The organism is Microbacterium tumbae (assembly GCF_054780175.1).
Map to the genome: position 1 here is coordinate 1,104,386 of NZ_BAAGWV010000001.1, position 56,255 is coordinate 1,160,640.

53 protein-coding genes (2 of these 53 running past the window's edge) are annotated in these 56,255 nt (G+C 70.3%); 25 read left to right on the forward strand and 28 right to left on the reverse strand.

What is annotated here, in order from left to right; genetic code table 11:
• A protein-coding gene (locus ACYVGQ_RS05115) for a sulfurtransferase (RefSeq protein ID WP_460783464.1) crosses the window boundary here: on the forward strand, positions 1-604 show its 3' portion. It extends 233 nt beyond the left edge of the window; 604 of the gene's 837 nt are visible here — the last part of the coding sequence; the start codon falls outside the window, past its left edge; the stop codon is at positions 602-604.
• A 326-nt stretch (positions 605-930) separates the two neighbouring features.
• On the opposite strand, the gene ACYVGQ_RS05120 is transcribed toward ACYVGQ_RS05115, so the two are convergent.
• Together ACYVGQ_RS05120 and ACYVGQ_RS05125 are read right to left on the reverse strand one after the other, a co-directional pair.
• Entirely contained in the window at positions 931-1,842 is a 912-nt protein-coding gene (locus ACYVGQ_RS05120; RefSeq protein ID WP_460783465.1) for a hypothetical protein, read from the reverse strand.
• 240 nt (positions 1,843-2,082) lie between these two features.
• Positions 2,083-2,994, reverse strand: a complete 912-nt coding sequence (locus ACYVGQ_RS05125) for a hypothetical protein (protein WP_460783466.1) — start codon at positions 2,992-2,994, stop codon at positions 2,083-2,085.
• A gap of 277 nt (positions 2,995-3,271) precedes the next feature.
• On the opposite strand from ACYVGQ_RS05125, the gene ACYVGQ_RS05130 reads away from it, so the two are divergent.
• The 3 genes from ACYVGQ_RS05130 to ACYVGQ_RS05140 are packed head-to-tail and all read left to right on the forward strand — an operon-like array spanning position 3,272 to position 5,761.
• Positions 3,272-3,904: an acyl-CoA synthetase gene (locus tag ACYVGQ_RS05130; protein ID WP_460783467.1), complete on the forward strand. Its 633-nt coding sequence runs from the start codon at positions 3,272-3,274 to the stop codon at positions 3,902-3,904.
• Positions 3,901-4,272, forward strand: coding sequence for a hypothetical protein (locus ACYVGQ_RS05135; protein WP_460783468.1), 372 nt, complete (start codon positions 3,901-3,903; stop codon positions 4,270-4,272). Before ACYVGQ_RS05130 ends, ACYVGQ_RS05135 begins: the two co-directional genes overlap by 4 nt.
• Positions 4,273-4,315: 43 nt before the next feature.
• A complete protein-coding gene (locus ACYVGQ_RS05140) occupies positions 4,316-5,761 on the forward strand; it encodes an MFS transporter (RefSeq protein WP_460783469.1) in 1,446 nt (481 codons plus the stop codon).
• Positions 5,762-5,935: 174 nt separating this feature from the next.
• Here ACYVGQ_RS05140 and purB read toward each other — a convergent pair whose 3' ends face one another.
• Both purB and ACYVGQ_RS05150 read right to left on the reverse strand, forming a co-directional pair.
• Positions 5,936-7,318, reverse strand: coding sequence for an adenylosuccinate lyase (purB, locus tag ACYVGQ_RS05145; protein WP_460783925.1), 1,383 nt, complete (start codon positions 7,316-7,318; stop codon positions 5,936-5,938).
• A 14-nt stretch (positions 7,319-7,332) separates the two neighbouring features.
• Positions 7,333-7,857, reverse strand: coding sequence for a low molecular weight protein-tyrosine-phosphatase (locus ACYVGQ_RS05150; RefSeq protein WP_460783470.1), 525 nt, complete (start codon positions 7,855-7,857; stop codon positions 7,333-7,335).
• 141 nt (positions 7,858-7,998) lie between these two features.
• On the opposite strand from ACYVGQ_RS05150, the gene ACYVGQ_RS05155 reads away from it, so the two are divergent.
• The 3 genes from ACYVGQ_RS05155 to ACYVGQ_RS05165 all read left to right on the forward strand — a co-directional run bounded on the left by ACYVGQ_RS05155 (position 7,999) and on the right by ACYVGQ_RS05165 (position 10,108).
• Positions 7,999-8,259 (forward strand): hypothetical protein, encoded by a 261-nt coding sequence (locus ACYVGQ_RS05155; RefSeq protein ID WP_460783471.1) that lies wholly within the window; start codon positions 7,999-8,001, stop codon positions 8,257-8,259.
• Entirely contained in the window at positions 8,252-9,559 is a 1,308-nt protein-coding gene (locus ACYVGQ_RS05160) for a hypothetical protein (protein WP_460783472.1), read from the forward strand. Before ACYVGQ_RS05155 ends, ACYVGQ_RS05160 begins: the two co-directional genes overlap by 8 nt.
• A 72-nt stretch (positions 9,560-9,631) precedes the next feature.
• Positions 9,632-10,108, forward strand: a complete 477-nt coding sequence (locus ACYVGQ_RS05165) for a hypothetical protein (RefSeq protein ID WP_460783473.1) — start codon at positions 9,632-9,634, stop codon at positions 10,106-10,108.
• A gap of 8 nt (positions 10,109-10,116) precedes the next feature.
• On the opposite strand, the gene ACYVGQ_RS05170 is transcribed toward ACYVGQ_RS05165, so the two are convergent.
• Entirely contained in the window at positions 10,117-10,518 is a 402-nt protein-coding gene (locus tag ACYVGQ_RS05170) for a phage holin family protein (RefSeq protein WP_460783474.1), read from the reverse strand.
• A 153-nt stretch (positions 10,519-10,671) separates the two neighbouring features.
• On the opposite strand from ACYVGQ_RS05170, the gene ACYVGQ_RS05175 reads away from it, so the two are divergent.
• The 7 genes from ACYVGQ_RS05175 to ACYVGQ_RS05205 are packed head-to-tail and all read left to right on the forward strand — an operon-like array spanning position 10,672 to position 17,950.
• Complete coding sequence (locus ACYVGQ_RS05175; RefSeq protein WP_460783475.1) at positions 10,672-13,602, forward strand: Na+/H+ antiporter subunit A; 2,931 nt, start codon at positions 10,672-10,674, stop codon at positions 13,600-13,602.
• A gap of 11 nt (positions 13,603-13,613) precedes the next feature.
• Positions 13,614-14,348 (forward strand): Na(+)/H(+) antiporter subunit C, encoded by a 735-nt coding sequence (locus ACYVGQ_RS05180; protein WP_460783476.1) that lies wholly within the window; start codon positions 13,614-13,616, stop codon positions 14,346-14,348.
• Complete coding sequence (locus ACYVGQ_RS05185) at positions 14,345-15,898, forward strand: Na+/H+ antiporter subunit D (protein WP_460783477.1); 1,554 nt, start codon at positions 14,345-14,347, stop codon at positions 15,896-15,898. The genes ACYVGQ_RS05180 and ACYVGQ_RS05185 overlap by 4 nt, the downstream gene beginning before the upstream one ends.
• On the forward strand, positions 15,895-16,467 hold the full coding sequence (locus ACYVGQ_RS05190) for a Na+/H+ antiporter subunit E (protein ID WP_460783478.1): 573 nt from the start codon (positions 15,895-15,897) through the stop codon (positions 16,465-16,467). The genes ACYVGQ_RS05185 and ACYVGQ_RS05190 overlap by 4 nt, the downstream gene beginning before the upstream one ends.
• Positions 16,464-16,733, forward strand: a complete 270-nt coding sequence (locus tag ACYVGQ_RS05195) for a monovalent cation/H+ antiporter complex subunit F (protein ID WP_460783479.1) — start codon at positions 16,464-16,466, stop codon at positions 16,731-16,733. The genes ACYVGQ_RS05190 and ACYVGQ_RS05195 overlap by 4 nt, the downstream gene beginning before the upstream one ends.
• Positions 16,730-17,119 (forward strand): monovalent cation/H(+) antiporter subunit G, encoded by a 390-nt coding sequence (gene mnhG / locus ACYVGQ_RS05200; RefSeq protein ID WP_460783480.1) that lies wholly within the window; start codon positions 16,730-16,732, stop codon positions 17,117-17,119. Before ACYVGQ_RS05195 ends, mnhG begins: the two co-directional genes overlap by 4 nt.
• A 15-nt stretch (positions 17,120-17,134) precedes the next feature.
• The gene (locus tag ACYVGQ_RS05205; protein WP_460783481.1) at positions 17,135-17,950 is read left to right on the forward strand and encodes a DUF2510 domain-containing protein; all 816 of its coding nucleotides are present in this window, start codon (positions 17,135-17,137) and stop codon (positions 17,948-17,950) included.
• Between the two features lie 19 nt (positions 17,951-17,969).
• Here the strand turns inward: ACYVGQ_RS05205 and ACYVGQ_RS05210 are convergent, their stop codons facing one another.
• The 8 genes from ACYVGQ_RS05210 to argG form a co-directional block, all read right to left on the reverse strand.
• Positions 17,970-18,731: an alpha/beta fold hydrolase gene (locus ACYVGQ_RS05210; RefSeq protein WP_460783482.1), complete on the reverse strand. Its 762-nt coding sequence runs from the start codon at positions 18,729-18,731 to the stop codon at positions 17,970-17,972.
• A gap of 45 nt (positions 18,732-18,776) precedes the next feature.
• Positions 18,777-20,051 (reverse strand): HipA domain-containing protein, encoded by a 1,275-nt coding sequence (locus ACYVGQ_RS05215; RefSeq protein ID WP_460783483.1) that lies wholly within the window; start codon positions 20,049-20,051, stop codon positions 18,777-18,779.
• Positions 20,044-20,277: a helix-turn-helix domain-containing protein gene (locus tag ACYVGQ_RS05220; protein ID WP_460783484.1), complete on the reverse strand. Its 234-nt coding sequence runs from the start codon at positions 20,275-20,277 to the stop codon at positions 20,044-20,046. The genes ACYVGQ_RS05215 and ACYVGQ_RS05220 overlap by 8 nt, the downstream gene beginning before the upstream one ends.
• Positions 20,278-20,373: 96 nt before the next feature.
• Positions 20,374-23,010 (reverse strand): penicillin acylase family protein, encoded by a 2,637-nt coding sequence (locus ACYVGQ_RS05225; protein ID WP_460783485.1) that lies wholly within the window; start codon positions 23,008-23,010, stop codon positions 20,374-20,376.
• A gap of 220 nt (positions 23,011-23,230) precedes the next feature.
• Complete coding sequence (locus tag ACYVGQ_RS05230; RefSeq protein WP_460783486.1) at positions 23,231-25,030, reverse strand: YhgE/Pip family protein; 1,800 nt, start codon at positions 25,028-25,030, stop codon at positions 23,231-23,233.
• Positions 25,027-26,256: a hypothetical protein gene (locus ACYVGQ_RS05235; RefSeq protein WP_460783487.1), complete on the reverse strand. Its 1,230-nt coding sequence runs from the start codon at positions 26,254-26,256 to the stop codon at positions 25,027-25,029. Before ACYVGQ_RS05235 ends, ACYVGQ_RS05230 begins: the two co-directional genes overlap by 4 nt.
• Complete coding sequence (locus ACYVGQ_RS05240; protein WP_460783488.1) at positions 26,253-26,864, reverse strand: TetR/AcrR family transcriptional regulator; 612 nt, start codon at positions 26,862-26,864, stop codon at positions 26,253-26,255. The genes ACYVGQ_RS05235 and ACYVGQ_RS05240 overlap by 4 nt, the downstream gene beginning before the upstream one ends.
• A 233-nt stretch (positions 26,865-27,097) precedes the next feature.
• Positions 27,098-28,546, reverse strand: a complete 1,449-nt coding sequence (argG, locus tag ACYVGQ_RS05245; RefSeq protein WP_460783489.1) for an argininosuccinate synthase — start codon at positions 28,544-28,546, stop codon at positions 27,098-27,100.
• Between the two features lie 348 nt (positions 28,547-28,894).
• Here argG and ACYVGQ_RS05250 point away from each other — a divergent pair, with 348 nt between their 5' ends.
• Both ACYVGQ_RS05250 and ACYVGQ_RS05255 read left to right on the forward strand, forming a co-directional pair.
• Positions 28,895-29,863, forward strand: coding sequence for an alpha/beta hydrolase (locus tag ACYVGQ_RS05250; protein ID WP_460783490.1), 969 nt, complete (start codon positions 28,895-28,897; stop codon positions 29,861-29,863).
• Between the two features lie 51 nt (positions 29,864-29,914).
• Positions 29,915-30,922 (forward strand): hypothetical protein, encoded by a 1,008-nt coding sequence (locus ACYVGQ_RS05255; protein WP_460783491.1) that lies wholly within the window; start codon positions 29,915-29,917, stop codon positions 30,920-30,922.
• Positions 30,923-31,281: 359 nt separating this feature from the next.
• Here the strand turns inward: ACYVGQ_RS05255 and ACYVGQ_RS05260 are convergent, their stop codons facing one another.
• The 9 genes from ACYVGQ_RS05260 to ACYVGQ_RS05300 form a co-directional block, all read right to left on the reverse strand.
• Entirely contained in the window at positions 31,282-32,379 is a 1,098-nt protein-coding gene (locus tag ACYVGQ_RS05260; protein WP_460783492.1) for a hypothetical protein, read from the reverse strand.
• The gene (locus ACYVGQ_RS05265) at positions 32,373-33,206 is read right to left on the reverse strand and encodes a hypothetical protein (protein WP_460783493.1); all 834 of its coding nucleotides are present in this window, start codon (positions 33,204-33,206) and stop codon (positions 32,373-32,375) included. The genes ACYVGQ_RS05260 and ACYVGQ_RS05265 overlap by 7 nt, the downstream gene beginning before the upstream one ends.
• Positions 33,203-34,204, reverse strand: a complete 1,002-nt coding sequence (locus ACYVGQ_RS05270; RefSeq protein ID WP_460783494.1) for a vWA domain-containing protein — start codon at positions 34,202-34,204, stop codon at positions 33,203-33,205. The genes ACYVGQ_RS05265 and ACYVGQ_RS05270 overlap by 4 nt, the downstream gene beginning before the upstream one ends.
• Complete coding sequence (locus tag ACYVGQ_RS05275; RefSeq protein WP_460783495.1) at positions 34,201-35,187, reverse strand: VWA domain-containing protein; 987 nt, start codon at positions 35,185-35,187, stop codon at positions 34,201-34,203. Before ACYVGQ_RS05275 ends, ACYVGQ_RS05270 begins: the two co-directional genes overlap by 4 nt.
• Positions 35,178-35,666, reverse strand: coding sequence for a hypothetical protein (locus tag ACYVGQ_RS05280; protein WP_460783496.1), 489 nt, complete (start codon positions 35,664-35,666; stop codon positions 35,178-35,180). Before ACYVGQ_RS05280 ends, ACYVGQ_RS05275 begins: the two co-directional genes overlap by 10 nt.
• On the reverse strand, positions 35,653-36,540 hold the full coding sequence (locus ACYVGQ_RS05285) for a DUF58 domain-containing protein (RefSeq protein WP_460783497.1): 888 nt from the start codon (positions 36,538-36,540) through the stop codon (positions 35,653-35,655). The genes ACYVGQ_RS05280 and ACYVGQ_RS05285 overlap by 14 nt, the downstream gene beginning before the upstream one ends.
• Before the next feature lie 49 nt (positions 36,541-36,589).
• A complete protein-coding gene (locus tag ACYVGQ_RS05290; RefSeq protein WP_460783498.1) occupies positions 36,590-37,747 on the reverse strand; it encodes an AAA family ATPase in 1,158 nt (385 codons plus the stop codon).
• Positions 37,748-38,021: 274 nt separating this feature from the next.
• Positions 38,022-38,990, reverse strand: a complete 969-nt coding sequence (locus ACYVGQ_RS05295; protein ID WP_460783499.1) for a hypothetical protein — start codon at positions 38,988-38,990, stop codon at positions 38,022-38,024.
• A 9-nt stretch (positions 38,991-38,999) separates the two neighbouring features.
• The gene (locus ACYVGQ_RS05300; RefSeq protein WP_460783500.1) at positions 39,000-39,695 is read right to left on the reverse strand and encodes a Pr6Pr family membrane protein; all 696 of its coding nucleotides are present in this window, start codon (positions 39,693-39,695) and stop codon (positions 39,000-39,002) included.
• Between the two features lie 138 nt (positions 39,696-39,833).
• Here ACYVGQ_RS05300 and ACYVGQ_RS05305 point away from each other — a divergent pair, with 138 nt between their 5' ends.
• The 3 genes from ACYVGQ_RS05305 to ACYVGQ_RS05315 all read left to right on the forward strand — a co-directional run bounded on the left by ACYVGQ_RS05305 (position 39,834) and on the right by ACYVGQ_RS05315 (position 44,183).
• A complete protein-coding gene (locus tag ACYVGQ_RS05305; protein WP_460783501.1) occupies positions 39,834-40,511 on the forward strand; it encodes a GntR family transcriptional regulator in 678 nt (225 codons plus the stop codon).
• An 86-nt stretch (positions 40,512-40,597) separates the two neighbouring features.
• Complete coding sequence (locus tag ACYVGQ_RS05310; protein WP_460783502.1) at positions 40,598-42,754, forward strand: adenylate/guanylate cyclase domain-containing protein; 2,157 nt, start codon at positions 40,598-40,600, stop codon at positions 42,752-42,754.
• Between the two features lies 1 nt (position 42,755).
• Positions 42,756-44,183 (forward strand): mechanosensitive ion channel domain-containing protein, encoded by a 1,428-nt coding sequence (locus ACYVGQ_RS05315; RefSeq protein ID WP_460783503.1) that lies wholly within the window; start codon positions 42,756-42,758, stop codon positions 44,181-44,183.
• Positions 44,184-44,229: 46 nt separating this feature from the next.
• Here the strand turns inward: ACYVGQ_RS05315 and ACYVGQ_RS05320 are convergent, their stop codons facing one another.
• Genes ACYVGQ_RS05320 through ACYVGQ_RS05335 form a run of 4 tightly spaced genes read right to left on the reverse strand, consistent with a single transcriptional unit; the run spans position 44,230 to position 49,209 of the window.
• Entirely contained in the window at positions 44,230-45,117 is an 888-nt protein-coding gene (locus tag ACYVGQ_RS05320) for a BadF/BadG/BcrA/BcrD ATPase family protein (protein ID WP_460783504.1), read from the reverse strand.
• The gene (locus ACYVGQ_RS05325) at positions 45,114-46,130 is read right to left on the reverse strand and encodes an SIS domain-containing protein (RefSeq protein WP_460783505.1); all 1,017 of its coding nucleotides are present in this window, start codon (positions 46,128-46,130) and stop codon (positions 45,114-45,116) included. The genes ACYVGQ_RS05320 and ACYVGQ_RS05325 overlap by 4 nt, the downstream gene beginning before the upstream one ends.
• 32 nt (positions 46,131-46,162) lie before the next feature.
• Positions 46,163-48,148 (reverse strand): primary-amine oxidase, encoded by a 1,986-nt coding sequence (locus ACYVGQ_RS05330; protein ID WP_460783506.1) that lies wholly within the window; start codon positions 48,146-48,148, stop codon positions 46,163-46,165.
• Positions 48,145-49,209 (reverse strand): Gfo/Idh/MocA family protein, encoded by a 1,065-nt coding sequence (locus ACYVGQ_RS05335; RefSeq protein WP_460783507.1) that lies wholly within the window; start codon positions 49,207-49,209, stop codon positions 48,145-48,147. Before ACYVGQ_RS05335 ends, ACYVGQ_RS05330 begins: the two co-directional genes overlap by 4 nt.
• 194 nt (positions 49,210-49,403) lie before the next feature.
• Here ACYVGQ_RS05335 and ACYVGQ_RS05340 point away from each other — a divergent pair, with 194 nt between their 5' ends.
• From ACYVGQ_RS05340 to ACYVGQ_RS05350, 3 genes are read left to right on the forward strand one after another with little or no spacing between them, the layout of a single operon-like run.
• Positions 49,404-49,550 (forward strand): hypothetical protein, encoded by a 147-nt coding sequence (locus tag ACYVGQ_RS05340; protein WP_460783508.1) that lies wholly within the window; start codon positions 49,404-49,406, stop codon positions 49,548-49,550.
• 33 nt (positions 49,551-49,583) lie between these two features.
• Complete coding sequence (locus ACYVGQ_RS05345) at positions 49,584-50,960, forward strand: aldehyde dehydrogenase family protein (RefSeq protein WP_460783509.1); 1,377 nt, start codon at positions 49,584-49,586, stop codon at positions 50,958-50,960.
• Positions 50,960-51,391, forward strand: coding sequence for an MYXO-CTERM sorting domain-containing protein (locus ACYVGQ_RS05350; protein ID WP_460783510.1), 432 nt, complete (start codon positions 50,960-50,962; stop codon positions 51,389-51,391). The genes ACYVGQ_RS05345 and ACYVGQ_RS05350 overlap by 1 nt, the downstream gene beginning before the upstream one ends.
• Positions 51,392-51,570: 179 nt before the next feature.
• Here the strand turns inward: ACYVGQ_RS05350 and ACYVGQ_RS05355 are convergent, their stop codons facing one another.
• Together ACYVGQ_RS05355 and ACYVGQ_RS05360 are read right to left on the reverse strand one after the other, a co-directional pair.
• Positions 51,571-53,292: a glycoside hydrolase family 9 protein gene (locus ACYVGQ_RS05355; protein ID WP_460783511.1), complete on the reverse strand. Its 1,722-nt coding sequence runs from the start codon at positions 53,290-53,292 to the stop codon at positions 51,571-51,573.
• Positions 53,289-54,227, reverse strand: a complete 939-nt coding sequence (locus ACYVGQ_RS05360; protein WP_460783512.1) for an alcohol dehydrogenase catalytic domain-containing protein — start codon at positions 54,225-54,227, stop codon at positions 53,289-53,291. Before ACYVGQ_RS05360 ends, ACYVGQ_RS05355 begins: the two co-directional genes overlap by 4 nt.
• A 132-nt stretch (positions 54,228-54,359) precedes the next feature.
• Here ACYVGQ_RS05360 and ACYVGQ_RS05365 point away from each other — a divergent pair, with 132 nt between their 5' ends.
• The 3 genes in view from ACYVGQ_RS05365 to ACYVGQ_RS05375 are tightly spaced (at most 9 nt apart) and all read left to right on the forward strand, a layout consistent with a single transcriptional unit that may run on beyond the window.
• The gene (locus ACYVGQ_RS05365) at positions 54,360-55,436 is read left to right on the forward strand and encodes a Gfo/Idh/MocA family protein (RefSeq protein ID WP_460783513.1); all 1,077 of its coding nucleotides are present in this window, start codon (positions 54,360-54,362) and stop codon (positions 55,434-55,436) included.
• Between the two features lie 9 nt (positions 55,437-55,445).
• Positions 55,446-56,126: a ThuA domain-containing protein gene (locus ACYVGQ_RS05370; RefSeq protein WP_460783514.1), complete on the forward strand. Its 681-nt coding sequence runs from the start codon at positions 55,446-55,448 to the stop codon at positions 56,124-56,126.
• Positions 56,127-56,129: 3 nt separating this feature from the next.
• Positions 56,130-56,255: the 5' portion of an ABC transporter permease gene (locus ACYVGQ_RS05375; protein ID WP_460783515.1), read on the forward strand. Its footprint extends 849 nt past the window's final position; 126 of the gene's 975 nt are visible here — the first part of the coding sequence; it begins with the start codon at positions 56,130-56,132; its stop codon lies off the right edge, out of view.

Below are 56,255 nucleotides of genomic sequence, written 5' to 3' on the forward strand. Positions count from 1 at the left end.
CCGCCGGTGGGGTCTGAACGACGGCGATGTCGTGGTGGCCTACGACGATGCCGGCGGCCTCCCTGCCGCGCGGGCATGGTGGCTGCTGCGCCAAGGCGGTGTGGACATCCGTGTCCTGGACGGCGGATGGCCGGCGTGGCGATCGTCCGGCGGCGCGGTCGAGACAGCGGACGTGATCCCCGAGCCCGGTGGGGTCGTGCTGTCGGATGTGAGCGACGACAGTCTGAGCATCGATGAGGCGGCGGCCTTCCCGGCATCCGGAGTTCTGCTCGATGTCCGTGCTCCCGAGCGCTACCGGGGCGAGGTCGAGCCCTATGACCCGATCGCCGGCCACATCCCCGGGGCGATCAACCTGCCGACAGGCGTGCACGTCGGCCAGGACGGCATCCTGCGCGGCATCGACGAGATCCGCGAGCGGCTCGCGCGGTCCGGCGTCGACGAGGGGACGCCGGTCGCCGCCTACTGCGGTTCGGGGATCACCGCCGCGCACACCGCCCTGGTGCTGGCCGAGGCGGGGATCGAGGCGAAGCTGTTCCACGGCTCGTGGAGCCAGTGGTCGAACACGCCCGGTCGTCCCGTCGTCACGGGTCCCGATCCGCGCTGATCCCGCGCTGCCAGAATCCTTCCCGCGCTGCCAGAATCCTTCCCGCGCTGCCAGAATCCTTCCCGCGCTGCCAGAATCCTTCCCGCGCTGCTGCTCTGGGTCCGCGTTACGGAAATCCCCGCAGCGCGAGTTCGGAATGACAGCGCGCCCCGGGAAACGGCAGCGCGCCCCGGGAAACGGCAGCGTGCCGCGAGGAATGACAGCGTTCCACGGGAAACGGCAGCGCAGAGCGAGGGCGGCGGCATGAGAGACGGTGGCGCAGAGCGGGGAACGGCAGCGCACTGTAGGGAACAGCAGCGCACTGTAGGAAACGGCAGCGCGACGGCTCACTCCCGCTCGCCGTACCCCCAGCGCAGCGCCAGCAGGCCCGGTCCGAACCGGCGTCGCACCTGGTGCACGCTCGTCCCGGCGTCCAGCGCGAGCGGGGTGGACGTCGTCCGCTCCGGGGTATCGATCATCTCGTCCATCCAGTCCGGGACGGCATCGGGATGGAACTGCGTCCACAGCAGCAGCTCACGGCACTGCCGGGCGATGCCGTGACCGGTCTCCTTCGTCGGCGGATAGTCGGGCGTGACCTCCATCCGCCACTCCAGCACCGTGGTCTGGGCCGTGTCGATGGGCTGCTCCAGTTCGAAGCTGAAACCGTGGACCTGCCCGGAATCGTGCGAGTAGAGCTGGGTGACGCGACCGCCGCCCAGGGCGACGAAGACCGGCGGCGGTGTGCGGACGCCGGGGGTGATCTCGACATAGGGGACATGGGTGATCAACCCCGACATCGACTGGAGGAGCGTGCGCGTCGTCCGGGAGATCACGTTGCCGTCCGGCCCCACGAGGGTGACGGCGTGCGTGGTCACGTCGCGTGCGCGGTCGGGGTTCGGCTCGCCGAGCGCGGTGAACACCTCCGTGACCGCCTGCTCCAGATCGCGTTCCCTCAGGGGGAAGGACGGGGTTCCGAACGGTCCCACGCGCAGGCTCCGGCCGACCAGGCCGGTGAGCGCTCCCGGTGCGAGGTCGAGGAGCCGTTCCATATCCTCGACGGCCGCCATCGACTGGGCGCCCTCGGGCCGGCGCGCCCCGGCGCGCCAGTAGCTCAGCGTCGCCATCGACACCGGGTTGCCATTGCTGCGGAGCCGGGCGTTGAGCCAGGCGAGGGTCACGCCTCGCGCGGTGATCGCCTCTCGCAGGGCGACGGCGAATGCGGCGTCCGAACTTGTCTCGGAGACATTTTCCTGTGCCATCACATCACTCCCCCAGGTATGTGAAGAAGGCTCGCCTACATTGAGGATACGACCACGCGGTTCGTCTCGGGGGCCCGTGACGAAATGGCGCGGTCACTCGGTCGATGCGGCATGGGCAGGAGCCCGATCTCGTTCCGCTCGCTCGACCTGGCGCAGTGACGCCCCCGCGCTGCGCAAGCGTGGAGTCCGGTGGCCTGACTGGGGATGGCCATCGGACTCCGACGCCTCCCGGCCGGGCGGTCAGTCGCGCGCGCCGTATCCCCAGCGCACCCCGAGCACGCCCGGCCCGAATCTCGGACGGATCACATGCACGGAGGAGCTCCCGTCGAGCTCTCGCGGCGTCACGGTCGTCCCCGCAGGGGTCTCCTCGAACTCCTCGAACCAGTCGGGCAGCGCGGACGGATGGAATCGCACCCAGATCAGCTGGTCGCGTCCGGAGCGGAACAGTCCATGAGTCTGCTCGCGGATGCGCGGGTACTCGGGCGGGAACTCGACGTCGAACTCGATGACGGCCGTCCGCGCCGCGGTCAGCGCATGGTCCAGCTCGAACACCACGCCGTGCACCTCCCGGAGCGGATGCGCGTAGCTGCGGGTCGTGCGCGCCCCTGACACGTTCCGGATCACGGGAGGGACCGGAGATCCGCCCGGCTCCACCTCGAGGAAGGGCAGTTCGGTGAGCGAGCCCGAGACCGCCTGCAGCACGCTGCGGATGGAGCGGGTGGCGAGGAACCCGTCCTCCCCCACGTCGACGACCATGTGGCTGCTCAGCTCGCGCAGATTCTCCGGCATCGCGGCGCCGAGCTCGATGAGCGACTCCGAGATGGCGCGCTCCAGGCGCTCCTCCTCGTAGAGCACCTGCGCGGCAGGGAGCACGCCGACCCGCTGAGTGGGCCCGATCAGGGCGGCCAGCGAATCCGCCTCCAGGCCCAGCAGCTCCTCGATGTCGTGCACGGCGGCGAGGGACTGCGGTCCCTCGGGTCGGCGCTTCCCCGAGCGCCAGTAGCTGAGGGTCGCCATGGCCACCGTGTTCCCGTGCTCGCGCAGGCGGGACCGCAGCCAGGCTAGGGTCACGCCGCGATCGGCGATGGCGCTCCGCAGAGCGGCGGCGAATCTGCTCGCCTCGGTGTCGTCGGCATCGTGCTCCCCGGTCATCACAGAGCCCCCGTGGTATGTGAACAGTGGATGGTTACATTTGAACACGGGCGCGGACACCTCGGGCGCACGAGGCCCGCCCCATCGGATCCTGAGGGAAGAGCTCTCCCGGACGCGGTCCGGATCGGTGCAGCGAAGCCCCCGCGCTGCACCGTCGTGGATTCCGGTGGCCCGTCTGGGGAGAGGGCCACCGGAATCCCGTGCGCCCGGCGCTGCTCATCGGCTCGCGTCCCCGCGCGTAGACTGGGAAGACCATCGCCAGGACCGAGGATCAGTCATGCCTGCCCCCGCTCGCACCGTCACGGTGCGTCACATCCAGCTGCTTCGCGCGTTGTTCGCCGCCGTCGCCGCGCTCATGATCACCTTCTCCTCGGACCATTCCGCCGCCGTCGGCCTCTCCGTGTTCAGCGGCTTCGCGATCGCGACCGCCCTCGTGCTCGCCCTCGGCGCCTGGCTGGCCGTGCCGAAGGGACGTCGCTGGTCTTACGTCCTGCTCGCGATCCTCTCCGCGCTGGCCGGGATGATCGCCGGCATCCCCGCGCTGCGCACCGACGACCTCTTCTTCGCCGTCGTCGTCAGCTGGGCGGTCGTGACGGGCGTCACGGAGATCCTCGCCGGCATCCGCGGCCGTCGCATCGGCGACGCGCTCGCCCGCGATGCGATCCTCATCGGCTCGATCGGCATCCTGCTGGGCGTCCTCCTGCTGCTGATCCCGTCCGGCTTCGAGACGACGTACATGATCGAGGGCGCCGGCGAGTTCGTGCTCAGCGGCATCATCCTGGGCGTCGGGATGCTGGGCGGCTACGCCGCGATCGTCGCCGTCTTCCTCGGCATCGCCGGGTTCACCCCGACTCGGGTGACGCCCCCGCAGCCCGCGGATGCCGAATCCGTCCAGGGAGGCGCGGCATGACCGACGACAAGCCGACACGACGCGAGCTGCTCCGGCCCCTGCACCTGCTCGGCATCGCCGCCGTCTGCGGCGTGTTCGCCGCGATCGTCACGCTGGTCTCCACCGGCGCCTTCACCAGCCGGGTGAACATCGCCATCGCGGCCGGAGACTACGAGGGACTCACCCCGATCGCGCTCGCGCTGGTCGTCGGCGGCGGCGCGTTCATCGCCACCCTCCTGATCCTGTCGATGCTGATCCTCGCGGTCGACCCCGCGCAGTACCAGCAGGAGGAGCTCGATCGTCCCGTCCTCTACGACGAGGAGGACGCGGCGGCCGAGGACCAGGGCGATGCGGCGAGTGGGGCGCCGGCATCCGACGACGACCGGTGACCGCTCCGGGAATACCGGCCGTCCCGCACGACTTGTCCCTGTCGTGACCGCCTCCGTCGAACGCGCCTCCGTCGGCCTGAGATCGGAGCGCGGACCGGTCCTCGGCGCGCTGATGCTCGCCACAGGGCTCATCGCCATCGATGCGACGATCCTCGCGACCGCGGTTCCCAGCATCGTGCGCGACCTCGGCAGCTACCAGCAGTTCCCGTGGCTGTTCTCCGTGTACCTGCTCGCCCAGGCGGTGAGCGTGCCGATCTACTCGCGCTTCGCCGACACGGTGGGGCGTAAGCCGATCATCCTGCTCGGGATCGGGCTCTTCCTGATCGGCTCTGTGCTCTGCGGGTTCGCGGGGAGCATGACGACGCTCATCGTGTTCCGCATCGTGCAGGGCCTCGGCGCCGGTGCCGTAGCCCCCATGTCGATGACGATCGTCGGAGACATCTACACGGTCGCGGAGCGCGCGAAGGTGCAGGGGTACATCGCGAGCGTCTGGGCGATCTCCTCGGTCGTCGGCCCGGCGCTCGGCGGGATCTTCGCCCAGCTCGACGCCTGGCGCTGGATCTTCTGGGTGAACGTCCCGCTCTGCCTCGTCGCGGGCTGGATGCTGCTGCGTCGGTACCACGAGGAGAAGCAGACCCGGCGACACCGCGTCGACTACACCGGTGCCGTGCTGCTCACGCTCGGGCTCACCGGCCTCATCCTCGGGATGCTGGAAGGCGGCAACGCCTGGGCATGGCTCTCCCTGCCGAGCGCGCTCTGCTTCGGCGTCGGCGCTCTCTCGCTCGTGGTCTTCGCGCTCGTGGAGCGTCGCGCCGCCGAGCCGATCGTCGATCTGCGGTTGGCGGCTCGTCCTCTCATCCTCACGACGACACTGGTCTCGCTGGGCGTCGGAGCGCTGATGATCGGCGTCACGAGCTTCGCGCCGGCGTACCTGGAGGGATCCATCGGCATCGCTCCGCTGCTATCGGGTCTGGCCGTCGCCGCGCTCACGCTGGGATGGCCCCTGTCCGCGGCCAATGCCGGGCGGCTGTTCCTCCGGATCGGCTTCCGCCGAACCGCCCTGATCGGAATGGGCATCACGAGCGTCGCAGCCATCGCGCTCGCCGCCGTGGCGCCCTGGCCCGACCCCTACGCCGTCGCCGGGATCGCCTTCGTCCTCGGCTTCGGACTGGGCTGGACCGCTTCGCCGACGCTCATCGCCGCTCAGTCGTCGGTCGGCTGGGGGGAGCGCGGCGCCGTCACCGGGATGAACGCGTTCGCCCGTTCCGCGGGCAGCGCGGTCGGCGTCGCGGTGTTCGGGGCGATATCGAACTCGGTCATCGCCCGCGGCGGAGGTCCGCAGGACCCGCCGACGATCGTCTCGGCGTCCTTCTGGGTGTTCGTCGGCGCCGCCGCCGTCGCGGTGCTCACCCTCTTCGCGGCGTTCTTCATGCCGAGGGACGCCGGCGCCGCGCACTCCGGCCTGGGGCCGGTCGACCCCGCGGCTTGACCGGGGCCCGGTATCCCGGCCAGGCGTCGCGAAACCCCTCCTCGCCGCCGGCGGCCCATCCGAATCGCGTCCGCGGGGAGAGGGCTCGGCGACCGGACGGGTCTCGTCGGCGGAGCGGCGCGGGGACGCATACCGTCGCAGGGCAGGCTCCGATGTCGACCGGGGGGACGCCGGCTACCGCGCGAGCCGCTCCGCGATGCCGATGTAGGTCGCCGGCGTCAGCGCGAGGAGGCGCTGCTTCGCGGCATCCCCGATCTCCAGCCCCTCGACGAAGGATGCCAGCTCCGCCGCCCCCACGCGGTGTCCTCGGGTGAGCTCCTTGAGCAGTGCGTAGGGATCCGTGATCGTGGAACGACCGGCGGTGACCTCGCCGCGGATGACCGTCTGGATCGCCTCCGCGAGCACCTCCCAGTTGCCGTCGAGGTCCGCGAGCAGCGCATCGCGACGCAGTGAGATCGCGTTCAGCCCGCGGCGCAGGTTGTCCAGGGCCAGCAGCGAGTGCCCGAAGGCGACGCCGATGTTGCGCTGGGTGGTGGAGTCCGTGAGGTCGCGCTGCAGGCGGGAGGTGACGAGCGTCTGCGAGAGCGTGGCGAGCAGCCCGCCGGCGATCTCGAGGTTCGCCTCGGCGTTCTCGAAGCGGATCGGGTTGATCTTGTGCGGCATCGTCGACGATCCGGTGGCGCCCGCGACGGGGATCTGCGCGAAGTAGCCCAGGGAGATGTACGTCCAGACGTCGGTGGCGAGGTTGTGCAGGATGCCGCCGGCGTGACGGACGCGGTCGTACAGCTCGACCTGCCAGTCGTGCGACTCGATCTGGGTCGTCAGAGGGTTGAAGTCGATGCCCAGCGACTCGATGAACGAGCGGGAGATCTCCGGCCAGTCCGCGTCGGGATCCGCCGAGAGGTGCGCCGACCAGGTGCCGGTGGCGCCGGAGAACTTCGCCAGGAACTCGGATGCCTCGATCTGCGCCGCGACGCGCTCCAGCCGTGCAGCGAAGACCGCGAGCTCCTTGCCCATCGTCGACGGCGTGGCCGGCTGGCCGTGCGTGCGGGACAGCATCGCGGCGTCCGCGTGCTCGACCGCCAGCTCGCGCAGCTTCGCGATCACCTGCTGCAGCGCAGGCAGCCACACGCCGAGCACGGCGCGCTTGACGGTGAGGGCGTAGGAGGCGGAGTTGATGTCCTCGCTCGTGCACGCGAAGTGCGTGAGCTCGGCGATGGCGTCCAGCCCCAGGGACGAGAGCCGGTCGCGCACCAGGTACTCGATCGCCTTCACATCGTGCTGGGTGACGGCCTCCTTCTCGGCGAGCCAGTCGATCTCGGCCTGTCCGAAGTCGCGGTACAGGGCGCGCAGCCGCTCCCTGTCGGCATCCGCGAGCGGCGTGGTCCCGAAGAGGGAGCGGTCGGTGAGGGCGATCAGCCACTCGACCTCGACCTCGACGCGGGCGCGGTTCAGCCCCGCCTCGGAGAGGTAGTCGGAGAGCCCGGCGACGGCTGCGCGGTAGCGGCCGTCGAGCGGGCTGAGCGGCTGCGCGGGAAGGGGGGCGTGCGAAGTCAGGGGAGTCCTCCTGCTCAGGGCCCCTCGTGTACGGGGCGTCGTGCGGGCTGTCGCAGAGCGGGTTCGAGCTGGCGGAACAGGCCTCTGGTCGACGTCTCGATCATACCGAGCACGGCATCGAACATCTCGGGCCCGGCGTAGTAGGGGTCCGGCACGTCCATGACCTCGGCGGAGGGATCGAACGAGAGCAGCAGCGTGATCTTGCCCTCCTCGTCCTCGTCGTGCGCCCATTCGCGCAGGTTCCGCTCATGCGTGCGATCGAGGGCGACGACCAGGTCGTTGTCGCGGAAGGATGCCGCGGTGAACTGCCTGGCCCGATGCTGCGAGCCGTCGTAGCCGCGACGCTGGAGCGCGGCGAGCGTGCGGTGGTCCGCCCGCTCGCCGAGGTGCCAGTCGCCGGTTCCTGCGCTTCGGGAGACGATCCGGTGCCCGAGACCCTGCCGTTCGGCGAGGTCGCGAAGCACCGCTTCGGCCATCGGGGAACGGCAGATGTTGCCGGTGCAGACGAAGATGACGCGGAAGGGATCCGGGTCGGTCATCCCCCCATTCTGCCTGCTGGATCCGTGGAGCGGCAGTCCCCGGCCCTGCACAGCATGTGAGGAACGCGAGTTCTCCCCACCCTCGCGGATCGCTCACCTCGCCGGCCGGTCCGCGCCGCGCGCTCCCGGCATCCTTGACGCATGCACTCCATCGACAGCGCCCAGGCCTTCACCGCACCCCAGGACTTCTGCTGGTACGGCGCGTACAGGTCGGTGCTCGACGCGATCGGAGCTCTCGAAGAGGCAGGCACGGCGCTGCTCTCGCTGAGCGCGGACACCGGATGGCACGCGGACGGCATGCGATCCCTGAAGGAGGCCGTCGACGCCATCGGCGTCTGCTGCGGCACGGAGGCGACGGGCCTGCGCAGCCGGCTGTGGGAGCTGGAGGCCGCACGTGAGTGACGACGAAGACCTCACGATCATGCACGGCGGCGTGATCGAGGTGGACACCGACACGGTGCGCGACGTCGCGACGAGGCTGGCCGCGATCGCCGAGCAGGTGCAGACGGCCGCGGACGCCGCGTACCAGGCGCACCGCTGGATCACCGCGACGGCCGGTCTCTCGGCCAGGGTCGACACGGTGGCGCTGTGGGCGAGCGGCTCCTCCTTGGTCGCTCTCCGCTCCCGTGTCGACGACGTGGCGACCGGCACCCGGCTGATGGCCGATGCCTATGAGCTCGTCGAGCTCCGGGCGGAACGCGATGCGCTGGCCCTCACCGATCCGGCGGCCGCCGATGCGATGCAGGCCGAGATCGACGATCTGGAGGCGACGGACGACCGCCTCGCGACGATGGCCGACTACCTCGTCGCGAAGTGGGAGCTGCGTCGCTTCGAGGGTCTGGACAGCCAGTTCGAGCTCCTGGAGCTGACCGGGCTCGCTCCGGGGGCGATCATCGCGGCGGTCGCGATGGTGTCGACATCTCGGATGCACGGGCTGGTGCCGCCCGGCTTCGTGCCGGCGGGCGCGGCGGATCCCGTGTCCGTGCGACCCGTGCGGACCTCGTCGCCGATCGCCCCGCCGGCGTCGCTCGCGGACGCCTTCCGCCGCTTTCCCGAGACCGACGGCGCGCAGGTCAAGGTCGAGAAGTACACCTTCTCGAACGGGTCGACCAGATACGTGCTGTACGCGAAGGGCACGCAGTCCGGTCTCGCCGGCGGCGAGGAGCCCTGGGACATGCGATCCAACGCCCAGATGTACGTCGGCATGGACGCAGCCTCCTACCGGGCCGTCGTGGAGGCTCTGCACCAGGCGGGTGCGGGTCCGGGGGACGTCGTCGACGTGTACACGCACTCCCAGGCGGGCATGATCGGATCGTTCCTGGCGACGCAGGGCGAGTTCGACGTCCCGCTGATGGTCACCGCCGGCAGTCCGGTAGAGCCGGCCCTGGACGAGGATCAGCTGCTCATCCAGCTGCGCCACAGCGACGATCTGGTCAACGCCCTCGCCGGAGGAGGGTCGCAGCAGGGAACCGGAGCACCCGAGAGCTTCGTCGCGCAGCGCGAAGGCGACCCGCAGGCGCAGTGGAGGGATCTCCTCCTCGAGCCGCATATGATCGAGAGCTACATCGAGACGGCCGAGCTGGTCGACGACTCCGCGGACCCGCGGCTGGAGGCCTACCGGGAGCGGCTCGCAGAGCTGGCGGACGCCGAGGTGATCGAGTCCACCGAGTACGAGGCCGATCGCACCGGATGGGCAGAATGACCCATCGTCGGATGATCCGTCGAGCGTCTAGCCTGTCAGGGCTCGTGTCGCACGGCGAAGAAGGGGGACGACATGATCATCTGGCGAGGGTGGGGCATCCTGGCGATCGTCTACGCGCTGGTGGCGATGATCCTGTTCGCGGGGCTGGCCTCGACGGTGCTTCCGGAGGGGGCGCTGCCGTTCTCGATCGCCATCGGCCTGATCATCGCGGCGGCCGCGACCTGGTTCACCGGCGATGCGATGAACCGGACGAGGCCGCAGGGGAAGGTCGACGCCTGGGCGCGCAGCCGCCGGGAGCAGCTCGACGCGCTCGTGGCGAGCGGACGGTTCAGCCTCGGCCCCGGTCAGCCGCAGCCCGGCTCCCTTGCGGAGGCCCAGCAGATGGCCGACGCGCTGTTCGAGCACGAGAAGGGGCAGACGAGACGGGCCCTGAACGTGCACACCGTCTTCTGGATCCCGATGCAGTACCTCGCCTTCGTCTGGGCGGGCATCGCCATCGTCGTGCTCGTGCTCGGAGCGGTGTCGTCGCTGTCCGGCTCCCTGCGCTGACGCGGACGTCAGTCCCGGCGCGACTTCTTCTGCGGTCGCAGGATGAAGCCGAAGACGCCGTTGATGATCGAGATGAGGATCGCGGCGAGCACTCCCCACCAGAAGTCGCCGACGGTCAGGCCCCATCCGAAGCCGGAGGTGATCCAGGCGGTCAGCCACAGCAGGAAGCCGTTGATGACGAAACCGATCAGCCCGAAGGTGAGGATGTACAGGGGGAAAGCCACGATCTTCACGACGGTTCCGACGATCGTGTTCACCAGGGCGAAGATCGCCCCGATCGCCAGCAGCGTGAGCGTCAGCTGAAGGGGTTCGCCCGGCGTGAAGGCGGTGATGACGATCTGCAGGGCGGGGATCAACGACACCACCCACAGGGCGAAGGCGTTGACGACGACTCGGATGACGAAACGCATGGTGCCAACAGTCTCGCACGCGCGGCCGCATGCCGACAGGGCGTCGTTCCGGCCCAGCGATCCCGGATGAACCGCCCCGATGCCCGAAGCGCCCCGGTAGACTGAAGTGACCCGCCTGAGCCGAGAGGCCCGACGAGCCCTGAGGAGCCGCCTATGCTGACACTCCTCGTCGTCTTCCTCCTCGCCTCCCTCCTCCTCCCCGCGCTCGTGCGCTGGCTGGGCGCCCAGGCCTTCGCCATCGCGGCCCTCGTCCCGGCCGCGGCCTTCGTCCACGCGCTCGTCCTCACCCCGCAGGTCCTCGGTCCCGCATCGGCACCGTTCGAGTCGATCGAGTGGATCCCTCAGCTGGGCCTGAATCTGTCGATGCACATGGACGTGCTCGGCTGGGTCCTCACGCTGATCGTCACCGGCGTCGGCTCGCTCGTGCTGCTGTACTGCCGCTGGTACTTCCACGACGACGCCACCGGCCTCGGACAGTTCGCCGGCGTCCTGCTCGGCTTCGCCGGTGCGATGTACGGTCTCGTCCTCACCGACGACCTCGTGATGCTCGTGATGTTCTGGGAGGTCACGAGCATCCTGTCCTACCTGCTGATCGGGCACTACCGACGCCGCGCCGCCAGCCGCCGCGCCGCGCTGCAGGCGCTGCTGGTGACGACCCTCGGAGGGCTCGTCATGCTCGTCGGCGTCGTGCTGCTCGTGGTGGATGCCGGGACCACGAGCATCAGCGCGATGCTGGCCGATCCGCCCGCCGGGCCCTTCGTGAACGCGGCGATCGTCATGCTGCTCATCGGCGCGCTCAGCAAGTCGGCCATCTTCCCCTTCCACTTCTGGCTGCCCGGTGCGATGGCGGCTCCGACGCCGGTGAGCGCGTACCTGCACGCGGCTGCCATGGTGAAGGCGGGCATCTACCTCATCGCCCGGTTCGCGCCGATCTTCGCCTTCAGCGAGCCGTGGCGCCCGCTCGTCATCTCGCTCGGCGTCTTCACCATGCTGCTGGGCGGTGTCCAGGCGCTGCGGGAGACCGACCTCAAGCGCATCCTCGCCTTCGGCACCGTCAGCCAGCTCGGCTTCTTCACGGTGGTGGTCGGCTACGGCACGCAGGCCTCGGCGCTCGCGGGGCTCGCGCTCGTCATCGCGCACGCGCTGTTCAAGTCGGCGCTGTTCCTCATCGTCGGCATCATCGACCGCCAGCTCTCCACGCGCGACATCACCGAGCTCTCCGGCGTCGGTCGCCAGGCGCCCGTGATGGCGACCACCGCCTTCATCGCCGTCGCATCGATGGCGGGCGTGGCTCCGACGATCGGCTTCGTCGCCAAGGAATCCGCGCTCACCGCCCTGCTCGACGACGCGCTCGCCGGGTCCGTCTGGGGCTGGGTCGCGATCATCGGCGTCGCGCTGGGGGCGACGCTCACCGCCGCCTACGGCGTCCGGTTCCTGTGGGGCGCATTCTGGACCAAGCGGGACGAGCAGGGCGGGCGGATGCCGGAGACGCACTGGCCCGATCCCCCGGTGGGGTTCCTCTCGGCCCCGATCGTCCTCGCGGGCGCCACGATCGCCGCGGGCATCGGCGCCCCGGCTGTGGACGTGGCCCTGCACGGCTACGCCGTCACCGCCGAGCCCGGTCGTGAGACGGAGGGGCCGGGCCACCTCGCCCTGTGGCACGGCCTGGAGCCCGCCCTCGGCATCTCCCTCCTGTCGATCCTCCTCGGCATCGGGCTCTTCCTCCTGACCCGCCGCTCCGGGTGGGACCGGAAGCCGCGCGTGCTGCCGTTCACCGCATCCGACGCGTACTACCTCGTCACGCGCAGCATCGACCGTCTCTCGGTCGTGACCACCTCTCTCACCCAGCGCGGATCGCTCCCCGTGTACGTCGGCACGATCTTCATCGTCGTCGTGGTGGCGGAGATCACCGCGCTGCTGGCGAGCGACGCCCAGCAGCTCAGCCTGTCGCCGTGGCACACCCCGACCCAGATCGTCGTGGCGCCCATCATGGCGGCGGCCGCGGTCTTCGCCGTGCGGGCGCGCAAGCGCTATACGGGTGTCGTGCTCGTCTCGGTGACCGGTCTCGGCATGGTCGCGCTCTTCGCCACCAGCGGGGCGCCGGACCTCGCTCTCACGCAGATCCTCGTCGAGACGGTCACGATGGTGACCTTCGCCCTGGTCCTGCGCCGCCTTCCGGCGCGGATGGGCGAGCACAACGCCTCGGTCGGCCGTCTGCCTCGCGCCGTCCTCGGCGTCGCCGTCGGGGCGACCATGGCGCTGGTCGCGATCATCGCCACCCAGTCGCGCGTCGCGGATCCGATCTCCGTGCTGTTCCCCGATCTCGCCTATGAGCTCGGGCACGGCAAGAACGTCGTCAACGTCGCCCTCGTCGACCTGCGCGGCTGGGACACCATGGGCGAGCTGTCGGTGCTGGTGCTCGCCGCGACCGGCGTCGCCTCCCTCGTGTTCGTCACGCATCGCGCGGACCTGCTCGCCGCGACCAAGAGCGTGCCGCGCTCCGCGCGTCGCAAGGCACGGCACAATCCGCTCGTCGAGACCAACGAGGGCGTGCGGTTCCAGACCGCGGAGAACCGCAGCGCCCCTCGGGCGTGGCTCGTCGGCGGGCAGAAGATGAAGCCCGAGAACCGCTCGATCCTGCTCGAGGTGATCGTGCGCATCCTGTTCCACACCATCATCGTGGTGTCGATCTACCTGCTGTTCGCCGGGCACAACGGCCCGGGCGGGGGCTTCGCCGGCGGCCTCGTCGCAGGCATGGCGCTCGTCATGCGCTACATCGCGGGCGGACGCTGGGAGCTCGGCGCGGCCGCGCCGACGGATGCCGGGCGCCTCCTCGGCGCGGGACTCATCATCGCGGTCGGCACGGCCGTCGTCCCCCTCTTCTTCGGGCTCTCGCCGTTGACCAGCTCGTTCTGGGAGTGGGAGGTCCCGCTCATCGGGCACATGGAGTTCGTCACCTCGACGATCTTCGACGTCGGCGTCTACCTCGTCGTCATCGGACTGGTCCTCGACGTGCTGCGCAGCCTCGGCGCCGAGGTGGATCGGCAGGCCCAGGACATGCGCGCCAGGGGGGTGAACATCTGATGGACGTCTCGATGACCCTGATCGTCATCATGGCCGTGCTGTTCGCCTGCGGCGTCTACGCGATGCTCGAGCGCAGCCTCACCAGGGTGCTCATCGGCTTCCTGCTGCTGGGGAACGCCACCAACCTGCTGCTGCTGATCGTCATGGGGGTCCCGGGCTCCGCCCCGTTCTTCGGCACCGAGGGAACGATGAGCGACCCGCTCCCGCAGGCCCTCACGCTCACCGCGATCGTCATCACCTTCGCGGTCTCGGCGTTCCTCCTCGCGCTCATCTACCGCTCCTGGCAGCTCGGCCAGGCCGACACGGTCGAGGACGACGAGGCCGACATCGCCCTGCGCGAGCGCACGGACGCCGACGAGGACGTCATGGACGACGAGGGAGATGCGGAGGACGACGAGGCGACCACGGACTTCGTCGGCGTGCAGACCGCGCCCATCACGGTGCTGCACATGCGCGATCATCCCGCGATCCAGGACGACGCGCCGATGGACATGGCGTACGGCACGTCCGCTCCGCGTTCGGGCGGTCCTGACACGCCCGGTCCCGTGAGCGCGGAGGACGTTTCGACTCGGTCGGCTTCGCCGTCCTCGCTCAACGAGCGGGGAGAGTCGAGCGACCCCTCCTCCTCCCGTTCGTTGAGCGAGCTCTCCTCCTCCCGTTCGTTGAGCGAGCGCAGCGAGTCGAAACGCGATCCCCGTGCAGAGGACCTCTCGAAGCAGGACGACGAGAAGGAGGACCGCCCGTGAGCGCACTCGTCCCCCTTCTCGTCGCCCTGCCGCTGCTGGGCGCGGCGATCACTCTCGTCTTCGGGCGGAGCCCGCGCCTGCAGATCTTCGTCTCGGTCGCGACGCTCGCCGTCGTCGCAGTGATCGCCGCGGTCCTGCTCGTCGTCGTGGATGCCGGGACGCCCCTCGCCGTCTCGGTCGGCGGGTGGCCCGTGCCGTTCGGCATCGTGCTCTACGTCGACCGCCTGGCCGCGCTCCTGGTGCTCATCTCGAGCATCGTGCTGCTCGCGGTCCTGCTGTTCTCGATCGGCCAGGGTGCCGCGGACGGCACGGACGAGACGCCGATCTCGATCTTCAACCCCTCGTACCTGATCCTCGCCGCCGGCATCTTCAACGCCTTCATCGCCGGGGATCTGTTCAACCTCTACGTCGGGTTCGAGATCCTCCTCGTTGCCTCGTATGTGCTCATCACGCTCGGCAGCACGGAGTCCCGGATCCGCACGGGCGCGGTCTACATCGTCGTCTCGCTGGTCTCCTCCATCCTGTTCCTCGCCGCGATCGCGATGATCTACGGAGCGCTCGGCACCGTCAACATGGCGCAGATCGCGGAGCGGATGACCGAGCTCCCGCAGGAGACCCAGCTCGTGCTGCATCTGCTCCTGGTCGTGGCGTTCGGCATCAAAGCGGCCATCTTCCCCGTGTCCTTCTGGCTGCCGGACTCGTATCCGACGGCCCCCGCCCCGGTGACGGCGGTGTTCGCCGGCCTGCTGACGAAGGTCGGCGTCTACGCGCTGATCCGCACGGAGACCCAGCTGTTCGCCGAGAACAGCATCGACATGCTGCTGCTGATCGTCGCGCTGGCCACGATGGTGGTGGGCGTCCTCGGCGCCGTGGCGCAGGCCGAGCTGAAGAGGATCCTGTCGTTCACCCTCGTCAGCCATGTCGGCTACATGATCTTCGGCCTCGCGATCGCGACGCCCGCCGCGATCGGCGCCACGGTGTACTACATCGTGCACCACATCGTCGTGCAGACGACTCTGTTCCTCGCGGTGGGCCTCATCGAGCGGAGGGCCGGCAGCACGAGCATCCTGAGGGTCAAGGGGCTCCTGAAGGCCGCCCCCGTGCTCGCGGTGCTCTACTTCGTGCCGGCGATCAACCTCGGAGGCCTGCCGCCGTTCTCCGGCTTCATCGGCAAGTTCGCGCTGTTCGAGGCGGCGGCGTCCGTGGGCACGCCGATCATGATCGTGCTGATCATCGGCGGCATCGTCACCTCGCTTCTCACCCTGTACGCGCTCATGCGCGCGTGGAACCTCGCGTTCTGGCGCGAGGAGGAGGACTCCACCGAGACCGAGGGCCGCATCTCCTATCTCGGCAACGCCCCTGCGGCCGACGAGCAGCAGGAGCGCCGTCGCATCCCGAGGATCATGACCCTCGCCACGGGGGGCATGGTCGGGGTGACGCTGCTGCTGACGGTCTTCGCCGGCCCGCTGTACGCACTGTGCGACCGCATCGGTGAGGCCCTCCTGCAGCCGGTCAGCCTCGTGCAGCTCGAAGAGGAGGTCGGACCGTGAGCCCCGACTCGCCCCGCGGCCTCCTGCAGGCGTTCCTCTCCCAGCTGCCGTTCCTGGCGTGGCTCGTCGTGCTGTGGATGCTCCTGTGGGGACAGTTCACGGTGCTGGCCTTCGTCACCGGTCTCGTCGTGGCGATCTTCGTCACCCGGGTGTTCCGGCTTCCGACGATCGAGCTCAGCGGGAGGATCAACCTCTGGTACGGCGCGCTGTTCCTCGTCCAGTTCCTCTTCGCCGTGCTGCGCGGCGCCCTGAGCGTGGCGATCCAGGTGTTCGACTTCCGCCGCCAGCCGGGCGCGGCGATCATGGCGGTGCCGCTCAGGTACGCGGACGACCTCATGATGACGCACGTGTCGGTGACGAGCTCGCTGATCCCCGGGTCGCTCATCGTCGAGGCGGATCGGGACCGCGGCATCCTGTACCTGCACGTGATCGGCGTGCACACCGCGGCGGATGTCGAGAGACAGCGGCAGGGCGTGCTGCGCTGGGAGCGCAGACTCGTGCGCGCGCTCGGCAGTCCCGCACAGTACCGCGCCCTCAAGGAAGACCGGCGAGCGGGGGGTCCGCGATGAACGTCCTGCTGCTCATCATCATGATCGTCTTCGGCGTGGCCGCGATCCTCACCCTCATCCGGATCGTCCTCGGTCCGTCGATCCTGGACCGCGCGGTCGCCTCCGACGTCCTTCTCACCGAGGTGATGTGCGTGCTCGGCGCCGAGATGGCGATCGACGGCCACACCCGCACCATCCCCGTCCTGCTCATCATCGCCGCGATCGGCGTCTTCGGATCGATCGCCGTCGCCCGCTACGTCGCGAGAAGGGACAACACGACCTCATGAACATGCTCGGTCTCACCATCCCGGATGCCGTCATCGACGTCGCGGTGCTCGTGCTGATCCTCCTCGGGGCGCTGCTGTGCCTGTCGGCCGCCGTCGGTCTGCTGCACTTCCGTGATGTGCCCTCACGTCTGCACGCGGCCACCAAGCCGCAGGTGCTCGGCCTGCTGCTCATCTGCATCGCCATCGCCCTGTCCCAGCGATCGGTCGGCGGCATCCTGGTCGGCGCTCTGCTCGTGGCCCCGATCGTCCTCATGCAGTTCGCGACCGCGCCGCTGTCGGCGCACATGGTCGGGCGGCAGGCGTACCGCAACGGCTCGGCCGATCAGCGCAACCTCGTCGTGGACGACCTCGCCGAGTCGAAGCAGACCCCGCCGGGCGCGGGCTGAGAGGAGGACCGGAGGATGTCCGCACCTCAGGGGTGGTACGACGCCGGCGTACCGGGACGGCAGCGCTGGTGGGACGGCGCGCAGTGGACGGCGCACGAGCGGGATGCCTTCCCCGCCGCCCCGCCGATGGGCTGGTATCCGGTCCCCGGTGCGTCCGATGTGCGCTGGTGGGACGGCGCCGTCTGGACGCCGTATCGCATCCGCGACGGCAGGCCGAAGCCGGACTTCCTCGCGATCGAGCCCCCGAACGTCGGAGTCGTCCTCGGCATCCTGTTCCTCGGGATCGGCGTGCTCCAGCTGTTCAGCGCGATGCTGTCGCGCAGTGCGGGGCTGTTCGTCGCACCCGTGCTGTTCTTCCTCGCCGGCGCCCTCTGGATCGCCGGATCGATCCACTCGAGCGGTCTGCGGAAGCTGCCTCGTCCGGCGTCGGCACCGGTCATGGACCCGTCCGCGCGCCCGCTGCCCGGCGAGGTCGAGGGGCCCGATGCCGGCTGGTATCCGATGACGCGGCAGGTCACCCGATGGTGGACGGGCGCCCGCTGGAGCTGGTACATCCGCATGAGGTTCGGTCCGCGTCCTGGGCATGCGGGACCGCGGGGCTACCTCGTCTCGATGATCATGGGCTGGTTCCTGGCGGCGGTCGCGGCGATCGGCCTCGTCTCGGGGATCCTCGGCGTCGTGATGGCCCCGGATCCCGTGGCAGGATTCCTGAGCGTGATCGGGTTCGTCTTCGCGGTGCTCTTCGGAGCGCTCGCGGCGTTCGTGCTCCTGCTGACGCGCTCGCGGCGGAACGCGATGCTCCTGCCGAAGACGCCTCCGCCGCTGCGCTGATCGTCGTCGTCGGGTGGGGTCACAGCCGCTCGGCGAACTCCTGGATGAGACGAGCGGCGGGCGTCGAGTCGCTGATCAGCGTTCCGTGCCCGTGGTCGGGGATGACCTCGAGGACGGCGCCGGGGATGGCGTCGATGATCTGGCGGCACCAGGTCGTCGGGGCGAGCGGATCGCTCTCCCCGCGCAGCACGAGGACGGGGCCGTCCATCCGCGCGTAGGCCTTCTCGGGCTCGTGCACGATCGTCGCCCGCATCTTGCGCAGCAGGTGCGGTCCTCCGCGCAGGTACTCGCGCGCGCCGCGCCAGAGCACGGTCGGCCGTTCGCCCGCGAGGTCGCGCAGCAGGTACGTCGCCTGCGCCCGGATGCTCCGGGATGCGCTGTCGACGGTCGGGCCTGCGAGCACGACGCCGGCGACGAGGGAGGGATGCCGGGCGGCGACCTCCGCGGCGATCTGGCTGCCCATGGAGTGGCCGATGAGCACGACGCCGGTCTCGCCGACGCTCCGGAGGTGCGCCGCGACGAGGTCGGCATGGCGTTCCATCGTGAGGGTGCGCTCCGGCTCCGGCGCCTCGCCGAATCCGGGGAGGTCGTAGGCGATCACCGTCCCGGTCAGCTCGCGCACGAGGTCGAGATAGACGCTGCGTCCCATCCCGATGCCGTGCAGGAGCACGAAGGTGAGAGGCCCCTGCCCGAACGTCTCGGCGATCAGGGTCGCGCCGCCGTGCTCGAACTCGACGACGGATGCGGACTCGCCCTCCGGGGCGAGCAGGCGGTTCGGCATCCCTCCACGGTAGCCGAGTGCCGTCCAGCTCCTGTACCGCCGCGGTCAGCCGAGAAGACGGACGGGCGAGAATCGTGCGAGGTTTCGCTCCGCCGTTTCGGCGAAGTCCGGCCGTCCTGCCTCAGCTGCCGCGGCCGTCAGCGCCGCGGGTGCCTTGGCGAAGATGTCCTCGACGATGTTGTCCGCTTCGGCTCGCGTGAGTCCGATCCGAGCGCCCTCGCGAGCAAGGTTCTCCGGGTTGATCCGTTCGAAGGCCCGCTCATCGCCGACCCACATCGACGGACGGAGACGGCGGGTGTCGGCGTCGGCTTGATAGAAGAACGCCGCGGAGATCAGATCGTAGAGCGGAGCCAGCGAGACGCGGTCATGGTCCAGCATCACGCTGTAGTTCTTCGCGTGGGCGTCGGTTCCGAGTATCGCGATATTGAAAGCGAACCCTTGGAAGAAGGCCTTCGCGACCGCATGCTGATCGCCGGCGCCGATCCTCTGCCGGATGAGCTCGCCGACCTTTCGGATGCCCGGGCCGCCCTGATCCTGATACTTCTTCTCGGGCGGCACGGACAGCGCCTGGGTGAGATCCTCTTGATGGAGGCGGCGAATGGCGCCGTCCTCGCCGGTACGACGGTCGTACCTCTCCGCGACGAGCGCGGACAGGGAACCGTCCGGTGACCGCCATGATTCGGTCGACGCGACGTTCAAGCCTATGCGACGGGCGGCTTCCAGCGTGATGGCTTCGGCCTGGTCCATATCGGGCAGCGGCTGGTCGGAGCTGGCCGGCTTCAGGATGTGCGTCGTCGCCGTCGAGCGATCGGGATCCAGCCATCGTCCGTCCAGCGTGCGGGTGAGAGCGATCTTCGCTTGGGCGCCGGGCAGACTGAAACGGAAGTCGATGTTCTGCGTGGAGCGCCCGTCACGGTAGATCTCGATCGCCACCTGCAACAGTCTCGTGATCTCGTTGTCGTCGACCTCGCGACCCGAGGGCGGGGCCGCCTTGTCGTCCGGATCAGATCCCGGCGGCAGTAGTTGGAGGGCGCCAGGGACATCGCGTCCGACGCCGGTCAGCATGCCGAACAGCGATGAGGGCGTCGTGCGATACTCACGGGCGATGGCTTGCAGGGCGCCGGGACTGTCCGGCAGCAGCCCGGCAAGATAGGGACGGGCTGCACGCTGCCGGTGCTCGGGCAGGCTTCTCGGCATGGACAAGGAGATGGGGGTGCGGGTCGAGGCTCCTTCGTCGTATCGGAAGGTGATCGCACCTGCGGCACTCTGCTGGAAGGTTCCGACCGAGATGCCGTCGAGATAGGCGCGCAATTCAGGCATCGGAGCGCTCATCCCGGGCTTGGAGGACCACGTCGATGTCGAGTGCTCCGCAGGCGGCGAGGTAGAGGCCGAAATCGAACCTGCTCTTGCCGTTCTCGACTTCGTTCAACCACTCCCTCGACACGGCGGCGCGTCGAGCGACGGCTGCCTGGGTCAGTCCGCGCCGCAGTCGGACCGCCCGCAATGCGGCACCGGCCTCTGCCATGGTGTGCAACGTCGTGGTCATCATTCACCCTTCAGATGTGGACGATCTCCCTCACCTGTGAATATAGACGATCGTCCACAATCCCGAAAGTGTCTGATCGTCCACACGAGGGCGACCTCACCCGGCCGGTCGCAGCGCCAGCGTCTCGATGGCGGCCGCGGCGACGGCATCCGGGGTGAAGGCCCAGGCGCGCTGCCTGCCGGCCGCCCAGTCCTCCGTCTGATCGGTGTAGTGCGCGTGGAACGCGTGGCCGCTGGCACCCGTGAGATGGATCCAGGTCGACGCATCGAAGTCGGACAGGTCCACCACCATCCGCATCGAGGGGACGGTCGTCGTCGCATAGGACTCGCCGAGCTCCCACCCCGTCGCGTTCACGACGGAGGCGCCGCCGGACACCCGGTAGGGTCCGCGGTTGAAGAGCATCTCGATCGGAGCGATGCCCGACGAGCCGAGGGTGTCGCTGCGGAGGGTGATCGCATGCAGATCGCCCCAGTTCCAGCGAGCGACGACCTCGCCCTGCAGACCGACGAGCTCCTCGTACGCCTGCTCGGCGGACAGGGAGAGCATCTCGTCCATCCCGCTGACGTCGATGCTCTCGTTCGTCCAGAGCGGATCGGACGGGTCGTCGAGCATCGCTGCCACGACGGTGAAGAGCCGGCTCTGATCGTCCGTCGGCAGCGGCTCCTCGCGGTTCGCCATGATGTTCTGCACGAGATGCGACCAGAGCACGTTCGCGTAGGCCGCCGCCGCGGAGGACGCGGAGTTCTGGGCGTTCCAGGTGCGCAACAGCGCGACGGCTTCACGGGTGCCCGCATCCTCGATCGTGACCTCGCCCATGACGGTCGCGAGCCGCTTGCCGATCCACATCTCGTCGTCCATCTGGATCTCGCGCATGTCCTCGGCCGTGAGCGGTGCGGCAGAGGACCGCAGCTCGATGAGGTCGGCGATGCGCGCGGCGCGATAGCCGTGGTCCCAGTCCCGGGAGAGGAAGTGATCGTAGTCGTCGGCGACGATCGCATTGTTGGCCGTCACGATGTAGCCGCTCGCGGGGTTGTAGGAGACCGGCAGATCCTCGAAGGGGATGAACCCGGTCCAGTCGTAGGCGCTGTCCCATCCGGGCTGGGGCAGCCAGCCGTCGCCGGCACCGCGGACGGGAAGGCGGCCGGGGGTCTGATAGCCGATGTTGCCCTCGACGTCCGCGTAGACGAGGTTCTGCGCCGGGACGTCGAAGAGGGAAGCCGCATGGCGGAAGTCTTCGAAGTCCTGCGCGGTGGACAGGGCGAAGATAGCGGTCGCCGTGGTGCCGGCATCCAGCGCCGTCCAGCGCAGGCTGACCGCGCTCTCGCCGTCCGGGATCTCCGGCGCGCCCTCCAGGGGGAGCACGATCCCTCCGACGCCGACGACGGGATCCTCCGCGACGCGGGTGAACTCGTCCGTGAGCCCGGAGACGATCGGCCCGTGCACGGTCGAGCGCACGGTGAGATCGACGTCGTCGCCGCCGGCGACCTCGATCGTCTCCTCCCGCACCTGGAGGGGCACCAGCTCGCCGTCGTACCAGGCGGAGTCGCCCTCGATGCGCTCGACGTACAGGTCGGCGACATCGGTGGTGAGGTTCGTGAAGCCCCACGCCGCCTGGGCGTTGTGGCCGATCACGATGCCGGGAAGCCCGGAGAACGAGAACCCGCCGACGTCGAAGGGGCATTCCTCGCCGACCTGAGTGCACTTCAGCTGCACCTGGTACCAGACGCTCGGCAGCGAGGCGCCGAGGTGCGGATCGTTGGCCAGCAGCGGCATCCCCGATGCGGTGCGCGAGCCGGCGACCACCCAGGAGTTCGAGCCGATGCCCTCGCCGACGTCGCCGACGAGCAGGCCCACCGCCTCGATGACGCCGGACGCCTCCTGCCACTGCACGGAGGGCAGCGTCTGCGCGGCATCGTCCTCTCCGGGCGCCGTGTAGGCGGCGGTCTCGGCATCCGCGTCCTGCGAGAGGACGGGGACGTTCGAGATCTTCGGGACGATCACCGGGTTCTCGTCGAAGGGATACGCCGGGTAGAGCTTCTCGAGCAGGGACTGCGTCGCCTCCGGATCCGCCGGATCGGCCGCCCCCGCCAGCAGGGCGCGCGTCGTCTCGTCCTCGATGTTCGTCCGCAGGTCCCAGGCCATCGCCTTCAGCCACGCCACGGAGTCGGCGGGCTCCCACGGCTCGATCTCGTACTCGGGGTTCTGGATGCCGAGCACGGCGTACTCCAGGCTCAGCTCGGCCCCGTCGCGGGTCGCGAGGTAGGCGTTCACGCCGTCGGCGTAGGACTCGTAGTAACCACGTGCGGTCTCGTCCATGGCGGCGACCTCCGCCTCGGCGACCTGGCGCCAGCCGAGAGTACGGAGGAACATGTCCGTCGCGACCTGGGACTCGCCGAACATCTCGGCGACTCTGCCGGCGGTCACATGCCGGCGGAAATCCATCTCGAAGAAGCGGTCCTGCGCGTGCACGAAGCCTTCGGCGAAGAACAGATCATGCGAGGAGTCCGCCGTGATCGTGGGGATGCCGGAGGCGTCCCGCTGCACGGTCACCTCGGCCTGAAGTCCTGCGACCTCGAGGGATCCCGTCGTCTGCGGGAACGAGCGCTGGATGGTCCACGCCACGAAGAACGCCGCGGCGACGGCGATGACGACAAGACCGGCGACGATGCCGAAGGCGATCCTCCCGATCAGCGGTCCGATCCGGCGGCGGGTCGCCGCGGTGTCTGTCGTCATCGACTTTCCTTCGGGTTCGGGCGCGGACCCGATCCCACATCGGGTCCGTTCGCGAGCCGTGGCCCGCGTCCTGGCATCCTATCGGGGCCGGCGCCGGGCGCGCGGGGGCTGTGGACGCCCGCACGTCCGGGGCCGACACGCCAGATGTCGGACGCGACCCGCGCCGCGGTCCTGCGGGTGGTGTGTCGGCCCCCGAAGCGACAGGGGTGGGCGCCGGGGGCTACCCGATCAGGCTCGGCTGCAGGTCGCGAAGGGTGCGCCGGTGCGTCATCCTCGTCACGCCGATCGCGGCCAGCACCAGCGCGGCGACGAGCCAGACGGCCAGCACAGCGAGATCGCCACCGGCTCTGGCGAGGTTCCCGCCGTACATGAGCTGCCGCATGGCATCGACGACATAGCCCAGCGGCAGGACGTGATGGAGCGCGGCGAGCGGGGCGGGCAGCGTCTGCCAGGGGAAGGTCCCCCCAGCGGTCACCAGCTGCAGCACCATGAGGACGAGTCCGAGGAACTGGCCGACCGATCCCAGCCAGACGTTCAGCGCGAGGATGATCGCGGCGAAGGTCGCCGAGGCCACCACGAGGACGCCGAGCGTGCCCAGCGGATTGTCGAACCGGAAGCCGAGCGTGATCGCCAGGATGCCCATCAGGCCCACCATCTGCAGGGCGCCGAGGGATGCCGGCGTCAGCCAGCCGGCGAGCGTGATCCGGATCGGCGAGTGCAGCGCGGTCACCGCGCGCCGCGAGATCGGCTTCACGATGAGGAACAGCGCGTAGATGCCGATCCAGGCGGCCAGCGCCGCGAAGAACGGGGCCAGCCCCGCGCCGTAGTCCTCGGCGGAGCTCACCTTGTCGCTGGACACGGTCACCGGGTCGGCGATCGTGTCGGCCTGCGCGCTGCGCAGCTCCGCCGTGGATGCCGGGATCTGCGCCACGCCGTCCGCGAGGCCGTCGCGCAGCTGCACGATCCCGTCGCGGAGCGTGCCGAGACCGGTCCGCAGTTCGGCTGCTCCGTCGGAGGCCGCCGCCGTGCCGGTCGCGACGGTGTCCACGCCGGAGGCGAGCGTCTGCGCCCCCGAGGCGACGGATGCCGCGCCGTCGGCCAGCTCGTCGACCTTGCCGACGGCGTCCTGGACCTTCGCATTGCCCTCGTCGACGAGATCGCCGAGCGGATCGAGCTTGCCGACGATCTCATCGACGTCGGCCTGGGTGAGGCCCTTGTCCAGGAGCGTCTGCTCGATGTCGTCGGCGATCGAGGGGAGCGCGTCCACGGCGTCCTGCACCGCGTCGCCCGCCGTGTCGGCGATGCTCGCGAGCTTCGCGTTGCCCGCGCTCACCTGTGCGGCGCCCTCGGCGAGCGTGTGCGCCCCCGCCGCGAGATCGGAGGTGCCGGTCTTCAGCTGCGCGAGTCCGTCGGCGAGGTCGGCGCTGCCGGAGACGGCGGATGCTGCGCCGTCGGCGATCCGGGTCGCGCCGTCCGTGGCGTCGACGAGGCTGTCGCGGATGTCGCTGAGCGCGGTGAGCAGCCGACCGGCGGCCTCGCTTCCCACCATCTGCGCGACCGTGCTGCGGATCTTCTCCACGGCCTGGGTGCCCATCGAGGAGGCGAGGTAGTTGTTCGCGTCGTTCGTCTCGAGCTCGATCGTCGCCTGGTGGGGGTCGTCTCCCGAGGCCGAGGTCAGCGCCGAGGAGAAGTCGGCGGGGATCGTCACCGTGAAGTCGACGCTGCCCTCCTGCAGGGCGTCGCGCGCCTCGTCCGAGGTCATCTCCTGCCAGTCGAAGGCGCCGCCCTCGAGCAGGTTCTCCGCGACGTCGGCGCCGTAGTTCACATCCTCGGCACCGGTGTCCTCGACGACGAGCGCGACGGGCACCTCGGAGAACTTGCCGTAGGGGTCCTGGTTCGCCCACAGGTAGAGGCCGCCGTAGAGGATCGGCACGCACATCAGGGCGATCAGCGCGACGATGCCCATCCTGCTGGCGGTGAGCCGCCGCAGCTCCGCGGCGATCATGGCCGGTACCTTCATCGCGTCGCCTCCTCGTCCGTCTCGGGCTCTTCGTCCCGATGGTCGGGGACGGCCCCCTTCTCCCGCTCGTTGAGCGAGGACGGCGGAGCCGGTTCGTCCTTTTCCCGCTCGTTGAGCGAGGACGGCGGAGCCGACCGAGTCGAAACGGGCCGGCCGAGGTCGTCCGTGTCGTCGGGGCGTTTCGACTCGCTACGCTCGCTCAACGAGCGGGGGGAGGCGGGCTCGGTCGGGGAAAGCTGGCGGGTCGGTTCCTCCTTCTCCCGTTCGTTCAGGGAGGACGGCGGGTCGGTCTCCTTTTCCCGCTCGTTGAGCGAGGACGGCGGAGCCGACCGAGTCGAAACGGATCGGCTGACGGCCCCCTTCTCCTCTTCGGTACGGCGTTTCGACTCGCTGCGCTCGCTCAACGAGCGGGGGGAGGGTTCGCTCAGCGACGGGGAGTCGGGTTCGCTGTACGAGGAGTCGGGTCCGCTGTACGAGGGGTCGGCGGTCTCGCTCAACGAGTGGGTGATGGGTTCGGTCAGGGACGACGAGGCGGGTCCGCTCAGCGAGGGGTTGGCGGGGTGCTCCGACGAGGGGGAGGCCGGATCCGGCTCCTCGAGGGCGAGCGGCTCGACCGGCCCGGAGGCGTTCACGGCGTCCAGCTCCTGCACTCTCTCCAGCGCCACGGCTGCCGAGCCGCCGACGATGACGAGCACGGCGTAGCCGCGATCGGCGAACTCGCCGGCGATCCGCCACCACCCGTCCGGGCTTCCGCCGTGCCGGTCGGGCGAGACGAGCACGATGCCCTCGGTGCCCTTGCGGAGGACGGCGAGCTCGCACAGGATCCGCACGCGCGCGGCCGGATCGACGTCCCCGATCGGGATCGATGCAAGCTCGCCGTAGCCCAGTTCGTCGAGCCAGCGTCGTGCGTGCAGCGGGGTCGCACGGCGTCCTGCGAACATGAGCTCCTCGGCGACGACGCCGGCGAGGGCGATGTCGGCGTGCGGGTCGCTGACGTCGGGGGCGTCGACGAGTGCCACCCTGCGACGCAGCATCCCGGCGTCGGCGATGCCGTCGATCGTGACGGTTCCCGTGGCGGGGCGCATCCGTCCGCTCGCGATCAGACCGAGCACCGTCGGGCGCTGCTCGGTCTCGGCGAGCGCGTAGCGGACCGTCCCGGTGCGGAACTCGAGGCTCGTCGGCGAAAGCGCATGTCCTTTGCCCACCTCGTGCAGTGCGATCCTCATCGGTCCTCCAGGATCTCCGGGTGCGCGTGGAGCAGCTCATCCGCCTCGCGCCAGGAGAGCCCGGCGATGCTGAGCACGGCCCGGACCGCCAGGCTCGCGGCGCCGGAGCTCGAAGCATCCGTGCGGGAGATGACGGTGCGGGCGATCTCCTCGATGAGGCGGGCGAGGGCGCCGGCGGACAGGTCGGTGCGGAAGCTGCCGTCGTCCTGGCCGCGGCGGGCGAGGACGGAGACCACACGGCGCAGCGGGCTGAGGGCCTCGGCTGTGCTCTGCACATGCGCCTCGTCGAGGGCGAGGGCGGCTGCCATCTGCACGTGCGCGGCCTCCTGCCAGAGTCGTGCGGCGAGCCGGGCGAGGGCCATGCGGGCATCCGCGTCGGCGACGGATTCCGCGATCGCGTTGAAGCGCTGCGCTCCCTGCGCGATGAGTTCGCGGATGAGGGCGTCGCGGTCGTCGAAGTGCCCGTAGAGAGTCCGCCGGGAGAGGCCCGCGCTGCGGGCGATCGCGTCGATGGATGCGTGCGGATCGCTGGCGAGCGCGGAGCGCGCGGCGCTCAGGATGCCGGCGCGGTTCTCGACGGCGTCGCGGCGGGGTGCACGGGTGGTCATGGACACCATGATACGTAACATGCACATCATTGTGCAAGATAACTGGGGGCGCATGGCCTGCAACGCCTGCAGTCCGGGGGCCGACATGCCGGATGTCGGACGAAAGCCGCCGAAGCGGCCGGCATGCGGCGCGTCGGCCCCCGGACTGCAGGACGACCGCGCGACCGCCTGACGGCGCAGACGACGGGAGGGGCGGATGCCGAAGCATCCGCCCCTCCCGTCGGAAGACCGCGTCAGTCGGTGCCGGAGTCGAAGGCGGCGCCCTCGGAGGCCTCGTCGACGGCATCCGCCAGCGCCTCCTCGGTCGCGGCGAGCGTCGTGCCCTCGACGGAGTCCGTGATCTCGGATGCCTCGCCGGCGGTGACGCGCCCGACGAGCTCGCCGGTCGCGCCGCCGACGAGGCCGAGGTGCGCGTACTGCTCGAGACGCGCGCGCGAGTCGGCGATGTCGAGGTTGCGCATGGTCAGCTGGCCGATCCGGTCGACCGGGCCGAAGGCGGCGTCGCCGACGCGCTCCATGGAGAGCTTCTCCGGAGCGTAGGAGAGGTTTGGCGAGACGGTGTCGACGATGGTCCAGTCGTCCCCGCGGCGCAGCCGCACCGTGACGGAGCCGGAGACCGTCGAGCCGACCCAGCGCTGGATCGACTCGCGCAGCATGAGCGACTGCGGCTCGAGCCAGCGGCCCTCGTACATGAGGCGGCCGAGGCGGCGGCCCTGCTCGTGGTAGGTGGCCAGAGTGTCCTCGTTGAGGATGCCGTTGACGAGCCGCTCATAGGTGATGAACAGCAGCGCCATGGCCGGGGCCTCGTAGATGCCGCGCGACTTCGCCTCGATGATGCGGTTCTCGATCTGGTCGCTCATGCCCAGGCCGTGGCGGCCGCCGATGCGGTTCGCCTCGTGCACGAGCTCCACAGGGTCGGTGTACTCGACGCCGTTGATGGCGACGGGACGACCGCCCTCGAAGGTCACGGTGACGTCCTCGGTCTCGATCGCGACGGAGGGATCCCAGAACCTCACGCCCATGATGGGGTCGACGGTCTCCAGCGAGACGTCGAGGTGCTCGAGGGTCTTCGCCTCGTGGGTGGCGCCCCAGATGTTCGCGTCGGTGGAGTAGGCCTTCTCGGCGGAGTCGCGGTAGGGGAAGCCGTGCGCGACGAGCCACTCGCTCATCTCCTGGCGGCCGCCGAGCTCGGTGACGAAGTCGGCGTCCAGCCACGGCTTGTAGATCCGAAGGCGCGGGTTGGCGAGCAGGCCGTAGCGGTAGAACCGCTCGATGTCGTTGCCCTTGTAGGTCGAGCCGTCGCCCCAGATGTCGACGCCGTCCTCCTTCATGGCGCGCACGAGCATCGTGCCGGTCACGGCGCGGCCGAGAGGAGTGGTGTTGAAGTACGTCTTCCCGCCGGAGCGGATGTGGAAGGCGCCGCAGGCGAGGGCGACGAAGCCCTCCTCCACGAGCGCGGTCTTGGCGTCGACGAGGCGCGCGACCTCGGCGCCGTACTCGAGCGCGCGGCCGGGGATCGAGGCGATGTCTTCCTCGTCCGGCTGCCCCAGGTCGCCGGTGTAGGTGCAGGGCACAGCCCCCTTGTCGCGCATCCACGCGACGGCGACGGAGGTGTCGAGTCCTCCGGAGAAGGCGATGCCGACGCGCTCGCCGACGGGGAGGGACTGGAGGACCTTGGACATGCTCTCCAGTCTATCGGCGCGCCCCGCGCCCCCCAGAACCCGTCTGTGGGGCGCTCGTCGACGGTTTCGCACCCGATCCTGTCGATACGCGCCTATAGCCGGGTCGGGGCGTGATGCGAGATGGGAAAGGTACCTCGGCGGAGCCTTGGAGGTACCTTTCCCATCTCGCATCGGGCTGAGCAGGCGGGGAGGGGGAGGGGAGGGGGCAGCGCGGGCCACCGGACGGCGTCATGCGCAGGCGCCCCGCCGTCCGGCGGCCCGCGCGCGGAGGATCGGGCACAGGCGGCGGGTTACGCTCGGAGTCGCCCGGCGGGATGCTGGCGGGACACCGAGGACAAAGGAGTTCTGATGACCGATACGACCCTCCGCCCGCCTTTCGACCCCGAGCTGGAGGCGGCCCTCGCCCTGGTCGGCGACCAGCTGCCGTCCACGCTCACGCCCGAGATGATCCCGCTCCTGCGCCAGTCGCCGGTGAGCGGGGACGAGGAGATCCTGCAGGTCCTCTCCGAGCGCGGCTTCTCCTGGCGCGATGTCCCCATCACCGGCCACGAGGGCGGCGAGATCGTCGTCACCGTGATCGAGAAGGAGGGGCGCACCGGGACGGGGCCGGGCTTCTTCCACACCCACGGCGGCGGCATGATCATCGGCAACCGCTGGCTCGGCGTCACCGGCTTCCTCGACTGGGCCGAGCGCTTCAACGGGGTGATCGTCACCGTCGAGTACCGGCTGGCGCCCGAGTTCCCCGATCCGTTCCCGGTGGAGGACTGCTATGCCGGCCTGCTGTGGACGGCTGAGCACGCTGAGGAGCTCGGCATCGATCCCGCCCGGCTGCTCATCGGAGGCGGCAGCGCCGGGGGAGGCCTGGCCGCGGGCACGACGCTCCTCGCCCGCGATCGCAAGGGTCCGGCGCTGATCGGCCAGCTGCTCATCTACCCCATGCTGGACGACCGCGACGAGACGGTGTCGACCAGGCAGATCGACGGTGTGGGCGTCTGGGACCGCGGGTCGAACCTCACGGGCTGGGGTGCGCTCCTCGGCGAGCGCCGCGGCACCGAGGACGTCTCGATCTACGCGGCGCCCGCTCGCGCTGCGGACCTCGCCGGTCTGCCGCCCGCGTTCATCGACTGCGGCAGCGCGGAGGTGTTCCGCGATGAGGATGTCGCCTACGCCACGGCCCTCTGGGCGGCGGGGGTGCAGGCGGAGCTGCATGTGTGGGCCGGCGGCTTCCACGGCTTCGACATGTTCGCTCCGCACGCCGCGGTGGCGCAGGCCATGCTCGCCGCGCGGGACGACTGGGTGAACCGGCTGCTCGGCTGACACCGTGCGGCACCGACGCCGTAGGGTGGAATCCCGCGCGATGGAGCCGACATGCAAGATCTGCTGGGGCGGCTGACCGCCCTCGACCCGGATGCGAGCGAGACTCTCAAGGTCGTCGCGTACTTCGACGCGCTCGTCGCGCGCTCGGTCGGAGTGGAGAGCATGCTCCGAGGCGCCGCGGTGCTCAGCGGCGCGACGGTCGGCCATCGTGACGGCGGTCATGTCGTGCGGGTGCGCGCCGACGGCATCCGCATCGACCCGGCCGGGCTCGACCCCGGCTGGCCGCTGCGCGAGAGCGGACCGGATGCGGTGGCGTGGATCGAACGCGATGGCACTCCGCACAGCAATGACGCGATGATCCTGGAGCGGCTCAGCCTCGCTCTCGGCATCATCCGCGCGCGGCGGTCGGTGGGATCGGAGAGCGCCGTCGAGCTCGCGATCAGCTCCTACGCCTCGGCCGACGAGCGAGCCGGGGCCGTCGCGCGGCTCCGGCTCGACGGCCTGCTCCGGGTGGTGGCCTCGCCGCCGGACCCCGCGCCTGCGTCGCAGCATCCCTCCGCCGTCGTCGCGACCCGGCACGGACTCACCAGGGCGACGATCCTGGATGCCGCGGCGGACGTCGCGAGCCTGTGGCCGGGGACGGCGCCGCGGATCGGCGTCGGCGCCGCGGGGGCGGGGACGGAGCTGGCCGCCTCCTGGGGCGCAGCCCTTGTCGCCGTGCGGCTGACGTCCGCCACGGAGCCGACGGTGGCGGCCGAGGACCTCGGCGCCTTCCTGCTCATCGCGGAGGCCGCGGATCGGGCGCCGCTGCATCCGGATGCCGTGGCGCTCGCCGCCCTCGATGCCCGCAGCCGGGAGCTCCTCGACGCCGTGATCGAGGAGCAGAGCGTGCGCGCCGCGGCCGTGCGGCTCGGCCGGCACCACTCCAGCGTGCAGGAGCGCGTGACGGCCCTGGTCGAACAGCTCGGCTATGACCCGCGCACCTCGCGCGGGCACACCCGTTACGCCCTCGCCCGGATGCTGCTGCGCCTCGCGGGCCCGTCTGCGGTTCCTTCCTGAGCCCGCCCCGCATCTGCGCCTGCCCCTGCATCGTTCCGGCCCCGCATCTGCGCCTGCCCCTGCATCGTTCCCGCCCCGCATCCGCGCCTGCCCTGCCCCTGCGCACCCCACGCTCGCGGGCGTGCCCCGCCTGGAACCCGAGCCGTGCCGCCGAATCGCACTCGCTCCCACGCTCGCGGGCGTGCCCCGTGCGCTCCCGTGCTCTCCCGCCCCGCCTCTCGTCCGCGTGCGGGCTCAGTTTCGTACCTCCGAGCGACCGCGGAGGTACGTTTTCGAGCCGGCACGGGTGATGGAGGCGCCGTTTCGAGCCGGCGAGTGCGGGACCGCAGCGCGGGCGCGCGTGGGCGGCCGGGCCCGGCTCAGTACCCCGGGTACTCCTCCAGCTTCTGCTCGAACTCCTCGCGGTCGGCCTCGCTGAGCAGCTGGGGCGCGATGAACAGGATCTGCAGGCCCTCCAGCGGCTCGCCGGTCCGCTCCGCCTGCGCCTGCCGCGACCTCAGGAACTCCCCCGTCTCGTCGTGCGAGGTGTCGTCGATCGTGGCGTAGAAGCGCCGCGGTCCCGGGTAGTCGTCGCTGTACCACTCCCAGGTGTCCTGCGTGCGAGGGTCGGAGCTGCCGTACAGCTTCTCGAGCATCCCCTCGTCGAGCCCGGAGGAGGAATCGTTCAGCGAGATGAGACCCCACAGGTCGTAGTCCGCGATCACGTCGTCGATCACGGCCATGACCGCCAGCTTGCGGTCGTAGTCCTGGATCGGCTCGTTGGTCCCCCACACCTGCGAGGTGTACTGCACGAGCATCGACTCGCCGCCGTAGCCGTTGCGCTCCGGCCGCAGATCCTCGTCCCCCGCCGGCGACCAGGTGTACCCGTACTCCGCGGTGAGCCGGGTCCTGATCGCCTCCAGCGCCTCCTCGCTCGAGGCGCGCACCTCTTCGAGCGAGGGCTGGGACAGGATCTCCGAGCTGGACACGTCCCGGATGCCAGGATAGGCCTCCTCGTGCTTCTGCTCCTCGGTCTTGACGCCCTCATAGCTGCCGGATGCCGAGGTCTGCACCGCACCCATCGCACCGACCGTCGCCGTGTTCAGCACGAGTGTGATCGACAGGGCGACGGCGCCGAGCATCCGTCCACGCCGTGTGACGAGCGCGGCGACGATCACGGCGACGACGAGCAGCTGCAGCGCGAGCATCGTCACGCCGTAGATCGTGTCCGTCCCGCCGGCGAGGAACGTTCCCAGCAGGATCAGCGCGAACAGGATGCCGGAGACCAGCGCGATCCAGCCGAGCGCGTTCGAACCGGCCTTCTCCTCTTCGGCGACCGCGACGGAGCCGGACACGGTCACGGGAGCCGACGGTCCCTGAGGACGTCGCGCGCCCCGGTAGCCGCCCGGCGGCGGGACCGGGGGAGCGCCATCGGAGCCGGCGAGGTAGCGCGCCCGCTGCTTCTCGCGGTCTACCATGGCCGGTCCGTCCCCGAGCCGGATCCCTCGTCGTCGCCCTGCTGCTGGTCCTCGCGCTCCTGCTGACCCTGATTCAGCCGGTCCTCGAGGTCGCCCAGCTGATCCTCGCTGGGCTGCTCCTGCTCTTCGGGATCCTGGGGCTCCTGGGGCTGCTCCTGCTCTTCTCCGGTGCTCTGCCGCTGCTTCTCCTGCAGCCGGTCCTCGAGCTCGTCGAGGGTCTCGCTCATGTCGCGCTCCGGATCGGGGGACTGGTCCTGCGCCTCCTCCGAGTCGCACTCCTCCGGTGTCTCGACGGTCACGGTCAGGGCCTCGCCGTAGAGCTCGGCCGCACCGACGGCGTCGCCCTCCCCCCTGGCCGCGTCGCCCAGCTGCTCGATCACGAGAGCGAGGTTGATCCGCACCGCGCACACCTCGAGACCGCTCGCCAGGGGGAGCGCCTCCTCGAACTTCGCGCGCGCGTCGGTCAGCTGCAGGGATGCCGCGAGGCCGACGCCGACGTTGTAGGGCGCCTTGTACGGCTCGAACCCGTTCAGGAACTCCTGGCCGTGCGCCGCTCGGATCGTCCCCTCATAGTCGCCGACGACGTAGGAGGTGATCGACTGATGCGCGAACGCGTACATGCTCAGCAGCTTGCCGGTGAACAGCAGCGCCGCGATCGTCAGGGGGAGCGTTCCGATGGCGATCCATCGGCGGATGTTCCGGCGACGTCGGTTCGCGGCGATCAGCGCCGCGGCGGCCTCCTGTCCGTTCGAATCGCGCGATTGGTCGGATTCCGGGTCGGAAACCGACCAATCGCGCGATTCCAACCGGTTCTGCGGGGTCGTCATGCCTCACCGCCCTTCGGCGTGGGAGCGGAGAGCCCGCGGAGGCGGGCGACGCGCGAGGTGGCGACGGCGAGCTCGATCGCGAGCAGCAGGACGATGAGCGCCGCGGCGACCCAGTACAGCTCGATGACGTTGCCGACCTCGCCGGATTCCGCATAGTTGCTCGTGGTGCTCGGCGCCTCGGGCAGCTCGACCGCGGCATCCGCCGTCCGGTGCTGATACGGGACGCCCAGCTCCTCGGCGATCGCCTGCAGGTTCTCCTCGTCGATCGTGGACAGGGCGTCCGCACCCTCGTAGGAGATGTACTCGCCGCCGCCCTCACCGATCGTCGTCGTGCGCATCGGGCCGCCCTCGGCCGTCCCGTAGCCGAGCACGGCGCCGCCGTCGACGTACTCGGCGCTGGAGGAGAAGGACTCGGGATCCGTCGACGCCGTCTGCTCGCCGTCGCCGAAGTAGAAGACCATCCGCGAGCGATCGGGGGAGGCCCCGGCGGCGCTCTGCAGCGTCTCGGTCAGCATCGAGCTCGCGATGCCGATGGAGCTGCCGCGCGACTGGGCGGTCACCTCTGGCCGCATCACCTCGAGGGAGGAGACCAGCGCGGTCGTGTCCGTCGTCAGAGGCAGCCGGAGCTCGGCGGCCGCGTCGAAGGAGATGAGGGCGAAGCGCGCGCCGGGATACTCGTCGACGATCGCCTGGACGTCCTCTCTGACCCCCGTCAGCCGGGTCTCGCCGTCGTCCCAGTCCTCTGCCACGATGCTGGCCGTGGTGTCGACGACGAGCACGATGTCGGTGTCGGTCGCGAGGGTCTCGGTCGCGCCGCCGGGGATGCCTGGGCGCAGCAGCATCGTGAGGCAGGCGAGCACGAGCAGGACCCGCATCGCCCACAGCATCCTCGTCGCGGCGGTCTGGCCGCGTCGGAGGAGGGCGAGGACGGCGACGACGGCGACGGGCGCGCAGATGAGGATGACGAGCAGCGGATGCAGGACGGGCTGGAAGATCACAGTCGCACCCTCCACAGCACCACGACGAGCCCGAGCATCGCGACCATCAGCGCGGCGATGTACAGGTTCGGCTGGTCGGTCCGAACCACCTGCGCCTGCCCCCGCAGCTCGGTGGCCTCCTCCTCCTGCACCTGGGTGATGATGTCTGAGACCGTGGTCGTCTCGCGCAGGCCGAACGCCTCGCCTCCTGTCGCGCGGGCGGCATCGACGAGCTCCTGGCTGACCTCGGTGTCCTTGCCCTGCACGGGGTTGAGGGCGAACACCCTGACGCCCCGGGAGCTCGCGTAGGCGGCGGCCTCCTCGATCGTGACGATGGAGGAGCCGTTCACCTCGTTGTCCGTGGCGAGGATGATCGAGCGGCTGCGCTCGTCGTCGACGTGGTCGAAGCGCATCGCGCAGGAGGCGAGACCGTCGCCGATCAGGGACGCGCCGGGGCCGTTGAGCGTGCCGACCCAGTGCTCCGGCACCTCCTCGAGGTAGTCGAAGCTCTCCCTGATGCTCTGCAGATGCTCGCGGATGAAGTCGTAGTCGTCCGTGAGGGGGAAGACCTGCACGGGCGAGCTGTTGAAGATCGTCAGGCCGATCCGCTCGCCTTCGAAGCCGTCCAGCAGCTCGTCGAACACCGTGAGCACCTCGACGTCGACGTCGCTCATGGAGCCGGAGACGTCCAGGCACAGCATGATGTCCCGGCTGGTGTTGACGGGCTGGATCGTCTGCGCGGTCTGCGGGCGGGCGGAGACGACGCCGGCGGTGAGGATGCTCGCGGCCGCGAGCACGAGGATGCCGGTGAGGGCGAACCCCCTCCGCCGCACCGCCTGGCGGAAGCTCGGGAGCGTGCGCAGGCGTTCTGCGCGCGCGACGGGTGCGATGTCCGCGGCGTCGTTGCGGCGTCTGCGGAGCAGGCCGACGAGAAGACCGGCGGCGATCGCGATCACGGCGGCGGCCGCGGCGGCGGCGAGCATCCACCCCTGGGCTAGTTCCATGTCGTCACCACCTTCCGTGCGGCCGCGGCGCCGGCGACGGGGTCGATCGCCGGCCCACGGCGGAAGACGCTGGGGTAGTAGTGCCGCCGCAGGGCGTCGAGGAGAGCGGGGTGCACGCCGAGGGCTGCGAGGTCGTCGAGGGCGAGGACCGGAGCCTCGAGGCCGCTGTACTCGTTGACGAACTCGCGCACCGTGCGACTGAGCTCGAGATTGGCCCGGCGCGGATCCATGCGCTTTGCGGCATATTCCGCCTCGACGCGATCGATGCGCTCCAGATACTCGCCGCGCAGCACGGCGAGGACATCGGCGGGCATGATCGCCGGCACGGCGGTCCCGGCGATCTCGAGGCGCCGGCGAGGGCGGGTGAGGGCGATGACGAGCCAGCCGGCCAGGACGAGCAGCGCCAGGATGCCGAGGGCGAGCAGCATCCAGCCCCAGCCGTACTGGGCCGGAGGGTAGAGCTCGTCAGAACCGGACATTCGCCCTCCGATTCAGCATCCGCAGCAGGTCGTTCACAGCGTCGTCCTGCGTGCCGAGATCGGCGCGACTGATCTCCAGCGCGTCGAGCACGTCGTTGCGGCGGGCGGTCTCGGCGGCCGTCTGCGCGAGGAGCTCCCGCACGATCGCGCCATCGCCCTGCACGAAGTCCGGCACGCGCCAGCGGCTGTAGACGTCGGCGCGGTCGCGGCCGGTCGGGTGGTCGAGGACGGGATCGGCGTCGTGCAGGGCGATCCAGAGGATGTCGTGCTGCACGCGCAGGCGCCGGAGAACCCGCTCCGTCTCCTCTGTCACCGGTGCGTCGTCCGTGACGAGCACGAGGATCATGCGCCGGGAGACCGTGCGGGCGACGTAGTCCAGCAGGCCGTCGCGGTCGCTGGGGGAGGTGCTCCGGTCGATCGCACGGTCGATCGTGCGCAGCGCGTGCTCGAGGGCCCCCTCACTGCGGGCGGGGGCGAGCCGCCGGATGCCGGATGCGTCTCCGTGCACCAGTGTGAAGTCGTCCCCATGGCGGAGGGAGAGGATGCCGAGCGCGCCGGTCGCGAGGATCGCGAGCTCCTTCTTGGGCATCTCGTCATGGGCGAGGGCGGTCATGCCCCGACCGGTGTCCACGACGAACATGACCGTGTGCATCCGCGTGGCGCGGTGGCGCTTGACCAGCGGCGTGCCCTGCTTGGCGGTGGCGCGCCAGTCGATGTCCCTGACCTGATCGCCGTACTCGTAGGCGCGCAGGTCCTCGAAGTCGTGGCTGCGCCCGCGCATCAGCGACGCGTAAGCCCCGTCCAGGGCGTGCATCGACTTCCGCGCCGAGTGGATGAAGAGCTTCGCCCTCACCCTGGTGATCAGACTGGACATGGTTCCTTCCGCTGAGCCTGGTTCGCTGAGCCTGTCGAGGCGGCCGGGATCAGGGGGTGGGGACCGCCGCGAAGATCTGGTCGATGACGTCCTCGCTGCGCACGCCCTCGGCGTCCGCCTCGAAGGTCAGCAGCACGCGGTGGCGCAGGACGAGGTGGCGGAGCGTGCGGATGTCCTCCGGCACGACGTGCGTGCGACCGCGGAGGAGGGCGAGCGCCCTGGACGCCTGCAGGAAGGCGATGGACGCCCGAGGGCTGGCGCCGTACTTGATGAGACGGGCGCGCTCCTCGCCGATGTACGGCGCCGGATTGCGGGTGACGTAGGCGAGCTGGACGATGTAGTTGCGGATCGAGGCGTCGACGTAGACGCGGCTCGCGATGTCCTGCAGCTGCTCGATGTCGGCGAGCGTGACGCTGCTCGCGACATGGCGGTCGGGGTTGAGGACGCCGGAGTCGATGCGGCTGAGGATCTCGAACTCCTCGGCGGGGCTCGGGTACTCGACGATCTCCTTGAGGAGGAAGCGGTCCATCTGAGCCTCGGGCAGCTCGTAGGTGCCTTCCTGCTCGATGGGGTTCTGCGTTGCGATGACGAGGAACGGCTCCGGGAGGTGGTGCACCTCGCCGCCGATCGTGGTCTGATGCTCCTGCATCGCCTCGAGCATCGCGGACTGGGTCTTGGCGCTGGAGCGGTTGATCTCGTCGAGGAGGACGAAGTTGGCGTGCACCGGTCCGAGCACCGTGCGGAAGGAGCCGGTCGCGGCGTCGTATATCTGGTTGCCCGTGATGTCGCTGGGCAGGAGGTCGGGCGTGCACTGGATGCGCTTGAACTGCGCCCTGACCGTGTCCGCGAGGGTGCTGGCCGCGGTGGTCTTGGCGAGGCCGGGAACGGATTCGAGGAGGATGTGCCCGCCGGCGATGAGGGCGATCAGAAGGCTCAGGCGCAGGCGCTCCTGGCCGACCATCTTCGCGGAGTACGCGTCGGAGATGATCTTCAGCACCTCGGTGGCCCGCGCGAGCTCGGCGTCGGAGGTCTGCTGCCTGGATGCCGCTCGGGTGCCCGGTGCGGAGGGGGTGGCGGATGCCCGGTCCGGCGTCCCGGCGGGAGCAGACGGCGCCGGAACCGGCGCGGCCGGCGCGCCGGTGCGGGGTGCGGGCGGGGGCGGTGGGACGGCCGGTCCGCCGCTGCTCGCAGGATAGGGCTCGTTCATCTCTGTCTCCTCGATCCACCGGGGAGACACGACCTCGCCCTCCCCCGCGGACTAGCGTAGCCCGTGCGTGCGTGTTCGATCCCTGGCCCGGATGGGCACCTCTATCCTCCGCGGACGGCCTCCGCGGCCCCGCGCAGAGCCTTCGCGTCCCCGCCCGCGTTGTCCGTGCTGTGCGCCGGCTCAGTTCGGTGCCTGCGACGAGGCTGGCAGGTGCGAAAGAGAGCCGGCGTGGCGGGGAGCGGTGCGGGATCGAGCCGTCACCGAGGAGTCGGCGTCAGATCGATTTAAGCGGTGCGGAGATCTCGGCGCCGGCCGTGCCGTCGGAGTAGGCGGCGCGGATCGTCGGATTGCTGAGACCCAGGTTGATGAGTGACAGGCCGAGGGTGATGGAGGTCTTGCCGCTGGAGTCGAACGTCCGGCTTCCCGCCTTCACCGAGCCGTACCAGACGGTCACGGTCGAGCCCGGCTCGCCGGAGAGGGAGAGCGTGTAGCTGGAGAGCAGTCCCGTTCCCAGGAGGCTGTTCGTCTTCTTCCCGGTGAAGGCGAGGGCTGCGGGCGTCGCGGCGGGCGGGTTGCTCGGCGTCGTGACGGGCGGGTTGCTCGGCGTCGTGACGGGCGGTGTGGTCGGCGTGCCGGTTCCCGGGTTCGACGTCCCCGGGTCGGGATCTCCCGGATCCGATCCGCCGGGGTCGGAGGGCCCTGGGCCGCTCGTGCCCGGCGCGTCCGTTCCCGGGGCGCTCGTTCCCGGGGCATCCGTCCCCGGGCTGTCCGTCCCCGATCGCCCGCGGTCCTGCTCCGTCGTCCCCGGATCGCTGGAGGAGCTCGACTCCCGGCCCTCGGAGCCCGGCGTCCCGGACTCGGCGTCGACGGCCGGATCCGTCTCGGAGTCCGCGAGGCGAGGCCGACCGCAGGCCGCGGAACGCGTGCTGCTGCTCGCCTCCCCGCCCGCGAAGGCGGGGCACGGGATGGTCGGCTTCGCATCCTCGGCCGGCTGCGCGGCCGCGGCGACCACCTGCGTCGGCGAATCGCCTCCGCCTTGCGGCATCAGCGCTGCGGCCGTGATCACGGTGATGCCGAGGACGGCGGCGATGGCTCCGGCCCAGACCGGCCATCCCCCGCCGACACGACGGGTGCCCGATCTGGCGCTCCGCACCGGCGGGGCCGCGGGCAGCTCGGACGCGGGAGCGGACTCGCGCATGTCGCGCCGAAGCCCTCCCGTGGTCACAGCCCTCTCCTCCGCCACGTCCCCACCCTATCGACGGGGAGCGTCCGCCGTCACGTCCGCTCCCCGCCGCCGGCCGACCCAGACCACGAGCAGCCCGATGCCGATGATCACGGCCGCGATCCCGACGACGTACCCCGTCACGCCCAGGTAGCCGCCGGGCGTGAGGTGCGGGTCGAGGAACGGATACGGATACCACCACGGGTCTCCCGTCGCCGGGGCGGTGATGAATCCGGCGCGCACGAGCGTGTACACCGCCCAGACGACGGGGAAGGCGGCGATCACGCCCACTGTGCTCCAGCCCAGAGCCCTGCGTCGCGGGGCGAGCAGGACATCGAGGAGCAGGACGAGCGGGATCACGACGTGCAGCGACTCGTTCGTCCAGACGTCCGACAGGCCGCCGATCGGGAGGTGGCGCAGCAGCAGGTTGTAGACGATCCCGGTCACGATCATGTACGTGCTGGCGCAGGCGAGCAGCGTCCCGAGCCACACCGGCTCCTTCGCGGCGTCGTGCCGATGACGAAGGAGCCAGACGGCGCCGATCAGGAGGACGATGATGGACGCGAGGTTGGAGAGTATCGTGAAGTAGCTGAAGAAGTTCGTCACGACGGTCGGCAGGTGCGATCCGGCGTCGAGCGCGTTTCCGATGCTCAACACCAGCTGTCGTGAGATCGCGGCGATGCCGAGCACCGCCGCAGCGAATCGGATCCAGCTCCACCAGGTCATCGTTACCTCCCGGAGTCACTGTACTGGGGCTTCCGTCGCTCGATATGCCGATATATCTCATGATCGGGCTGAGGAAAGCCGGGTAACATCACCACCGGTCGGCGGGGGCGTCGACTTCGGATGCGAGGACGCGGGGATATGGGGATCGAACCTCTGCCGTTGAACGAACGGCTGGACGCGCTGGCCGCCGGGCCGGGCCCGCTGAGCGACCGCGTGCACGAAGCGATCGCCGAGGCGATCGTCGACGGACGTCTCGCACCGGGCGAGCATGTCAGCGACAAGGCGCTCGCCGACGCGCTCGGTGTGTCGCGCACGCCTGTGCGCGAAGCCCTGCAGCGTCTGGCGTGGGCGGGGCTGATCGAAGTCTCGCCCAGCCGCTTCACCCGCGTCACGGAGCTCTCCGAGGAACTCGTCGTCCGGACGCTCGAGTACACCGGTCTGCAGGCCGGGATCGCGCTCCAGCTCGCCGTGCGCCGCATGGACGACGAGCAGCTCGTCGAGGCGATCGGGATGCTCGACCGGATGATCGACGCCTCCGATCGCGAGGATGCCGGCGATCTGATGCTCGCGTCTCGCCTGTTCGTGGGATATCTCACGCGCCATTCCGGGAATCCGGTGTTCAGCAGGGTGATGCACGAGGCGGGCCTGGTGATGCAGCGCAACCTCCGGGGGGTCAGCCGCATCCTCGGGACGCGTGATTCACGCGGCGAAGCGTATCGGCAGATGCGTGCGGCGATGCTCGCGCGGGATGCCGATGCCGCCGAGCGCTGGTTCCGCATCCAGCACGGGATCGGTGTCGACCTCGTCGCGAACTGACGTCGACACCGGCATCCCCTTCCCGGTGTACCGGTATATCGCTAGAGTCGTGGCCAGACGTTCACGAACACGGTGATGGAGGGCGCATGAGTGGGGGCGGGACGAACGAATCGGTCTCCGGGGAGAAGCGCCGGCTTCGGACACGGGCCGGGCTGAGCATCCAGTCCAAGCTCCTCATCATGCTGCTGTCGGTGAGCCTGGTGTCCTCGATCATCGTCGGCGCCGTCGGCTTCATGAACGGCCGGCAATCGCTGCACGACTCGGCGATCGACCAGCTCGTCACGATCCGCTCCATGCGTGCGGCCGAGATCACCACGGCCATCGAGGCCGTCAAGCGGGATGCCTCGTTGCACTCTCGCAACCTCAGTGCGCAGAACCTCTCGACAGCCGTCAACGCCGGCTTCGAGGAGCTGGCCGACCAGGATCTCGACGGGGACCGGCGCGCACAGCTCGAGGCCTACTACGCCGGCACATTCATCCCCGAACTCGAGTCCCGCACCGGAGACGAGTACGGCGACAGCGCCTTCATCCCGGAATCCACTGCTGGACAGTACCTGCAGCTGCAGTACACCACGAGGAATCAGGACCTCGACAGCGATTACGACGAGCAGCTCGTCTTCAACGACAGCGGCGACGGCACGTCCTATGCCGAGGCGGCTGGACGCTACGGCGACTACTTCACCCGTCTGATCGATGAGGCCGGATACGAAGACGCGCTGCTGCTCAATCTGGACGGCGACATCGTCTTCACGGCGTACAAGGGCGTCGAGCTGGGCACCAATCTCACGACGGGACCCTACCGCGACACGGTGCTGGCGCAGGCCTACGCCGATGCGATCGCCACGAACTCGGTCAACACCGTGCTGCTCACCGACTTCGAGCGGTGGATCCCTTCGCTGAACGTCCCGGCGATGTGGGTCGTCTCGCCCGTCGGCAACGACGACCGGATCACCGGGGCGATCGCCTTCCAGGTCTCGATCGACGCGATCAACGACCTCACCACCGGGAACGAGGGCTGGAAGCAGCAGGGGCTCGGCGACACCGGTGAGGTGTATCTGGTCGGCCTCGACGACCTCATGCGCAGCAGCTCTCGCCGTCTCATCGAGGACCCGGACTCCTACGCCCGGTTCGCGATCGACGGCGGCACGCCGCCGAGCGTCGCCGAACGGGTCGTGGAAGTGGGCGGCACCGTGCTGCTGCAGCCCATCAACACCTTCGCGGTCACCGAGGCGCAGGCGGGTCGAACGGGCACGACGACCGGGCCGGGGTATCTCGGCATCGACAGCGTCACGGCCTATGCACCGCTGGAGATCGAGGGGCTCGACTGGGTGATCATCGCCAGGATCGACTCGGCGGAGGCGTTCGGGCCGGTCGCGGACTTCACCAGGACGGTGCTGCTGTCCCTCCTCGGCATCCTCCTCGGCGTCTCGCTGCTCTCGCTGCTGCTCGCCCAGGTCTTCACGCGGCCCCTCGACCGTCTGGTGGGGGCGGTGCAGCGCGTGGCGGAGGGGGATCTCGACGTGCAGGTTCCGCAGGGTGCGCGCGACGAGTTCGGAGACCTCGGCGGCGCCTTCAACGACATGGCCTCGAGCCTGCGGATCAAGCAGGGGCTCATCGAAGAGCAGCGCGCGGAGAACGAGAAGCTCCTGCTCACGTTGATGCCCGAGAGCGTCGCCGCCAAGTACCGGCAGGGCGATGAGGCGATCTCCGAGGCGTACGAGAACGTCTCGGTCGTCTTCGCCGAGCTCACCGGGTTCGACGACTATGCACGGGGGCTCACCGCGGAGCAGGAGATCGGCCACCTCAACGCCCTCATGCGCGGATTCGACGAGGCGGCCGAGAAGGCGGGCGTCGAGAAGGTCCGCACGCTGCGCGGCGGCTACCTCGCCTCGTCGGGGCTGATCGTGCCCAGGGTCGACAACATCCGCCGCAGCGTGGACTTCGCTCGCAGCCTCCTCGGCGTCATCGAGCGCTTCAACGCGCAGAACGGCTCCTCGATCGGTCTTCGCGCCGGGGTCGACACCGGCACGGTCACGAGCGGTCTGATCGCTCGCACGACCCTCGCCTACGACCTGTGGGGGGATGCCGTGAGCATCGCCTATCGAGTGCGCTCGGTCTCCGGAGAGCCGGGCGTCTACGTGAGCCAGACCGTCTACGACCGGACGCGGGAGATCTTCGACTTCACCGAGGCCGGCACGATCGAGACCCGCGGCACGACCGAGACGGTCTGGAGGGCGGCCTGACATGCTCGAGGACGCGTTCAGCGACGGCTGGGGCTGGTGGGTGATCGGGCTCGCCGTCGGCGTTCCCGTCGTGCTCGTCGTGCTCACGGAGCTCATCGGCGCGCTGCGGCGGCGCGGGCATCCGCTGGCGGGTCCGCTGCGTCTCCTGCGCAACGGGGTCATCCCGGTCGGGGCCCTCTTCGCCCTGCTCGCCTTCGCCATCCAGTCTCCGGCCGAACAGGTGTGGACGCGCGTGGTGGCGACCGTGTTCGGATTCCTCGTCATCCTGCTCGTGCTGTCCGGTTTCAACGTCGCTCTGTTCGCGAAGGCGGCACCCGGATCCTGGCAGCAGCGCATCCCGTCGATCTTCATCGAGATCGCCCGGCTCGTGCTCGTGGCGCTCGGCCTCGCCCTGCTGTTCTCCTGGGTGTGGGGCGCCGATGTCGGCGGGCTGTTCACCGCGCTCGGCGTCGGGTCGCTCGTCATCGGCCTTGCACTCCAGAATGCTGTGGGCGGGGTGGTGTCGGGCCTGCTGCTGCTGTTCGAGCAGCCGTTCAAGATCGGCGACTGGCTCGACACCGGCGGGGTCAAGGGGCGCGTCGTCGAGGTGAACTGGCGCGCCGTCCACATCGACACCGGATCCGGCATCCAGATCGTGCCGAACTCCACGCTCTCCGGCGCCTCCTTCACCAACATGAGCGAGCCGGCGGGCCCATACCACGCGACGGCGTCGCTGAAGTTCACGACAGACGATCCGCCGCATGAGGTCATGGCCCTCCTGTCCCGGGTCACGGAGGCGCTGCCGACGCTGCTCCCCGGCGGGCGCGCGGAGGTCGAGTACTCCGGATCGGCGACGTATGCCGTCAGCATCCCCGTCGCGAGCCCGGCGGATGCATCCTCCACGCTGAGCCTGTATCTGTCGTGGGTCTGGTATGCGAGTCGTAGGCGGGGGTTTGCGCTGGACGGAGACGCCGACGACCCGCTCGCGGAGCCGGAGATGCTGATCTCGGCCGTGGAACAGGCGGCTCCGGTGCTCCACCTGGATGAAGCGGGCCGGGAGAGAGTCCTCGCCGCGGCACGCCTCGAACGCTACGGGATAGGCGAGACCGTCCTGCCGTCGGGGGTGATCCCCGACGAGGTGCGCATCATCCTCTCCGGGCGCGCGGCGCTCTTCGTCGAGGCGCAGGGCGGACGCATCGACGTGGGCGCCAGCGAGGTCGGTGACCTCATCGGTCAGACCGCGCTCACCCGAGAGCGGACGCAGGCGCGCACGACGGCATCCGAGATCCTGACCGTGCTCGTCGTTCCGCTCGCGACGGTGGACGAGCTGATCCGCACCCGGCCGAGGCTCGCCGCGGAGATCGGCGAGTCGCTCGAGCTCAAGCGCAAGGCGGCTGCGGAGGCGCTCGACGCCATCGGCATCCCCCGGTCGGCGATCGCCTCGCGGTGACGTGGCGATGATCGCGTGCGGGGCCTGACGCCGAGCCCCCCGAGGGTCAGAGCGCGCGGGCGAGCTCCAGCGCGCCGGCGACCGGCTCCTCCGTGAGCACGCGCAGACGATGGCCTGGAGCCCGAACGGCGAGCTCGGCCCGCAGCTCCTCCGCGAGCCGGGGCTGTCCCGCGATGACGCTGCCGGCGGCGACGACGTCCGTGCCGACGGCGCCGCGGCGGATCAGCTGCTCGACGAGGAGCGCGAGATGGGATGCCGCACCTCGGACGATCTCGACGGCGGAGGGCGCACCGGCATCCGCCGCGGCGAACACGGCTCGCGCCCGCGGGCCCCAGTTCGCCATGGTCGGCTCGTCGTTGACCGCTCTGGCGAGGCGCTCGGCATCCGTGACGTCGAACGCGGCGAGCAGCGCGGCGAGGAGTCCGTCGTCCGGGCGGGAGTCGTCATGATCGCGCAGCGCTCTGCGCGTCGCGTCGCGGACGATGCCGGCGGCGCCGGCCTCGTCGCCCAGCACCCATCCCCAGCCGCCGCTCGCGAGCGGGCGACCGGCCGCATCCTGGCCGACGCCGATCGCGCCCGTGCCGGAGATGAGCGCGATGCCCGAGGACAGGCCGGCGGCGGGGAGCAGCAGCGCGGCGTCGTTCACGGCCGCGACCCTGTCGTATCCGCGTGCGCGCAGCCCGGCCAGGACGTCGGCGACGACGGATGCGCTGTCGAATCCCTGCGCACCGACGGCGAGAGCAGTGACCGTGCTGTCGGAGGGAAGCGCCGCGCGCACCAGCGCGTCGATCCAGGCCGCCGCGGCGTCTCCGGGCTCGGCATCCCAGTCGGTGGAGGCGTGGGAGACGTCGACGATCTCTCCGTCGCCGTCCGGCTCCGCGCGCACGGCCGCCTTCGTGCCGCCGATGTCGAGACCGACCAGATACGCGCTCACACGTCCTCGCCGGCGGCGATCTTCGTGTCGGTGTGATGGAAGACGAACTCCTCGATCCGCACGTCCCTGATGTCGGCGACGGCCTCGACGAGGTCCTGGAGGATCACGGCCTCGACCAGAGGGCGCTGCGTGGCGGACACGGACGGCAAGGGAAGCGTCACCACCTTCGAGGAGACCGGAGCCGCGGCATCCGTCAGGAAGATGACGCGATGACCGGCGTCGGCCAGCATATCCGCCGCCGCGGCCTCCCGTGCGCCGCCGACCAGCACGTGCACGCCGTCCCCCGCGGACTCCATGGCCCCGTGCAGGTACTGGCGGGTGCCGAAGCCGGTGGACGGCACGCGCGCGACCTCGCGGAACAGGAGCGCCCCGACCTCGGCGCTTCCCGCCGAGGGGCCTTCTGCGGCGAAGTCCGCCGAGGTCGCGCCCGCGAACAGCCTCGCGCCGTCCGCGACGGTCGCCGCCAGCCGCTCGCGCGTCTCGACGAGGACTCCCGGAAGGCTCTCCCAGGTCGGATCGGCCGCGCCGCCGTCCCACGCCTCCGCGATCAGCGCGACCGCCATGGCGGTCGCGGTGTATCCGAGCGTCGAGGCGTAGCTGTCGGGGACGTCGCCGAAGTCGACGACGTGCTCGGCCAGGACGCCGATGGGCGACTCGGCGCGATTCACGACCGCCGCCCTGCGGTGCGGGGGGACCGACTCGAGGGCCGCGATGGTCTCGGTCGAGCGGCCGCTCTGCGAGACGCCGAAGATCAGGGCGTCCGACTCCGGCAGCGGGATCGGGTTGTCCCCGGCGGCCAGCCGCCACGCGTCGTGGCCGCGCTCGCGCAGCCGCCAGACACCGCCTGCCGCTGCGGCCAGGCTCGCGCCGATGCCGGTGAAGACCGGTCCCGTGCCCTGCAGCACCCCGAGGGAGCCGAGCGTCCCGATCCGCTCCCGCAGCCGTGGGAGCACGGCGGCCAGCTGCTCGGCCTGGGTCAGCCGAGCGCTGACGAAGGTGATGTAACCGTTCACGTTTTTCTACCTGTCCTCGTGGTTCAGGGGCATCAGCCGTGGTGGCCGTGATGCGAGTGGTCGTGATGCGCAGGATCCCCGTGAGCGGAGGATCCGTGCCCGCCGGGCGCGCAATGCGCCGACGTGCTCTCGGGGATGTCGAGCGCGGGATTGCGTCCGAAGAAGCCGTGCGGCTTCAGGACGAAGCCGGCGGTGTCGACCGGCATGACGGGCCAGTCCTCGACGCGGGGGAAATGGGTGAGCCCGAACGTGTGCCACAGCACGATGTCGGCGTCCTCCACGTCGCGGTCGGCCGCGGTCCAGGCCGGGAGCCCGGCCCCGCCGCGGTGGAGGTTCACGAAGTCCCCCGCCGGGTAGCGCTCGTCGGATGCGTAGGGGGTGACCCACAGGTGCTTCGAGGCGAAGGTGGCCCTGGCGTGGATGTCGGAGTCCTCGTCGGCCAGCAGCAGCGGTCCGCCCTCCGGGTAGAGCACCCAGCCGGTCGCATCGCCCAGGCGGTTCCTCGCCGTGGAGCTGGTCACCAGCCACACGCGCCCCGCGCGGCTGTCGGCGACTCTCTGCGCCTCCTTCTCGGTGCGCAGCCGCGTGCGGGTCTGGATGAAGCCGGTGCCGGAGGGGTTCTGCGCGTCGCGCGGCGCGCGGACGGCCTCCAGCTCGTCGACGGCGTTGAGATCGCCGTCGATCGCGACGTCGAGCCGGGCGCTGAAGAGATGCTGGTGATTCGGCGCGCCGAGCCCCGGCGCGACCTGCGTAGCCCAGGGATAGCCCTCGCCGGGGTAGGCCGAGGTGAACACCACGCCGGTCGCCTTGATCTCGAACTCGATCGTGCCGTCGAGTCCGAAGTACCAGTAGAAGCCGTAGTCGTAGTTGCCGACCGTCATGAAGAAGCTCACGACCAGACGGCGGTTCCGGCGCGACTGGCTGGATCCGTTCCAGTTGTCGGAATGCTTCCAGAGGATGCCGGCGTCCTCCTCGTGGATGCAGATCGCCTGCGGCACGATCCGCGCGCTGCCGTCGTTCGCTGCCATCACGGCATCGAGATAGGTGATCTCCCCGACGCAGTCGCAGCCGAGCTCCAGCGAGTTCGCGAAGCCGCCGAAGAGGTACTCGCCGCCGTCGAAGAAGTTCTGGAACCACCGCTGCGGGCTCGGGTCGCCGTAGGGGACGACCATCTCCGCGATGGAGGCGCGGTAGAGGACGGGGCGAAGGACGCCGTCATCGACGATGGCGACGTCGTGCAGCACGATCCCCTCGCGCTGGTCGAACCCGATCTGGAAGCGCCATCCCGCCCAGTCGAGCACGCCGAGCTCGTCCACGGTGAAGCTCGGGCCCTCCGGCTGGGCGATCTCGATCGGGCGCAGCCCCTCGCGGTCGGGGCCGCGCCACTCGGACAGGTGATAGTTGCCGTCCTCCTGAGGGACGGGAAGGTCGACGTGGTCGATCACGTCCATGACCTCGCCGGTGACGACGTCGACGATGGCCACGACGCCGTCGACGGGATGCGCCCAGCCGAGGTCGTCCGGCGTGCGCTGCACGAACGTGAAGCAGCGCTGGATGCGGTGGCCGCGCTCCTCGTCGGCGAGGACGCCGGCCGACAGCGGGTTCACCCGCAGCTGCGTGAGGTCGGTGAGGCCGCGCCTCGCCATGGCGGCGACCCAACGCTCGTCCTCGTGCACGACCTCCTCCACGTAGCCGAACTCGCGCAGGACGACGGGCACGGCGCCGTCCGCGTCGAGGTCGAGCCGGCGGGAGCTCACCAGGGCCCCCGTCGCGGGCTCGGTCACGGTGTCGTGCGAGACGCCCGTGCGCATGTCGATGAGGAAGGAGCGCACGAGGCGGCGGGCGTCGCCTCCCGCCCGTAGGACGCGCTTGTCCGCCTCGTCGAGCCCGACGTAGGAGAAATGCGTGTCGGCAGAGACGAGGTCGTTCTCCGCGAGGATCTCGCGATTGCGCTCGATCTCGGTCGCCTGCAGCGTCTGCAGGATCAGGGCCTGGCGGTCGGCGGGGGTCTCGGTCACAGCACGGCTCCTCTGGTCTCGGCGGACGATTCCGGCTCGATGGGCTCCCAGGAGCCCGACCGCATCGCGCGGTAGCAGGCGTCCAGGATGCGGTTGACGGTCCAGCCGTCGTAGAACGTCTCCAGCGGCTCGGTGCCGGCCTGGAAGTGCTGCACGAAGTGGCGCATCTGCTGCGAGAATCCGTAGGCGCGCGTCTCCTCCGGGACGGGGTGCACCCAGCCGGTGTCGACGTCGGCCTTCTCGACCAGGTAGCCGACGGGCTGGGTGATGAAGCCCCACACCGGGCTCACGGAGGTGTCGGTGACGAGACGTCCCGCGCTGCCCGTGAACTCGTGCCGGAGCTGCATGCCGCCCTGCTCCGCCCAGGAGGACTCGATGATCGCGAGCTGTCCGCCCTCGAAGCGCAGGAGGGCGACGGCGGTGTCCTCGCCGGTGGTCTTGTCCGCGTGCCGGAGGGTCGCTCCGTAGGCGAAGGCGGCGACGACGGGATTGTCCTTGCCGAAGAAGTGACGTGCGGACTCGACCGTATGACAGCCCATGTCCAGCAGCGCTCCGCCGCCGGCGGTCTCGGCATCCCAGAAGTGCGCGGCGTGCGGGCCGGAGTGCGCCTCGCGCGCACGCATGGTCAGCAGCTCGCCGATGCCGCCCGCCTGGGCCATCTCGTGCGCCTTGTGCACGTTGGGGGAGAAGACCGAGCTCTCGGCATAGCCGTGCCACACGCCCGCCTCCTCGACGATGCGGACGATCTCGGCGGCCTCCGCGCCGTTGCGGGCGAGGGGCTTGGTGCAGATGACGCCCTTGCCCGCTGCGGCCGCGATGCGGACGGCCTCGACGTGGGCCTCGTTCGGCAGCGCGATCACCACCAGATCGATCGTGTCCGAAGCGCACAGCGCCGCGGCATCCGTGGTGTGCAGTGGACTGCTCCAGCGTTCGGCAAAGATGCGTGCCCGCTCGGGGTCGCGGGAGAAGTTGCCGGCCAGCACCGCCTCGCGGACGTCGAGGAGGGCATCGGCGTAGCTGTCGGCGATGAACCCCGAGCCGAGGATTCCGACACGGATCACGAGTCCTCCTTCGATCGCGCCCCTTCGAGCGCTCGTTGATACATCGATACAACCATACACAAATCTTGACAATGAAAGATACCTCTTGCTACCTCTTTGGTACATCACTAGGCTGACCAGCGCGACGGGGCAGGTCCCGTCCGCGTCCCCGATCACGACCAGCAGGTCCCGATCACGACCAGCAGGAGAGCTGGGTGTCCATCAGCTTCGTCGGCCAGTTCCAGAGCGACTACCCGGCGCTCCTGGCGGCTCTCACCCTGGGGGCGATCCCGCTGGTGATCCTGTTCGCCGTCTTCTCCCGGCAGTACATCGCCGGGCTCACCAAGGGATACGGCAGGTAGCCGCATCCACCCCTCAGAAAGGCAGGCCACGACGTGGTGATCGCAACAGTGAATCCGGCGACGGGCGAGCTGCTCCAGCAGTACCCCGCGCACACCCCGGAGCAGATCGAGGAGATCCTCGCCCGTGCGCATGCGGCGAACGCGGCGATCCGCGCGACGACGTTCGCGCAGCGCGCGGAGTGGATGCGCCGCGCCGCCGACCTCCTCGACGCGGACGTGGAGCAGGCCGCCTCCCTCGCCTCCCTGGAGATGGGGAAGACCCTCGGCACGGCGACCTACGAGGTGACGAAGTCGGCGAACGGCATGCGCTGGTACGCCGATCACGCGGAGGAGTACCTCGCCCCAGAGCAGCCGGTCGAGCCGTCGACGGTCGGCGCGAGCGCGGCGTCCGTCGTCTTCCAGCCCCTCGGCACCGTCCTCGCCGTGATGCCGTGGAACTACCCGTACTGGCAGGTCGTGCGCTTCGCCGCGCCCGCGCCGATGGCGGGCAACACCGGCATCCTCAAGCACGCGTCGAGCGTGCCGCAGACCGCGATCTACCTCGGCGAGCTCTTCGAGCGCGCGGGGTTCCCCGCCGGGGCCTTCCAGACCGTCCTCATCGAGGGCGCCGCGGCGTCCGCGCTCATCGAGGACCGCCGCATCCGCGCCGTGACGCTGACCGGGTCGACCGGGGCGGGCTCGAAGGTCGCCGCGGCCGCCGGCGAGCACCTGAAGAAGAGCGTGCTGGAGCTGGGCGGGACCGATGCCTTCGTGGTGCTCCCCTCGGCCGACGTCGCCGCCTCCGTGAAAGCCGCGGTGGCCTCGCGCACGCAGAACAGCGGACAGTCGTGCATCTGCGCCAAGCGCTTCTACGTGCATGCGGACGTCTATGACGAGTGGTTCGCGGCCTTCGTGGCCGGCATGGCCGCCACCACGTACGGCGACCCCTTCGACGCGTCCGTCGCCTTCGGGCCGATGGCGACCGAGAGCGTGCGGGCCGAGGCGCACGAGCTCGTGGCCGACGCCGTCGCCAAGGGCGTCATGGTGCACACCGGGGGAGTGCTCCCCGAAGGGCCGGGCTTCTTCTACCCCGCGACGGTGCTCACGGATGTGACGCCGGAGATGCGCATCTTCCGCGAGGAGTGCTTCGGCCCCGTCGCCTGCGTCTACCGGGTCTCGTCCATCGACGAGGCGATCGCCGAGGCGAACGACTCCGACTTCGGCCTCGCGGCCAGCGTCTGGACGACCGATCAGGCGGAGATCGATCGCCTGCACGTCGAGCTGGAGTTCGGCGCCGTCTTCGCGAACGGCAACTCCGCGTCCTTCTTCGGTCTGCCCTTCGGCGGCGTCAAGGACTCCGGGTACGGGCGCGAGCTCGGCGAGTTCGGCATCCGGGAGTTCGTCAACGCGAAGACCATCTGGCAGGCCTGATGACCGCACGCGCGGGCAGGGGAGGGCGCGCCGGCGTCCTCCCCCTCGTGCTGCACGCGGTCATGCTGGCCGCCATGGTCGTGGAGATGGCCGCCTCCCACGCCCCCGCTGCCGTCCTGATGGCGGGGGCGGCGATGCTCGCCGTCGCCGCCGGAGCCGCGGTCGCCGCCCGCCGCGGCCACGGCTGCGAGGCGGTGGTCGTGGATGCCGTGGCGATGCTCGCGATCGTGTTCCTGCCCGCCGTCGGCGGCGGCCATCACTCCGCCATCGGGATGCCGCTGATGCTCCCGGCCGCCGTCGTGCTCGTCGCCTGGCTGTTCGCGCGCAGGGCCGTCGCCGTGCGAACGGCGACGGGCGGCTTCCGGCTGGAGGGCCTCCTCGCCGGCATCCTCGTGCTCGCGATGCTGGCCATGCAGCTGCTCCCACACTGAGCCCCGGCGCCCCGTGGCCGCGCAGGACCCCTGGAACGGTTCGGGCCCCCATTCCAGGTCGCGAATCCGGTCGTCATCCGCGCCGTAGAGCGTCAGGATTCGCGACCTGGACGTGGGGGAGTGCCGCAGAGCGACAGGATTCGCGACCTGGGGGCGGGGGGAGGGGAGCGGAGCGGCGGCTACGTGCGAGGCCCGGAGGCGCTCGCCATCGCCAGCGCGAACCAGGCGGTGTGCGGGATCCACTGCTCCGCCCAGCGCCAGGAGTGGTCGTGATGGCTCGTCCCAGGGGGCAGGAAGCCGATGTCGTGCTCGTCGTCCACGCCCGAGGTGATGCCGTTGACGATCCCGCCCGGGAGATTGGGGAACTCGACGGCGTACTCCACGTTGCCGTGCCCCCGTCCCTGCAGCATGCAGACGTCGAAGGGGTTGCGCCCGAGGATCCACTGCAGCTGATCGGCGGCGAACCGACGCAGGCGCGCAGCCAGGTCCGCGGGGCATCCCGGCACATCGGCGACCTGCGAGGCGGCCGCCGAGAGCGAGGAGATCCCCGCGTTCTCGCCCTGCCACCAGTAGCCGGTGTCGTTCGCATGCGGGAAGAAGAAGGTGTCGCGCTCCTCGCCGGTCGTCCAGCGGGCGCGCTGTCGCGGATAGCCGAAGGGGTTGGCGACGGCGTCCGTCCTGGCGAGGACGTCGGACATGATCCGGACGGCGGCGCCCTGCGCGGCCGCCGAGTCCGGCACGACCTCGGCGAAGCGCAGCAGGGCGAGCACCGGAAGCCCCGGCTCCACGGCGTGGAAGAACGGTCGTCCGTCCTGCGCGCCGACGAACCAGCCCTCGTCCCGATAGCGGGCCAGCAGCCGTGCGGCGCGGTCCCTGGCGGCTTCGGCGAACCGCTCCGTACCGGTCGCGGCGTAGAGCTCGGACGCCGCCAGCAGCGCGCAGTAGTCGTCGACGATCGACTCCGCGCTCGGGGTGAGCTCTCCGGTGTCGAGGTCGAGGCCGAACAGGTAGTCCCCGTTGTGCGCGAGGAGGTCGTCGAACGCCGTGATCGCGGCGTCGAGGTAGCCGGCGGAGTCGACGTCGCCGTGCTCGGCCTCCCGCGAGGCGCGTGCGAGCGCGGCCACCGCCATCCCGCCGCCGGCCCGGAAGGAGGCCTGGTACCGGTCCGTGCGCACGCATTCCGGGAGAGGCGCGTTGACGACGCGCTCGTCGAGTCTCTTCGTCAGCGCGTCGAAGATCCCGAGGTAGAAATGCCCCTCCGGCGCGCGGAACCGGGTGAGGAAGTCCGCTCCGTGCAGCGCCTCGTCGCGCAGCGCGGCGCCGAGGATGGCCGCGAACCGCGGATCGTGCTCGCGCAGCCGGTCGCGCGCGGCGAGCAGGCCCCACACGACGACCGGGATCTGCTGCGGGCTCATCATCGGCGTGTAGCTGAGGTGGCTCAGGAACTTGCTCGGATCGCCGCTGGCGTCGAGCCATCCGCCGCTGGCGTCGACGGTGCGGCCGGAGTCGTCGCCCTGGAGGAGCGCGGCGGCGTCCTTGCGGTCGATCTCCCCCGAGGACCGCATGGCGCGGAAGTACGCCAGCACATCCGAGAGCGTGGACCCGATGAGGCGATCGTCTCCGATCGCGAACGGCGCGGACTCCGCTCGCTCCCCTCCCGCCGTCGCCTCGAGCCGATAGCGTCCCGCTGTCGTGATGTCGTCGAACTCCACCCGTGCATACGCGCCTCCGCTCCAGGCATCGACCTGCTCCGCCGCGGATGCGACGAGCGGGATGCGCGTGCCGTCCTCGGCCACGAGCGCGACCTCGGGGATCCCGCCCGCCTCGTCAAGCCTCACCACGGCCGACTTCGGGCCCGTCCTGTCGTATCCGAGGTGGGAGGCGAGGACGGCGACGCTCACGGGACGATCACGGACTTGACGAAGCCGGCCGGGTGCGCGTGCATGAGCTCGAACGCGGCATCCACCTCGTCGAGGCCGAAGCGGTGGGTGATGAGGGCGTCGTAGCTGAACGTGCGGTCGGCGATCATCCGGATGCCGTCGCGCATCGCGCGCAGGGTGCGGGGGCGGTGCGGCGAGAAGCCGTTGACGACCGTTGCGCCCTTGTACCAGAGCTCCATGTCCATCGGCGCGTCGCCCGAGTGATGGTAGCCGACGACGCAGACCGTGCCGTAGGGACGCACCACCTGCGAGGAGGTGGCGAGGGCGCTCGTGACGCCCGCGGCCTCGATCACGACGTCGAAGCGCAGCTCGCGGGCTCCGCCGGACGTGAACTCCGCGGGCAGCGCGTCGGGACGGTGCACCTCGTGCGCTCCCAGCCGCAGGGCGAGGGCGTCGTTCCCGGGGCGCGGGTCGATTCCGACGAGGAGGCTCGGCAGGCGCAGCGCGGCGAGCTGCAGGAGGCCGAGGCCCATGAATCCGAGGCCGACGACCGCGACGCGGTCGCCGGGGCGGATGCCGGCGCGGGAGATCGCCTCCTCGAGGACCGCGAGCGGCTCGCCGAGGGCGTGCTCCGGAGCGATTCCGGCCGGCAGCGGCACGAGCGCGTCGGCGTCGAAGACCGCCTTGGTGGCGAATCCCTCGCCTCCGAGGCCCGTGACGACATCGCCCACCTGCCAGCGTCCGGCCTCGGAGCCGACGGCGCTGACGCGCCCGACGTTCTCATGGCCCAGGCGCGTGGGCGCGGATGCCGGATCGTGGTCCGACCAGGCCGTGCGATCGGACGTGCAGACACCGCTGGCGAGGATGTCGAGGACGACTTGGCGAGGACCGGGCACGGCGTCGGCGAGCTCGACGAGGGTGGAGCGGCGGGGGCCGACGACCTGACTGACGAGCATGGGCGTCCTCGCTTTCGAAACGGTATCGGTGGTGAACTCCGGATTGCATCAACCATACAACACGTCTTACAGTGGCAATTAGTGGTATTCATTTGGACTACACCCCGAGCATCCCAGAGAACGGACTCCTTCGTGGCACTTCGTACTGCAGCGGTCATCGCCGCCGGCTCCCAGGGCCGTGTGCATGCCCGTGCCTGGGCGGGAACGGCGGACGTGAGGCTCGTCGCGATCGCGGATCCCGTGGCCGAGGCGGCCGAAGAGCTCGCCGCAGAGCACGGAGCCACGGCATACCACGACGTGGCGACCATGCTCGAGCGCGAGCGGCCGGAGCTGGTGAGCGTGTGCACGCCCCCCGGAGTGCGGCTCGAGGCGGTCCGCCAGGCGATCGCCGCCGGTGCGCGGGCGATCCACGTCGAGAAGCCGATCGCCACGTCCTATCAGGACGCGCGGACGATGGTCGAGGAGGCCGAGGCGGCCGGCGTCCAGCTGACCGTGAACCTCCAGCGCCGGTTCGAGCCCGTGCACCGGCACGCCCGTCGGCGGATCGACGAAGGAGCGATCGGCGACATCGTCACGATCGAGGGCTACTGCCCCAACCTCGGGGACTGGGGCAGCCACATCCTCGACCTGATCCTCTTCTACCTCTCCGATGCGCCCCCCTCCTGGGTCATCGGCCAGATCGACGTGACGCTGAACCGCTATGTGTACGGGGCGTTCGCCGAGACCTCCTCCCTCACCCAGGTCGCCTGGCCCTCCGGCATCCGCGCCGTCGTCGCCACCGGGCGGGAGCCGCAGACGCCGGTGCTGAACCTCGCCAACAACACCGGGCTGATCGTGCAGGGCACCGCCGGACGCATCGAGAGCAGGGGAGCGCGATGCGTGGTGCAGCGCTTCGGCGCGGAGACCGAGATCTTCCCCTCCCCCTACGCGAGCGACCCGTCCACCTGGGAGCGCGGCATCGATCCGGCCATCTTCGCGGCCACGGCCGACGCGATCGCCGACGTCGTCGACGCGCTGGACTCCGACCGCGCGCCGGAGCTGACGGCGCGGCGCGGCCTCGCCGGCGCCGAGCTCATCTTCGCGACCTATGAGAGCAGCAGATCCCGTCGCCGCGTGGACCTGCCGCTGGAACCGACCGACAACGCCCTTCTCGACGGGCTGAGCCAGGGCTTCTGGTCTCCCGTCGGCGAACTGCGATCCACCTACTGAGGCGCCGGGATGACGACGACCCTGACTGAGGATGCCGCGCGAACGGCCCTGGCGCCGATCGCGCGCCGCGCGACGGTGCTGCTGGGCGGCGACGACGTCTACGAAGACCTGTTCGGCGTCGCGGACGCTCTCGTGCTGCTGCTTGCCGAGCACCGCATTCCCGCGCGCGTCCGCGTCGGCACGGCCGCTCTGGGCGAGAACGACGCCGATCTGACCGTCCTGGTCACCGCCGTGCCCGAGCTGTCCGCGGAACGCGTCGATGCGCTGCGCGCCGACGTCCGCGCCGGCATGGGCCTTCTCGTGCTGCACGCCTCCGCCGTGCTCTTCGAGAGCGGGCCGGAGCGGGCGCTCGCCGCCCTGGCCGGGGCCCGGTTCGTCTCGCACGGCCCCCGTCCGCACGAGAGCCGGTTCGCCGTCGAGCTCGACCCCGCGCATCCGGCGACCGCCGGACTGGCGTCCTTCGACGTCGACCACGAGCACTACCTGCTGGAGCTCGCCGACGATGCGACGCCGATCGCGTGGCGGCGAACGGCAGACGGACGCGAGCCGATCCTCGCCGTCCGCTCCGAAGGGGCGGGGCGCGTCTGCTACCTGCAGCTCGGACACGACCCCCGACCTCTCGCCGAACCCGCCGTGCGCGCGCTCCTCGGGCGCTGCCTCGGATGGCTGACCACCCCGATGGAGGGCTGAAACATGCGTGCGCTCGCCCGCCGGATATTCTTCTACCTGATCACAGCCTGGGCGGCGATCAGCCTCAACTTCCTGATCCCGCGCCTCATGCCCGGCGACCCGGCGACGGCGCTGATCAACAAGTTCCAG

Coding starts and splice junctions, on each gene's coding strand:
- ACYVGQ_RS05255 (WP_460783491.1), top strand. CDS start 29,915: ATGCAAGATCTGCTGGGGCGGCTGACCGCCCTCGACCCGGATGCGAGC.
- ACYVGQ_RS05300 (WP_460783500.1), bottom strand. CDS start 39,695: ATGACCTGGTGGAGCTGGATCCGATTCGCTGCGGCGGTGCTCGGCATC.
- ACYVGQ_RS05310 (WP_460783502.1), top strand. CDS start 40,598: ATGAGTGGGGGCGGGACGAACGAATCGGTCTCCGGGGAGAAGCGCCGG.
- ACYVGQ_RS05280 (WP_460783496.1), bottom strand. CDS start 35,666: ATGTCCGGTTCTGACGAGCTCTACCCTCCGGCCCAGTACGGCTGGGGC.
- ACYVGQ_RS05130 (WP_460783467.1), top strand. CDS start 3,272: ATGCCTGCCCCCGCTCGCACCGTCACGGTGCGTCACATCCAGCTGCTT.
- ACYVGQ_RS05285 (WP_460783497.1), bottom strand. CDS start 36,540: ATGTCCAGTCTGATCACCAGGGTGAGGGCGAAGCTCTTCATCCACTCG.
- ACYVGQ_RS05275 (WP_460783495.1), bottom strand. CDS start 35,187: ATGGAACTAGCCCAGGGGTGGATGCTCGCCGCCGCCGCGGCCGCCGCC.
- ACYVGQ_RS05170 (WP_460783474.1), bottom strand. CDS start 10,518: ATGCGTTTCGTCATCCGAGTCGTCGTCAACGCCTTCGCCCTGTGGGTG.
- ACYVGQ_RS05205 (WP_460783481.1), top strand. CDS start 17,135: ATGTCCGCACCTCAGGGGTGGTACGACGCCGGCGTACCGGGACGGCAG.
- ACYVGQ_RS05220 (WP_460783484.1), bottom strand. CDS start 20,277: ATGACCACGACGTTGCACACCATGGCAGAGGCCGGTGCCGCATTGCGG.
- ACYVGQ_RS05225 (WP_460783485.1), bottom strand. CDS start 23,010: ATGACGACAGACACCGCGGCGACCCGCCGCCGGATCGGACCGCTGATC.
- ACYVGQ_RS05265 (WP_460783493.1), bottom strand. CDS start 33,206: ATGACGACCCCGCAGAACCGGTTGGAATCGCGCGATTGGTCGGTTTCC.
- ACYVGQ_RS05360 (WP_460783512.1), bottom strand. CDS start 54,227: ATGCTCGTCAGTCAGGTCGTCGGCCCCCGCCGCTCCACCCTCGTCGAG.
- ACYVGQ_RS05240 (WP_460783488.1), bottom strand. CDS start 26,864: ATGACCACCCGTGCACCCCGCCGCGACGCCGTCGAGAACCGCGCCGGC.
- ACYVGQ_RS05290 (WP_460783498.1), bottom strand. CDS start 37,747: ATGAACGAGCCCTATCCTGCGAGCAGCGGCGGACCGGCCGTCCCACCG.
- ACYVGQ_RS05150 (WP_460783470.1), bottom strand. CDS start 7,857: ATGACCGACCCGGATCCCTTCCGCGTCATCTTCGTCTGCACCGGCAAC.
- ACYVGQ_RS05370 (WP_460783514.1), top strand. CDS start 55,446: ATGACGACGACCCTGACTGAGGATGCCGCGCGAACGGCCCTGGCGCCG.
- ACYVGQ_RS05260 (WP_460783492.1), bottom strand. CDS start 32,379: ATGGTAGACCGCGAGAAGCAGCGGGCGCGCTACCTCGCCGGCTCCGAT.
- ACYVGQ_RS05210 (WP_460783482.1), bottom strand. CDS start 18,731: ATGCCGAACCGCCTGCTCGCCCCGGAGGGCGAGTCCGCATCCGTCGTC.
- ACYVGQ_RS05175 (WP_460783475.1), top strand. CDS start 10,672: ATGCTGACACTCCTCGTCGTCTTCCTCCTCGCCTCCCTCCTCCTCCCC.
- ACYVGQ_RS05235 (WP_460783487.1), bottom strand. CDS start 26,256: ATGAGGATCGCACTGCACGAGGTGGGCAAAGGACATGCGCTTTCGCCG.
- ACYVGQ_RS05155 (WP_460783471.1), top strand. CDS start 7,999: ATGCACTCCATCGACAGCGCCCAGGCCTTCACCGCACCCCAGGACTTC.
- ACYVGQ_RS05215 (WP_460783483.1), bottom strand. CDS start 20,051: ATGCCTGAATTGCGCGCCTATCTCGACGGCATCTCGGTCGGAACCTTC.
- ACYVGQ_RS05125 (WP_460783466.1), bottom strand. CDS start 2,994: ATGACCGGGGAGCACGATGCCGACGACACCGAGGCGAGCAGATTCGCC.
- ACYVGQ_RS05315 (WP_460783503.1), top strand. CDS start 42,756: ATGCTCGAGGACGCGTTCAGCGACGGCTGGGGCTGGTGGGTGATCGGG.
- ACYVGQ_RS05165 (WP_460783473.1), top strand. CDS start 9,632: ATGATCATCTGGCGAGGGTGGGGCATCCTGGCGATCGTCTACGCGCTG.
- ACYVGQ_RS05120 (WP_460783465.1), bottom strand. CDS start 1,842: ATGGCACAGGAAAATGTCTCCGAGACAAGTTCGGACGCCGCATTCGCC.
- ACYVGQ_RS05305 (WP_460783501.1), top strand. CDS start 39,834: ATGGGGATCGAACCTCTGCCGTTGAACGAACGGCTGGACGCGCTGGCC.
- ACYVGQ_RS05250 (WP_460783490.1), top strand. CDS start 28,895: ATGACCGATACGACCCTCCGCCCGCCTTTCGACCCCGAGCTGGAGGCG.
- ACYVGQ_RS05230 (WP_460783486.1), bottom strand. CDS start 25,030: ATGAAGGTACCGGCCATGATCGCCGCGGAGCTGCGGCGGCTCACCGCC.
- ACYVGQ_RS05195 (WP_460783479.1), top strand. CDS start 16,464: ATGAACGTCCTGCTGCTCATCATCATGATCGTCTTCGGCGTGGCCGCG.
- ACYVGQ_RS05135 (WP_460783468.1), top strand. CDS start 3,901: ATGACCGACGACAAGCCGACACGACGCGAGCTGCTCCGGCCCCTGCAC.
- mnhG (WP_460783480.1), top strand. CDS start 16,730: ATGAACATGCTCGGTCTCACCATCCCGGATGCCGTCATCGACGTCGCG.
- ACYVGQ_RS05180 (WP_460783476.1), top strand. CDS start 13,614: ATGACCCTGATCGTCATCATGGCCGTGCTGTTCGCCTGCGGCGTCTAC.
- argG (WP_460783489.1), bottom strand. CDS start 28,546: ATGTCCAAGGTCCTCCAGTCCCTCCCCGTCGGCGAGCGCGTCGGCATC.
- ACYVGQ_RS05350 (WP_460783510.1), top strand. CDS start 50,960: ATGACCGCACGCGCGGGCAGGGGAGGGCGCGCCGGCGTCCTCCCCCTC.